This window comes from Bifidobacterium sp. CP2, from assembly GCF_018555635.1.
GTDB classification, from domain to species: Bacteria; Actinomycetota; Actinomycetes; order Actinomycetales; family Bifidobacteriaceae; genus Bifidobacterium; species Bifidobacterium saguinibicoloris.
This window is the reverse complement of sequence record NZ_JAFEJX010000002.1, coordinates 115343-173013: the sequence shown is the minus strand read 5'-3', so window position 1 is coordinate 173013 and position 57671 is coordinate 115343. Positions and strand designations below refer to the sequence as shown.

The following is a 57671-nucleotide window of genomic DNA, read 5'->3' as shown; positions in this document are numbered from 1 at the left end:
GTGGCGTCAATGGGAGGATTGATGGCCATGGATTCCATTCCTTTCATCATCGATGGAAACGGCGCATGTTCCCGGCCGGGGCCCGTCGCGTGCGCCACTCCGTATCACCCAACAAGATACTCACAAAAGGGGACACAACAAAACAAAAAGAACACGCGGCTACGGGACGGCAACGTAACGGCGTCGCGCCGGCGACGGCACGGTGAACACGGCCATCGGGCATCGGAAGACACGGGCGTGGCGCATGCGACACGCACCGCATCCGCACACGCGACACGCATGCCGCACGCCACACATCGCATGCGACACACACCGCACATCGCACGCGCGACACGGCGACGACACCACGGGTTGCGTTTGACGACACCTGCCCCTATACTCTTTCTCTTGTGCATGGGTAGCGTATGCTTCCCAAGCGCAAAGCCACTTTAGCTCAGTCGGTAGAGCGGCTCACTCGTAATGAGCAGGTCGTCAGTTCGATTCTGACAAGTGGCTCCACCACCCCGGACGGCAACGTCCGGGGTTTTGTTTTCCGGGACGATGCGGCCGGTTCTCGCAGCCGGCTGGTAGATTGTCCCCTGTTCGCGCGAGTGGCGTAATGGTAGCCGCGCAGGATTTAGGTTCCTGTGTCTTCGGACGTGTGGGTTCGAGTCCCATCTCGCGCACTTCCGCTCCGGAACGGCAGCTCCGGGGAACACCCTCCGTCCCATCCGGATCCGCACCGGACGGGACGGGCAGGGCGGTGAGGCCCCGCGGAAACCCCACGGCATCAGAGACACCAAAGAAGAGAAGAAGAGCCCACAAGCGGAAGAGGGATTCCATGACCGCGCTGCTCAAACCGATCGCGTTCCTGCTCATCATCGCCGCCGCATACCTGGTCAAACGCGCCGGACTGTTCCGCCCGCGCGACTATCGCGTCATGCAGGTCGTCGTCTTCGACTTCACGCTGCCGGCCTCGATCATCGTCTCGTTCGCCACGAACCCGCATCACCTGAGCATGCTGCTCATCTCGCTGGTCGCGATCGTGTTCGGCCTGCTGCCGCTGTTGCTCGTCTACGCGGCCACGCGCCACAGGCCCGTGGCGGACCGCGCGTTCCTCATGCTCAACTGCTCCGGGTTCAACATCGGCAACTTCTGCTTCCCGGTGATCCAGGCGTTCATGGGCCCCTCCGCGCTCGTCACCGCCGCGATGTTCGACATCGGCAATTCGGTGGTCGTCACGGCCGGGTCGAACGTGATGACCACGTCGCTGCTGCACATCGACATGAACAGGACGCTCGCCGAACAGCACGCCGGCTCCGCGCCGACGATGCCGTACACGAGGCCGACCGACCGGGACGCCCGCCGGCTCGCCCGCCGCGCGAAGGTCAGGCAGGTGCTCAAGGGCTTCCTCACGTCCGTCCCGTTCGACATCTACCTGCTGATGATCGTCGTGATGGTGTTCTCCATCCGAATTCCCTCGTTCATCCCCACGCTGCTGCAGCCGCTGGCCGACGCGAACTCGTTCTGCTCGGTGTTCATGGTGGGCATGCTCATGGACCTGCCGAAGACCCGCAAAGATGTTACGGACGTGCTTGAGGTGCTTGGTTGGAGGCTGCCGCTCGGCTTCCTGTTCGCGGCGTTCTGCTGGTTCGTGCTGCCGTTCGACGCGGGCGTCAGGAAGGCGGCGGTCATGCTGTCGCTCGCGCCGTCCGCCGTGTTCTCCACGCTGTTCACCGACCGCGTGCTCGGCAACGCGAAGCTCGCCGGGTTCACGCTGTCGGTGACGGCGATCATCGCGATTGCGCTGATGACCGCCGTCAACATGCTGATTCCGGCGTGATTCCGGCGTAGGGCCTCGTAGGCCAGGGCGGTGCCGGCCGGCTCAGTGCAGCAGCGCCTCGATGGCCGGCACCAGCGCCTTCAGCGCCTTGCCGCGATGGGAGATCGCGTTCTTCTCCGCAGGGGTCATTTCGGCGCTCGTCAGCGGCTCGCCCTCATGGTCCGGGTCGTCGCTGGTGCGGCCGGGCTGGTCGTCCGGTACGAAGATCGGATCGTAGCCGAAGCCGTGTTCACCGCGTTCCTTCCGGATGATGCGGCCGGGCATCTCCCCCACCTCGACCGTTTCGGAGACGATGACGTGGTGCGCGGCGACCGCCGAACCTTCGCCCGCGGCCAGCGCCGTGCCCGTGGTGGCGTCCACGTCGTCGCCGGGCACGACGAGCGCGGCGGCGCAGCGGAAGCGCGCGGTGCGCTTGTCGTCCGGGATGTCCTCGATCTGGGCGAGCAGCAGCGCGTTGTTGGCTTTGTCATGTCCGTGCGCGCCGGCCCAGCGGGCGGATAGGATGCCCGGGGCGGCGCCCATCACGTCCACGATGAGGCCGGAGTCGTCGGCGATGGCCGGCAGCCCGGTGCGCCGGGCCACATCGCGCGCCTTCAGGAGCGCGTTCTCCTGGAAGGTGACGCCGGTCTCGACCGGGTCGGGCAGGTGCAGCGAGCCGGCGGAGACGAGCTCCACCCGCGCGGCGTCGGCGCCGAGGTCCTGTTCGAGGATGCGGCGGATCTCGACGAGCTTGCCTTCGTTATGCGTGGCGACCACGAGTTTCATAGGTGTTCCTTTCATCAGGCGCCTACGGAATGACGGAAACTGTCTCAGTCGAGGGCGAGCGCGGCGCGCTGGGCGGCCTGCAGCTCCTTGTTGCCCTTTTCGGCGAGGTCGAGCAGCGTGCCCAGTTCGGCACGGTTGAACGGACGGTGTTCGGCGGTGCCCTGGATCTCGATGAACGTGCCGGAGCCGGTCATCGCGACGTTCATGTCGGTCATGGCCTGGCTGTCCTCCACGTACGGCAGGTCGAGCATCGGCGTGCCGCTGATGACGCCGACGGACACGGCGGACACGTAGTCCTTGATGACCTTGTCGGCGGACTTGATGTGGTGGTTGCGTTCAGCCCAGCGGACCGCGTCGACGAGCGCGACGAACGCGCCGGTCACGGACGCGGTGCGCGTGCCGCCGTCGGCCTGGAGCACGTCGCAGTCGAGCTGGATCTGGTTCTCGCCGAGGGCCTTCATGTCGATGACGCCCCTGAGGCACCGTCCGATGAGTCGGCTGATCTCGTGCGTGCGGCCGCCGATCTTGCCCTTGACGGATTCGCGGTCGGTGCGCTCCTTGGTGGCGCGCGGCAGCATCGCGTATTCGGCGGTGACCCAACCCAGTCCGGAGTCCTTGCGCCAGCGGGGCACGGTGGGCGTGAACGTGGCGGTGCACATCACGCGCGTGTTGCCGCATTCGATGAGCACGGAACCTTCCGGGGCGTCCGTGAAGTGACGGGTGATGCGGACCGGGCGCAGCTCGTCCACCTTGCGTCCGTCCTGACGCGTGATGGAACGATCGCCGAGCATATCTGTGATTTCAACCATACGGCCCAGCTTACGCCCTTCCACAGCTCTTGCCCCGCTCACACCTCTCCGGCCCTCAGCCGACGAGCGGTTTGGCCGGCAGGATTCTGTCGATGAGGAACGTCACGAGCCCGATGCCGAGGAACGCGAGCGCCAGCTGGAAGCAGTTGATGCCGAACTGGATCAGGCCGAGCGCCTTGAGGTCGATGAACGCGTACGGGTACGGGTTGCCGCCGGCCGCCGGCCCCGCCGTGGGCCACAGGGCCGCGCGGATGACCACGAACGCCAGGTAGACCGGGAAGTACGCGAGCCACGAGAACATGTAGTGCCAGGGGAACCGGCGGTGCGGATCGAACAGGAGGAAGTCGGCGACGGCGAGGATCGGCGCCACCCGGTGCAGCCACGTGTTCGTCATGAGGCCCAGCACGGCGGGCACGTAGGCGGGATCGTCGGGCGGCATCATGACGAACGCCACGGCGGCGGTGATGACGGCGTACACCGTCACGCATCCTTTGAGCCAGGCCGGCGGCTGGATGCCCTTGAGGATGGTGGCCGCGCCGGACCACAGCATGACGAAGCCGAGCGCGAACCCCGCCTGGAACGTGAAGTAGGTCCAGTATTCGGGCTTGGACCACGCCTCGTACGTGCCCATGAAGCACATGGCGGCGATGACAAGCCGGAACAATCCCACGATGAATCTCATGGCTCCCCAGTGTACGCAGTTCCCGGTTTCCGCGCCCGGAATATCGGGAACCGGAACCGCACGGAACCACACATCCGCGTCAATCGGAATCGGCGTCGTTCCGGGCTTCGCGTTGTTCATATGCACGGGCTTCCGGTTCCCGGTTTTCGCATCCCGGAAATCGTGAACCGGAGTAGGCTGGTACCCAGCGAAAATCACGGGCGGCAAACCCTGCTAAGGAGCGAACATGGACTATTCACCGGCATTGATGACCGACATGTACGAATACACGATGCTCGACGCGTGCCTCAAGGACGGTACCGCGGACCGCAAGTGCGTCTTCGAGGTGTTCACCCGGCATCTGCCGCTGGGACGCCGCTACGGCGTGGTGGCCGGCACCGGCCGCATCCTCGACGCGCTCGAGCGCTTCCACCTCGACGACGAGGACCTGAGGTTCCTCGCGGACCGGCACGTGGTGAGCCCGGAGACCATCAAGTGGCTGGAGAACTTCCACTTCTCCGGCACCGTCAAGGGCTACCGCGAGGGCGAGATGTTCTTCCCGAACTCCCCCATCCTCGAAATCGAAGGCACGTTCGGCGAGTGCACGCTGCTCGAGACGCTCGTGCTGTCCGTGCTCAACTATGATTCCGCCGTCGCCTCCGCCGCCTCCCGCATGGTCTCCGCCGCAAAGGACCGCCCGTGCATGGACATGGGCGGACGCCGCACGAACGAATGGGCCGCGGTGGCCGCCGCGCGCGCCGCCGTGGTGGGCGGCTTCCAGGGCACCGCGAACCTGCTCGCCGCGCAGATGTACGGGCTCAAGGCCATCGGCACGGCCGCGCACTGCTTCACGCTCGTGCATGACAGCGAGCGTCAGGCGTTCGAATCGCAGATCGCCGCGCTGGGGAGGAACACCACGCTGCTGGTGGACACGTACAACATCGAGGAGGCCGTGAAGACCGCGGTCGAGGTGGCCGGACCGGATCTCGGCGGCGTGCGCATCGACTCGGGCGACCTTGCGCTCATGGCGCAGCGTGTGCGCAACCAGCTCGACGCGCTGGGCGCCACGAACACACGCATCACCGTGACGAACGACCTCGACGAGTACGCGCTGGCCGCGCTGCAGACCGCGCCGGTCGATTCGTACGGCGTGGGCACGATGCTCGTCACCGGTTCCGGCGCCCCCACCTGCGCGATGGTGTACAAGCTCACCGAGCGCGAGGGCGCGGACGGCGTGATGACGCCGGTCATGAAGAAGTCGAAGGACAAGGCCACCGTGCCGGGCCGCAAGGTCGCCTACCGCTCGTACGAGTACAACCTGGCCGACGTGGAGCACGTCATCTCCGGTTCGGAGGACAAGCTGGCCGCCTTCCAGCCCGAGGAGGGATGGAAGGACCTCATGGTCACGTACGTGGACCACGGCGACATCGATGCCCAATGGCAGGGTCACGAGGCCATCCAGCGCGCCCACGACTACCGTGCGAAGGCGCTCGCCGAGCTGCCCATCGCCGCGCAGAGCCTCATGCGCGGCGACCCTGTGATTCCGACCGAGGTCACCGTCCTGTAGTCCTCGCTGCAGCCTCGCCGCAGCCCCGCTGTAGGCCCGCTGTAGCCCCGCTGCAGCCGGCCTCACGACGATCGAAGGCCCGTCCGCATGCTCATGCGGACGGGCCTTCGCGCTACGACAGACCTTCTGCGCTACATCACCTTGGTGCTTTCGAGGTTGCGGATGATCCAGTCGTTGAGGCGGATCACCGGCCGCCGCAGCACCAGTCCGAGCACCAGCGAGGGGATGAGGAACAGCGCGAGCTTGCCCATCGCCACCCAATACTCCATGCCGTAGGCGCCGGCCATGGCGGAATGCATGGCGTCCACCGCGTACGGGAACAGCAGCCAGTGCGAGACCGCCTGGAAGAAGGGCGGCAGCGTCTCCACGGGGAACGTGCCGCCGGAGCCGGCCACCTGCATGACGAGCAGCACCACGGCGATCGCCTTGCCGATGTCGCCGAACGAGACGGTGAGCGTGTACACGATGTTCGAGAACACGATCGCCGCCAGCCATCCGACCATGAGGAACTGCACCGGATGCTCGCACTGCACGCCGAGATACAGCAGGTCGCCGAGGCAGACGAGCGTGCCCTGCATGAGGGCGAGCACGCCGAACAGCAGGTAGCGTCCGAAATACTCCTGGTGCAGGTGCAGGCCGAACCGTCTCGCGTTGCCGGGTGATTCGGAATGCGGTTTGCGCAGCACGTCGAGCATCGCGCCCGGCCCCGCGGCCCGTCCGATGACCACCGCGTCGTGCAGGTCCACGTCCTCGCCGAGCGGCAGCTCGTTGCCGAGTCCCAGAATCTTCGCCTTCTCATGGTCGGAGATCGTGACCTTGAGCATCGCGACGAGGATGATGGCGCCCACCCAGATCGCGAGGATCGTGTAGAACGGCGCCATCGCGGAGCCGTAGTTCGCGATCGGGTAGATGGCTTCACGGTCCACGGTCACGGGGACGGAGAGGACGGCCGCGATCGCATCCGGATCGGCGGACGCGATCGCGGACAGGTCCACGCCGCCGCCGGATCCGACGCCGCTCAACGCGCCCGCGAACGTCACGTTGAGGTCGTCGAGTTTCACCGCCGACTTGTCGAGCGTCCCGGCGGCCTTGTCCAACGCGTCGCGCACGTCCGACAGCCCGGATGAGATGCCGCCGGACAGGCCGCGTACACTCGCCGTCGTGGAGGTGAGGCCGTCGACCACGCCGCCCGCCTGGGCGACCATGTCCTCCATCGAGGCGGTGAGTGTGTCGATCTGCGGTTTCAGCGTGGACCGGTAGGTGTCGGCGGCTTGGGTGACGGCCTTGCGGGCGTCGGCGATCTGCGATTCGAGGTCGCGCCGCGTCTTGTCCATGTCGGCGGTGCCGTCGGTCACCTGCTTGGCGGCGTCGCCGAGCGTGGAGGCCGCGTCGGACAGTTTGCGCTGCGTGTCCTGCGCCTGGTCGGCGGCCGCGTTCAGCGCGTCCTTCACCGCGGGGAGGGTGGCCGCGTCGGCCAGCGAGCGCAGCGCCTTGGCGTAGTCGCCGTACGCGCCGGCCTGCTTGTCGACGTTCGACTGCAGCGTGGTGAGCGCGCCGGCCACCTGCCCGGATTGCGTGCCCACGTCGCCGAACGCCTGGTCGATCTGCTTGTCGATGCCGTCGTAGGCGTCGCCCGCCTTCCTGAGCGCGTCGCCGACGCCTCCGGTCGCGCCGGACAGCGCCGCGTCGAGGCTTTTCACGCCTTTCGAACCCTGCTTGAGGGCCTTCTTCGCGCTGGTGGCGCCCGATCCGGCGGATCCGAGCAGCTGGTCGGTGGAGTCGATGATGCCGTCGGCCGCGCCGAGCAGCGCCGCGTAGGAGGTTGCCTGCGCGCCGGCGCCTTTGAGACGCGTGGACAGGGTCGAAATGTGCTGCGTGGCGTTCGTCACGTATTGCTGCATCTGGGGGCTGTCCGCGTAATCGGCGATGTTCGAGGCGAGTCCCAGCGCCACCTGTCCGAGCGTCTTGACGAACGTCTGGTCGATGGTCGTGGCGACCGTGCTCGCGCCTTGGTCGGTGATGTGCGGCGCGATCGGGTTGATTTTCTCGTTGAGGTAGTAGTCGAGTTTCGCGTGGCGGATCTTCGGCGAGAACAGGGTCATCATGTCGGCGCTGAACGTGGAGGGGATGACGAGCGCCGCGTAGTACGTGCCGGAGTGCACGCCGTCGATGGCCTTGTCCTTGTCGACGAACTGCCAGTCGAGCTGGTGGTTGGCCCTGAGGGCGCTCGTCACCGTCTCGCCCACGTTGATGCGTACCGGCATGAGGTCCGACTTGTACCCTTTGTCCGTGTTCGCGACGGCGACCTTGAGCGATTTCGTGTTGCCGTACGGATCCCAGCTGGCGGCGATGTTGTACCACGCGTACAGCGCGGGCACGATGACGAGTCCCATCGCCACGATGATCGCGATCACGTTGCGCGTGGACTGCTGCACGTCGCGCGCGAAGATTCGCCAGATGTTCCTCATCGCGCGTCTCCTTCCGTCATGTCCGTCGTCATGTCCGTCGCGTGGGCCGCGGCATGCCCGCCGGCCGCGTGCGCGGCCGCATGCCGGCGCCGCCAGATGTAGCCGTTGAGCATCACGTCGCGGAACTGGTCGGCGTTCAGCGCGCTCACGCCCAGTTCGCGCGCATAGTTCTCGCGCGTGTATTCGACGATGATGAGGAACGCGTCGATGATGATGATCGACGCGATCCACGCGGACAGCATCATGATCTTGGCCTTCGTGAAGAACAGGAGCGTGAGGAACAGGAACGGCAGCACGGTGAGCAGCACCAGGCCGGAGACGATCATCTTCGGGTAGCGGTCGAAGAACCGGTGGGCACGGCGTTTGACGAACTCGCGCAGTTCGGCGGAGTTCGCGGCGACGCGGAACGTGGAGGTGAGCCGCACCCGCTCGTTGATCATCGTGTCGTGTTCGGTGATCATCAGGTCGGTGTCGCCGAGGCGGCGGTCGAACAGCGCGTTGAGGTTCATCGCGTAGCGGCGCACCACGAGTCCGACGAACAGCGCGACCGGCAGGTAGCAGAGCAGGTGGCCCAGGTCCAGCCAGTAGTGGTTCGCGTACGTGCCGGCGATGGGTCCGCGCATCGCGTTGATGCCGTAGGTGAACGGCAGCCATGGGTGCAGCGCGCGGAAGAAGTCCGGCATGAGCTCGATCGGGTACAGGCCGGACGCGCCCGGAATCTGCACGATGACGAGGATCACGGCCACAGCCTTGCCGATGTGCCGGAACGCGACGGCCAGCGCGTAGATGATGTTCACGTAGACGAACGAGCAGATGATGCCGGCGAGCAGGAACAGCAGCGGATGCTCGCGTTGGATGCCGAGCACGAGGTCGCCCACGCAGGCGATGACCGCCTGCAGCAGGCCGATGGTGACGAGCAGCGCCCACCGTCCCAGATACGCCTGCGTGGCGGTCAGATGGCGCAGCTCGCCGCGCTTCTCACGGTCCACTTCGAGCTTGTAGATGGCGATGAGCACGAAGCCGCCTACCCATAGGGCGAGGTTCGTGTAGAACGGCGTGACCGCGGAGCCGTAGTTGTCGGTCGGGTAGACGGCGCGCGTGTCCAGTGTGACGGGCGAGCCCATGAACCTGCCGAACTCCTTGTCGTCCAGGTGGAGCCGGTCGCGGATGTCGCGGTAGGTGGCGGAGCTGTCGAGCGCGGCCACGTCGGTGCGCACGCCGGTCACGTCGTCGATGAGCCGGTCGAGCTCGTCCCGCGTGTCCTTCACGGTGCGTTTGGTCTGTCCGATCGTGTCGGACAGCTGTCCGAGCAGTCCGTCGGTCTGGCTGACGGTGTCGGCGAGGGTGGTGAGCGTGCCGGACATCGTGCCGTTCAACGCGCCGAACGAGTCGAGCGAGGCGGTGAGGTTCGGCATGACGGTGCCGGTGAGCGTGCCGCGCGCCACGTTGAGCCCGCTGATGCCGCCGTCGACGGCCGTGCCGGTGGCGTCGGACAGGTTCGTGGCCGCATCCTTGCCGGCGCCGATGAACGTGGTCGTGTTCTTGTGGAAGTCGTCGACCTGCCGCTGCTGCTTCGCGACGGCGTCGGACAGGGCGTTCACCTGCTTCCAGATGCGTTGGCCCGCCGGGTCGGTCGTGTCCTCGCCGATGCCGGCGCGGTTCAATGCGGTCTTGAGGTCGTCGACGGCTGCGGCGGTCTGTCCGAGCGGCGTGGAGATCGCGGTGTGGACGCGGTCGGCAGCGTCCTGGGCGTTGTTGAGTGTGCCGGTCAGGGTGCCGGCCGCCGCGTTCACCTTCACGCCGATGCCGGAGAGTCCCGCCGAGCCTTGGTCGAGGGCGCCGACCATCGTCGTGGACAGCTGCTGCGAGGAGGTCTGCGCCTGCGAGAGCAGCGTGCCGGAGCGTTTCGAGGTGCGTTGCGCGGCGGCGATCGTCTTCCGGAGCGCGGCGAGCGTCTTCCGCGCGTCCGCGATCGTGCCGTCGGAGCCGTCGAGCGTGTCCTGCATGTCGCCGAGCGCCGCGTCCACGTCGCGGATGTCGCCGATGACGGTGTCGAGGTCGTCGACGACGTCGCGCTGCGTCGTGTCCGTCGCGTCGCTCAGGTCCTTTCCCGCCTTGGACACGGCCTTCGCGACGGTGTCGCCCACGGTGGTGACGAACGTCTGGTTGATCTGCTGGTCGATGGTGGTCGCGCCCGTGTCGGTGATCTTCGGGGCGATGGCGTTCTTCTTCTCGTTGACGTAGTACGTGATCTTCGGACGACGTTTGGGGTTGGTGACCGCGTCCACGAGGCTCGCGCTGAAGTCCTTCGGCAGGACGATGGCCGCGTAGCAGTCCCCGGACTGCATGGCGTTGAGCGCGGACGTCTCGTCCATGAACCGCCAGCCGAGCTGGTGGTTGCGCCTGAGCTGCGCGACGACCTGCCGGCCGGCGTTCAGCCTGCCGACGAGCGGCGAGCTGGTGCCGCGGTCGTTGTTCACGACGGCCACCTGGATGTTGCCGGTGGCCGAATACGGGTCCCAGTTCGCGAGGATGTTGAACCACGCGTACAGGGACGGGATGATCGCCACGCCGAGCGTGACGACGACGGCGACCGGATTGCGCAGGATGCGTGTCAGGTCGCGGGTGAACACCCGCCATATCGTTCGCATCGCCCTGTTTCCTCCCATCGGTTGCGCGGGCGTGCGGTCCGACGGTGCGGCGCGTCCGTGGCCCCGATCCACGTGCGCGTCCCCATGCGCGCGGGTTGGGGGCTTGAAAAACCGCACCTCCGTCCTTCGGCCCGAAATCGTCCGGGTGAAGGTCGTGGTGCGGTCTGTGTGGTGTTGTGTTGGTCTTGTCGGTCTGTGGCCGTGCCCTGCGGCGGCGCGGTCCGGCCCTCAGCGTGCGCGGAAGGCCGGACCGGCGGGGCTCAGCGTCCGGTGATCTCGGAGCCGAGCACCTTCTCGCTCAGCGCCTTCGGCCCGCGGGTGACGGCCACGGAGCCGGAGCGCACGAGCTCGATGACGCCGTAGTGCTCGAGGAGCCCCAGCAGCGCGTCGATCTTGCCTTCGGCGCCGGTGGCCTCGATGGTGAGCGACTCCGGGTTCACGTCGACGACGCGCACGCGGAACAGGCGCACGATCTCGAGCACGTCGGAGCGGGTGGACTGGTCGGCGGCCACCTTGATGAGCACGAGCTCGCGCTCCACGGTGGTGTTCGGGTCGAGTTCGACGATCTTGAGCACGTGCAGCAGCTTGTTGAGCTGCTTGATGATCTGCTCGAGCGGCACGGCCTCCACGTCGGCGGTGACCGTCACGCGGGAGATGTCCGGACGTTCGGTGGGCGAGACGCTCAGCGAGTTGATGTTGAACGCGCGACGGGCGAACAGGCCGGCGATGCGGGCCAGCACGCCCGGACGGTTCTCGACCAGCACGGACAGCGTGTGGCGTTCGGAGCCGGGCTTGGATGCGGGGTAGTTCGCGGGCATGTCAGTTCTCCTTCCCGTCCGTGGCGGCGTCCGCGGCGGCCGCGGCGTTCACCGCCGCGTCGCCTTCGGTGTCGTCCAACAAGGGCTTCACGCCGGGCTTGTAGGTCACCTCGTCGTTGGAGGCGCCGGCGGCGACCATCGGCCACACCATGGCGTCCTTCCAGACGCGGAAGTCGATGAGCACCGGACGGTCGTCGATGGCGTTGGCCTGCTTGATGGCCTCGATGGCCTCCTCCTCGGTGAACGCACGCAACGCCACGCAACCGTAGGCTTCGGCGAGCTTGACGAAGTCGGGCACCTCGAGCGGCAGTTCGCCGGCCGCGGCCTGCGCGTCGCCCTCGGCGCCGTGCGCCTCGCCGTCGAGCAGGTTGGTCTGCGAATAGTGGTGGTCGTAGAACAGGGTCTGCCACTGGCGGACCATGCCGTACACGGAGTTGTTGAGCAGCGCGATCTTGACGGGCGTGTGCGCGAAGAACGCGGCGGCCAGCTCTTCGCTGGTCATCTGGAACGAACCGTCGCCGTCGATGAGCCACACGGGCTTCTTCCCGTCGAATTCGCGGGCGGAGCCCACGGACGCGCCGATGGCGGCCGGCAGGCCGTAGCCCATGGTGCCGAGGCCGCCGGAGGAGATCCAGGACTTCGGACGTTCGAAGTCGATGAACTGGCTGGCCCACATCTGGTGCTGGCCCACGCCGGTCACCCAGATCGTGGAGGGATCGGCGTGTTCGGAAAGCTGGCGGATCACCCACTGCGGGGCGAGGGAGCCGTCGGTCGGCTCGTCCCAGGTCATCGGGTACTGGCGGCGCCAGTAGTTGAGGCGGTCCCACCACGGCTTGCGGTTCGGCCTGGGGGTGATGGCCTGCGTGCGCTCGATCTCGGGGATGAGGTCGTCGAGCACGGTGGCCACGTCGCCCACAATCGGGACGTCCGGCGTACGGTTCTTGCCGATCTCGGCCGGGTCGATGTCGATGTGGATGACGCGCGCGCCGGGGGCGAACGCGTCGAGTTTGCCGGTGACACGGTCGTCGAAGCGGGCGCCGATGGCGACGAGCAGGTCGCAGCGCTGCACGGCGCCGGTGGCGGCCACCGTACCGTGCATGCCGAGCATGCCGAGGTTGTGCGGGTCGGAGTCGGGCACGATGCCGCGCGCGGGCAGCGTGGTGACGACGGGCGCGTCGGTGAGTTCGGCCAGTCGCTTGACCTGCTCGCCGGCGTTGGAGCGCATGGCGCCGCCGCCCACGTACAGCACGGGGCGGTACGACTGGTTGAACAGCTTCGCCGCGTCGGACAGCACGCGTCCGTGGGCCTTCGTGGTGGGGTTGTAGCCGGGCAGGATCATGCGCTGCGGCCACGAGTAGTACATGGTGCCGGTCTGGGCGGTCTTGGTGAGGTCCACCACCACGGGGCCGGGGCGGCCGGTGGCGGCCACGTGGAACGCCTCGGCGAGCACGCGCGGGATGTCCTGCGCGCGGGTGACGAGGTAGGAGTGCTTGGACACCGGGTAGGTGATGCCCACGATGTCCGCCTCCTGGAAGGCGTCGGTGCCGATGGCGTTGACGCCGACCTGTCCGGTGATGACGACCATCGGCACGGAATCCATGTTGGCGTCCGCGATGGCGGTGACGACGTTGGTGGCGCCCGGTCCGGACGTCACGATGCACACGCCCACCTTGCCGGTGGCGATGGCGTAGCCTTCGGCCGCGTGGCCGGCGGCCTGCTCGTGACGCATGAGCACGAACCGGAACTTCAGATCATCGGTGATCTGGTGATAGACGGGCAGGATGGCGCCGCCGGGGATGCCGAAGACGTCGGTGACGCCCAAGTCCTCCAGGGAACGGACCAGCGCCTGCGCGCCGGTCATCTTCTCGCCGTCGACGATGGTCTGCTTGTCGTTCACGGGTGCCTTGGGCACACCGCTGAAAGCCTGCAAGGGCGTGGGTAAAGCCATATTCCTCTCACACTTCACTTCTGCTGTTCTCTGCCGGTCGGCGGCCGATCCGACGGAATGCGGTTGGTTCCGCCGACGCCTTCCGGCTGCGGTTGCGTGTCCGGGGCGGTTTGTGGCCGCCTTCACGCGTGTCCTACCAGTCTATGCGCGTGGACGACGAAGCGTCCCCACGCGCCCGAAGCGTGGGAAACGCCACGTTTCCGCGCCATGGTCGATGCGGCCCGCCGCGTGCGACGTCCCCACGCCGCCGGCGTTCAGTCCTTGCCGCCGGCGGGCTTGCCGCCGTCCGCTTCGTCGAGCTTGTGCCATGCGGCTTCGGCGGCGGCGAGCTGCGCCTTGCGCTTGCTCGAGCCACGGCCGAGTCCCAGCACGGCATCGTCGTCGCCGAGGGTGACGCGCGCGGTGAACACCTGCGCGTATTCCGGCCCGGAGACGGCCATGTGGTAGACGGGGTCGCCCTTGCCCATGTGGTGCGATTTGACCTCGAGCGAGGTCTTCCAATCGAGCGCGGGGCCTTCGGTGGCCACTTCGGCGAGCGTGTCGTCGACGAGGCGATGGACCACGGTGCGTGCGCCGTCGATGCCATGTTCGACGAACGTGGCGCCGATGAGGGATTCGACGATGTCGCACAGGATGGAGCTCTTGTTGGCGCCGCCCTGCGCGGCCTCGCCGCGGCCGAGCAGGATGTACGGTTCGACGTGCAGCTTGGTGCGGGCGATGGCGCTCAGCGCCTCCTCGCTCACGGCCTTGGCGCGCATCTTGGCGAGCTGGCCTTCGGTCATGTCCGGGTGGATGCGGAACAGGGTCTCGGTGGCGACGAGTTCGAGCACCGCATCGCCGAGGAATTCGAGCCGTTCGTAGTGCTTGACGCCCGGATGCTCATGCGCGAAGGAGCGGTGGGTGAGCGCCTGGACGAGCAGTTCGGGGCTGATGGTGGTGCCGAGCCGTTCGAGCAGTTCGTTCGTGGCTTCGTTGGAGGGGCCGGCGGTGCGGGTGATGGGGGTGGTGTGTTCGGTGCTCATGCTTCCTGTTTCTATGCGAAAGCCCCGCCACCCGTCGATGGCAGGGCTTTCTTCATGCCGTTGTTACAGCTTCCGGTCGGCTCACTTGGTGTGGGCGGAGCGGATGGCTTCGCGGTAGACGCGGCCGCGGTAGGAACCGCAGCTCGGGCAGGCCACGTGCGCCAGGGTCGGAGCGCCGCAGTTCGGGCAGCTCACGGTGGCGACGGGGGTCGCCTTCCAGTTCGCGCGACGCGAGTGCGTGTTGGCGCGCGAGGTCTTGTACTTAGGCAGTGCCATTTCAGTATCCTCTGTTTCGTTCGAACGTTTGAGCTTAAGCGTTCAGTACTCTAGCGCAATGTCCGTACATTGTCACGCGGGTGTCGCCGGCGGCGTTCCGTCGGCGTCGGCGTCGCGTCCGTGGCGGAGCACCGTCCCCGTCGCCGCGTGGGGTGTCCGCTCAGGCCTGTTCCTCGGAATCCGCCGACCCGGCGTCCCCCGCCTGGGATTCGAGTTCGGCCTTGAGACCGGCGAGCATGGCGAACCGGTCGTCCACCACCTCGTGATGGTGGTCGGGATGCTCGTTGAGGTCCACGCCGCACTGCGGGCACAGGCCCTTGCAGTCCTCGCGGCACAGGGGCTGCAGCGGCAGCGCCTCGACGAGCGTGTCGCGCAGCAGGGCCTCGAGGTCGGCGAACGCGCCGCCGGAGAGCAGCGGGTACGTGTCCTCGGACTCCTCTTCGCCGGCCACGATGTCGACCTCGCCCTTGCCGTCGTCATGGCCACGTGCGTCGTCGGACTCGTAGGGGAAGAACGCGGTGACGTTCACGGTCCAGTCGCGTTTGATGGGGTTGAGGCACCGGGTGCATTCGGCGTGCACGGGCGCGCTGACGCGTGCGGTGAGGATCAGGCCGTCGACGATGGAGTCGAACGATCCGCTCACGTGGACGGGCGCGCCCTCCTCGACGCCGATCACGGCGTCGCCGATGCCGCTGGGCGCGGGATAGTCGGCGTCGATGAGCTTCGACTGGCCGGCGCGCGAGGCGACCTGCGCCACGGGCACGGCCCACTGGGAGTCTTCGGGACGGGGCATGTCACTGCCTTTCTTCTGGGATGTCGTTCCGGGTGCCTTCGGGGCGCCCGCTTGGTTCACTGCGCTTCAGGATAGTCGTCGTCGTTGAGGTGCGGCAGGTCGCGTGCGGCGGCCTTGCGGCGCTCGTACAGCACGTTGAGGCCGGCGTCCACGTCGCCGCCCATCTTGGTGAGCTGGGCGCGCAGTGTCTCCATCACCTTGGTGGAGTAGTCGTCGGCGCCTTGGGTGAGGTGGTCGGCCTTGGCCTGCGCGTCCTCGAGGATGCGCCGCGCCTTCTGTCGGGCCAGGGCGGTGACGTTCTCCTGTCCGGCGAGGAACTGCGCCTGCTCCTCGGCCTCCTTGATGCGGTCGGCGGCGCGGCTCTGCGCGGAGGCGACGATGGCGTTCGACTGCGTCTGCGCGCTTTCCAGCCGGCGTTCGGCCTCGCGCATGAGCGCGGAGGCGCGTTCGAGCTGGACGGGCAGCATGTGCTTGAGCTCGTCGAGGTCGCCGGCGAATTCGTCGCGGTACACGCGCACCGTGCCGGGGAAGAAGATGGAGCCTTTCGCCTCCTCGAGACGGGCTTCGAGCCGGTCGATGATGTCGTACACGGTGGTGAACTCGTCGCGGCTGGCGTCCGCGTCCGATTCGGCGTCGGCGTCGGCGCGCAGGTCCGGCAGCGGGAACGGCGACTTGAGGACGTTCGGCGTGCCGTCGTCGTCGCCTTCGGCGTGCGGGTCCTGCGACGTCGCGGCGTCCGGGAACAGCGGTTCCGGCGCCGCCTCGTGCGCGATGGGCGACAGCGGCATCGCGTACGCCTCCGTCTCCGGCTGGGACTGCGGCTCCCCGACGGCGTCCGACGGGACGGCCGGCGGCGCGGGCGGTTCGGCCGCGGCCTCCGGGGCCGCGTCGTGGTCCTGCGGCGCCGCGGCACCGCCCTCCGTCACGTCCACCGGTTCATTGTCCTCGTTCATGATGCGCTCCTTCCGCTGCGCGTTTCACGACGTTCCTTCTCCTGACGCAGCGCCTCGCCCAGCATCGGCACCACGCAGTCGGGCACCATGCCGGTCACGTCGCCGCCGTGGCGGGCCACGTCCTTGACGATGGAGCTGGAGATGTGCTCCAGCACCGGGTCCGCAGGCAGGAACATGGTCTCCACCTCGCCGATCTTGCGGTTGACGAGCGCCATGCCGAGCTCGGCCTCGTAGTCGCCGTTCTGACGCAGGCCCTTGACGATGACGGTGGCGCCCACCTTGCGGCAGTAGTCGGTGATGAGCCCGTCTGTGGAGGAGACGACGACGTTCTCATAGCCGTCCTTGGCGAGGGCGCGGCGGATCACGTCCACGCGGGTTTCGGTGGGGAACATCGGCGTCTTCGCGGCGTTCACCGCCACCACCACGTGCACCTCGTCGAAGAGGCGCGCGCTGCGTTCTATTACATCGAGATGTCCGGCGGTCACGGGGTCGTACGAGCCGGGGCACACTGCTTTGGTCATATCTCCATAGACTACCGCGTCATCGGCCTTCCGCGCCGGCCATACCCGCCCGTTGACGCGACGACACTATGATGGTGGGCAGCATACGCTTCAAGGAGGTTGCCATGAGCATGAGGGAATACCGTTGGTCCGATGATGCGGACACGTCGTCGCCGCTGTCCGATCCGGACGCGGCCACCGGCACCGCGGTGCTGGAACGCCCGGAGACGAAGGAGGAGACCAAGCGCTCCGACGACGGCGACGCGGACCGGTTCGCGCACTACGTGTCCCGCGACCGCATCGCCGAATCGCAGATGACCGGGCGCCCGGTGGTGGCGTTGTGCGGCAAGGTGTGGGTGCCAAAGCACGATCCGTCCAAGTACCCGGTGTGCCCGGACTGCAAGCGCATCTACGACGAGATGCGCGGCTGGTGACGCGCGGCGGTGCCCGGCCGCCCATATCGCCCATATGACATGACGCCGTGACGTCCGGTCCCCGCGGGCCGGACGTCACGGCGTCATGTCGTCTCCGCGCCCCTCCCCCGAAGGCCGCGGAACCGCGCTCAGCGCTGGGAGATCTCGTCGATCCTGGCGAGCTCCTCGGCGCTGAACGTGGTGTTCTTCAGGGCGCCGATGTTGTCGAGGATCTGCTGCGGCTTGGAGGCGCCGGCGAGCACGGAGGTGACGACGCCGTCGTGCAGCAGCCAGGCGAGGCTCATCTCGGCGAGCGTCTGGCCACGGGCGATGGCGATGTCGTTGAGCTCGCGGATCTGCTGGAGACGTTCCGGCGTGAGCGCGGAATCCTTGAGGAAGCGCGGGTCGAGGGCGATGCGGCTGTCGGCCGGCACGCCGTGGAGGTAGCGGTTGGTCAGGAGTCCCTGCGCGAGCGGCGAGAAGGTGATGATGCCCTTGCCGAGGCGCTTGGCGGTGTCCTTGAGCCCGTTGCGTTCGATGGTGCGGTCGAAGATGTTGTACTTGTTCTGGTTGATGATGAACGGCACGTGCAGTTCGTCGAGGATCGCGGCCGCCCGCTCCATGGTGGGGCCGTCGTAGTTGGACAGGCCCACGTACAGCGCCTTGCCGGAGTTCACGATCTGCGCGAGCGCGCCCATGGTCTCCTCGAGCGGGGTCTCCGGGTCCGGACGGTGGTGGTAGAAGATGTCCACGTAGTCGAGGCCGAGGCGTTCGAGGGACTGGTCGAGCGAGGCGATGAGGTACTTGCGCGAGCCGTGGTCACCGTACGGGCCGGGCCACATGTCGTAGCCGGCCTTGGTGGAGATGACGAGCTCGTCGCGGTGGCCCTTGAAGTACTTGCCGAGCAGCAGGCCGCAGTTGGCTTCGGCCTTGCCGTATTCGGGACCGTAGTTGTTGGCGAGGTCGAAGTGGGTGATGCCGTTGTCGAACGCGGTGAACACCAGCTGCTTCATGTGCTCGAACGGCGTGAGGTCGCCGAAGTTGTGCCAGAAGCCGAGCGAGACGGCCGGCAGCTTGAGGCCGGAGGCCCCGCAGCGGTTGTAGGTCATCGAATCATAGCGGGTGGCGGCGGGTGTGTATGCGGCGATGAAGTCGGGCATCGTTGGTCTCCTTCGTGACGTGACGGTCCATGTCTGTTTCCGACAACATCATCGCGGTCCAAGTAGACCTCGCGGCCGTGGCATGCCCTCCGGCGTGTCGGGAGGGGGCGGGCGGAGCGGACCCGGGCGCCCCTATCCGAGCAGGCCGAGCCCGCCGGCGACCGACATCGCGATGGCCAGATACAGCGCGATGAGACCGACCATCGCCATCCGGTTCCAGAGCAGGGGCCCCGGGGTGACGGCGCGGATCCACACCCGGTTCACCCGGTCGTAGACGCGGCGCGTCCTGAAGACCCCGTCCCGTCCCATCCGTCCGGTCGCCCGCACCGCATGTCCGAGCGTGAACGAGCCTCCGCGGATGGCGCCGCGCAGCAGCATGACGCATTCGCCGCCATCCGCGAGGCGGACGCGCACCAGGGTCTCCGGCACCGCCGAACCGCCCACCGACGAGGTGAACAGGCCGAGGCCCATCCCGTTCGCGGAACCGAACCGGAAGGCCGCCGGCGCGAGCACGCGCAGGGACCGCGGTATCAGCAGCAGAATGAACAGCGCGAGGCGCACCGGCAGCATCAGCAGCAGATGGCACACGTGCAGGGCGACGTCGACGGCGCCGAACGCGGCGGCGCCCTCGCGTCGTTCGGGAGGGGCGCACACCACGCCCTCGACCGTGCCGTCGTCCGGCCTTCCCTCCGCATCGGCGGGGACGGCCTGGGGACTGCGGACGGCAGACGGACGGGCCTCGGTCGGCCCCGGCCCGGGCGTCCCGGACGACGGGACCACCGTCTGAGGGGCGCCGCACCGGCGGCACGTCCCGTCGACGACCGTGCCGACGCCGCCGCAGCCGAACGGATAGGGGGCGCAATCGGCCTGCGCCGGGGCCGCGCCCGCCGGATCCCCGGCCGGGCGGAGACGTTCGGTGACATCGAATCCACTCATGGCGTCCCCTTCCTACGCGGCTTTCGCCACATGCCGTTCGTCCGACGGCGTCCGCACCGGCCGCGTCGGCCGCAACGGCGTGCGGACCAACGCGCTCTGGGCCGGGTCGGCGAGCGCCTGCGCGAGCTGGAGACGGATCAGCCGTTTGATGGCGTCCTCGCGTTCGTGCAGGACCTCGAACTGCCGGTCGCGTTCCCTGGTGAACCGTCCGCGCATGTCGTCCAGCGCCGTCATGTCCCTGACGAGACGCTCGGTTTCAGCCAGGCGCGCCGCCCGCCGTCGCTCCGCGCGGACGGCGGCCCGCTGGATGCCGCGCATGCGGTGGTATGTGCCGCTGAAGTAGGCGTGCGAGGTGGCGAACAGGTCGAGTCCCGCGAGCACGTACACGACGAGCATGAACAGGCCGAACGGCACGCTGGAGGCGTAGTTCGCCCTGACCCCTTCTATCTGCGCTTCGAAGATGCGCAGGAGGGCCATGGACGCGCCGAGCAGCCCCCAGAAGACCGCGAGACCGAGATGGACCGGGGACGGCGCGTCCCGGTTCCCGGGCCGACGGCGCGCCGCATGCCAGCCAACCGCCAGGGGGATGCCGATCGTGCCGGCGACGACGCTGCCCACGATGACGCAGGAGACCGGGCTCACCCCGAACGGCGTGGTGCCGGGCATGTTGAGCAGCGCGTCGAAGAGGGAGGCGCTCATGATGGGGTCCGCCAGTTCCGCGAGCAGGCCGCATGCCAGGAAGAGCAGCAGGGGCCAGGGACGTGCGCAGGGTTCGGTGGGGTTCCGCCTGTCGCGCGCCCCGGCGTCGTCCCCGTCGCCGGCCGCGGCGGCCGCGGCCGCCGTGACGTCGCTGGCGGGGTCCGCGGCGGCGACGGCGGTGTCGTGACGGTCGTCACCTGCCTTCTCCCATCCGCGCGCACGCCACCAGCCGAGGCGCGTGCGCCAGTCGACGCCGCCGTGCGCGCGTCGCAGGGCGAGACATTCCTCGTAGACGGCCGCGTATTGGGCCGACAGGTCGGCGGAGGCGTCCGCGGCGGCGTCGGCGGCGGACCGTGAGCGGGACAGCCGTCCGACGAGATCGCCTTCGCTCCGGTCGAGGATGCGCAGACCGTCGTGGTAGGCGCGTTCGGCGCGTTGGTAGACCGGCGCGGCGAGGTTCGCGACGTAGTCGTCCATGATGTCGCCGTGCGCCGAATCCAGCGCGTGCGCGTCGATAAGCCCCTGCAGCCGGCCCATGGCCTTCGTCTCGACGTCGTCGAGCGCGGCGTCCTCGACGAATGCGGGGAGCGTGGGGAGCGTGTCACGGTGCGGCATGGTCATGATGGTTCCTTCCTTGCGATGTCCGGATATGGGATATGGGCGTCAGCCGATCGTGCAGGAGACGTTCCCGGCACCGCTGATCGAGAGTTCGACGCGGCGGTCCGCTTCGGGATTGGACGGGGCGGACGGGTCGTCCGCGTTCGCCGGCTGGCTCGCCCCGACGCCGCGCACGATGGTGCGGGAGGCGTCGACGCCGTAGTCCCGGACCAGCAGGTCCGCGATGGCCTGGGCGCGCGCCTGGGACATGCTCTGGTATTGCTCCTCCGTATCGCCGGGACTGGCGTAGACGTGTCCGACGATGGTGGCCGTGGCGTCCGGCGCGTCCGTCAGGATGCGGGCGGGTTCGGCGAGTTCGTCCTTGGCCGCGGCCGTCGGCGTGGCCGAGTCCGGTTCGAACAGGAGCGCCGACGGCAGGGTGTAGTCCACCCGCTGCTCGTCGCAGGTCACCGTGGCGGAGGGCAGCGCGACCGGCGTGACCTGTTCCGTGGCGCCCTTGGCGTGGCCGCCGGAGAGCGGCGTCCGATCCATGGCGACGTCCGAGGGTTTGAACGCCTGCAGGGTCCGTGTCCACACCTGTTCGAGGAGGGTGCGGACCGCGGCCGTCGGCCGGTGCTGCCCGGACGGCGCGTCATCGGCGACGTAGCCGGTGCCGGTCATGCGCACGGCCACGCCGTCGAGGGAGAGCCCCGGATTGGCCTTGCCGACCGCCATGGCGACCTCGTCGGGGTCGCCGGTCGCAAGCCATTTCGTCATGTCCATCTGCCCCACCGAGTCCATGCCGTTGGAGTGGATCAGCAGCAGGCCGGGCCGGGTGCCGTCGGCACGCGCGCGGAGGAAATCGGCCGCCATCGCGACGGCTTCGAAGGTGTTCTGCTCGGCGGTCTTCGCGTGCATGGACGCCATGGCGTCGCCGAGTTCGAGCATGTTGGACTTCGCGCGCACGTTGTTGCCGGTCGGGTTGCCTTCGGACGGGTCGAATTCGACGAAATCCGGGTGGACCACCGCGGGCTCGCCGCCGGCGGACACGAGCATCACGGCGTCGGTTCCGGCGGAGAGCATGACGTCCTTCACCGTGCGCTCCTCCCCGTCCGTGAGCCGCGGCGCCGGATTCGTGATGGTGTCCGCGGCCACGATGGCCACCGCCGAATACCGTGATCCCTCATCGGCGTCGGCCGTGGTCGTGCCGCATCCCGCGAGCGGGACGAGCAGCGCGGCCGCGCACAGCATGGCGAGCGCGGTCCCGGCCGCATGCGGTCCGTACTGGTTGCTGGTGAACATGATGGTGCTCCTTTCCTTGGCCGGGACCCGCACATCCCGGCGTGCGTGTCCCGGCTGCGGGCCGTTGCCGCGGCCCGTTGCCCCATGAAGGCGCATCCGCCCGGCGTATACGGGAAAACCGGGGAGGCGGGTTCCCGCCCACTCCCGGGCGTGTCGCGCACGGCGCCGGCGGACGGGGCCGCGGCGTCACAGGGCCGCGGCGGCGGCCTCGGCCCCGCGGCGCATGGCCTCCTCCCGGGAGGATGCCTGTCCGTCCGGCCCGCCGGCGTCGTCGGACCCGTCGGACCCGTTGGGCCCATCGGCCGCATCCGTCCCGGGGACGCCTTCGTCCGCACCGGGCCGTTCGCCCGGCACCATGTCGGGCAGGACCGGGAACGGCTCCGGCTCCTCGAATCCGCAGGGGAAGTCAGGCAGGACCGGCGGCTCCCCCTCGCGCAGGCACCGGCGCAGCGTGCGGCGGACGAAATCGTCCATGCGGATCATGTAGTACGAGCGCACCACCACGGCACGGGTCAGGAACGCGCCCTGGTGGAACCAGAACGTGTCCCTGAGCGTGACGTACTCGCCTCTCAGGGCGGCGAAGCGCCGACGCGCGGCGGCCACCATCGACTCGCCGTCGCGCAACGCGCGTTCGCGTTCCCGCCGACGACGGCGTGCGACGTCGTCCGGCGATTCGTAACGTTCCGCCGCCGTCGCGGGCTCCCCGTCGCCGTCCGTCCGCGCGACGGCCTCGCGGGCCTGCTCCCGGGAGCGCAACAACGCGGGCAATCCCTCCTGCAGTCCGCGGTATTCCTCGATGAGCTCCAGGGCGCGGCAGCGCAGCACCTCCTGCAGGAGGAGCGTGTCCTGCCGTTCCATGGCGATCGCGCCCAGATACCCTTCGATGAGCACGTGGAGATATCCCTCGTCCGGAAGATGAGGGTCCGCACGGTAGCGTGCGGCCATCGTGCCGCGGTCGAACAGCGCGGCCCACCAGTCGCGCGACGGTCTGGGGCGTCCTCCCGCCCTGATGACGATGGCCCGCTGCACGGTGCGTGCCGCCTCCGGCATGAACGCGTGCTCCGCGGAGAGCTTCATCAACTGCATCTTGCGTATCGTTCCCATGATGTCCGCCCCTTTCGGCGTCGGATGTCGAAATCGTGTTCCTTGCGACGGCCCGTCCGGAACCGTCATCCTCCATAGGCCCATCCGTCGCGGAATCAGGGGGAAAACCGGGAAGGCCCGCGGCCGTCGATGACGGTCGTCGATGACGGGCCCACGCGACACGCCGGGAAAAAATCCTTTGCGAAACCGTCGGGATGCGCCTTCCATAACGCGTACGGGGCGACACGGCCCCATGACAACCGACAGGAGGACATCATGACCGACATCGAACACGACGAGCGCATCGACCGGACCGCAACCGAGTACGCCGCGACGGAACACGATATCCGACGCGACCTGTGCGCAAAGCGCATGTCGCTGAAGCTCGCACGGATGGCTGGGCTCTTCGCCGATCTGTTCGAGGACGCCGCCTCGCCGCTTCCCACCAACCGGGCGGAGGCCGAGGCCCTGGCGTCGTCCGCGCATGCCGCCGACTACGTCTGGTACGGCGACGTCACGGCGGCGCCGGACGACCAGGAGGCCATCGACACCTTGGGCGAGCGCGCCCTGACGGACGCCGTCGCGGGAGAGCTGCCGTCCACCGCCTGCGAGGCGTACTTCCGCGTCGATATGCCGCTGTCGATGGACTTCAGGCAGGTCGGCGCGCTGTCCGCGGGCCCGAAACTGCCGGCCGAACCCCACGTGGCGGTCACCTGGTCCATGGTCTCCCGCGACGACCTCGACCGCGTGCGCGTCCGGGTGCTCCTGTTCGGACGCGAGAACCACTGAGCATCGCGAGGAGACGACGATGGGAGCATGGCGGCACGGCGGCATCGAACACGCGGGCTTCGGACATGCCGGAGGCGAGACGCGCGGCGGCATGGGCGAGACCGGGTGGGGGCATACCACCGGCGAGACCGGATGGGGACGAACCACCGGCGAGACGGCGTGGAATCATGGCACGGCGGAGACCCACCGCAACCAGATCATCTCCGTCGACCCGAAGGAGACGCGGCTGCACGGCGCCGAGGAGCCCCGCATCTTCACCGAAGGCAGGGAGGGCTACCGCGAACCCGCCGAGACGCCGACCGGTCCGATGGAACGGTTCCGCGACCCGCACGCGCTGGTGGACGGCATCAACCCGCGGTTCGGGCTGGAATCCGCCTACGAGACGAACTGCGCCGACTGCGCCCGCGCGTTCGAGGCCGCATGGCGCGGCTACGGCGTGGAGGCGGCGGGGCGTCTGCTCGTTCCCGAAGCCACGTCCGATCCGGAGCATCCCGTCACGCTCGCATCGGGCGAACGGCTCGACGTCACCGAACAGTGGGCGCATGAGTCGTACGCGCCCACCGACGCACGCACCCTGTACCGCCGGCTCGACGAGGCCGGCCCCGGCGCGAGCGCCATCGTCTCCTCCCACTGGGCCGATGCCGAAGGGCATATCAGCGGCCACGCCTACAACGTGGTCAACCACGAGGGGCGCATCCTCGTGGCGGACGCCCAGACCCACGAGGTGTTCGTCTACTCCCCGGACGCGATCGCGCCCTGGCTGGAGGGCGAGGACGTCGTCGCCCAATACGCGATGGCCTGGGACGCGGCCGGCGGACGCATCGACACGACACGGACCATCATCGGCTGAAAGGAGCCATCATGACCGACGGCACCGCACCCAACGGACACACCGGCCCCACCGGGCCCGGACCCACCGGCGTCCGGATCGAGGATCCGCTGTTCCCCGCCGCCATGGCCGCGCTCGGCCGGGCCGCGCGGGACGCGACGGCCATGTGGGACGCGGCCGGCGAATCCGACGCGAGGCACGGCCTGGAGACCCTCGACGCGCTGCGCTACGGCGGGTTCGCGCCCTCCGGCACACGCCCCGTCCCGATCGGCGGCGTCCTGTGGACGGCCGTCGACGAGATCGAACGCGCGACGCCGGGACGTCCGAACATGATCGAACGGCTGCTGCGCGCGTGGAACGGCGCGGACGGCGAACTCGACATCGTCATTCGCAGGCGCGACGACGGCCTGCGTCTCATGCTCGGCGGATACGCCGCCGAGGACCGCATCGGCAAGGCCCGCATGACGCTCGCGCCGACGGCCGCGCTCCGCCGCGTCGGACGGGACGAGGCGCTGCCGCGGCGCCCCCGTCATGCCAGGAGCCTCATGTTCCGCATGCAGGAGCCCGGCGGCGCCGTCCGAGAGGCCGCGGAGGGGATGCCGGGCGTCCGGGGCGACGCCGCCCCGGGATTCCCGCTGCTCGAACGGCTGCAGACGTCGTCAGGCGATTGGACGCTGGCGTTGTGCTGCACGCCGGCGTGGGACGGCATGCGTTCGCGCCTGTCCTGGGAGCTCGGCGCGATCGGCGACGCCGCGGCCTGTCGGATGACCCGCACCGTCCAGACCGGCGGCACCGTCACCGCCACGGTGACGTCCGACCCGTGGCGGCGGGTCCACGATTGGACCCTCGCCTACCAACGCTGGATGAACGAGGCGGGCGCGTGCGGCATGTGGTCGGTGCGCGCCGTCGTGATGGCCGACGACGGGGATGCGGTCATGCACGTGGTCTCCGCCCTCGAGGGCGCGGTCACGGCCACGGACGGCACCGCGTACGAGACGTTCTCGGCGCCCGTGGTCCCGGACGCCGCGGAGCCGGATGCCACCGGCCCGGCCGCCACGGCCGCATCCCCGCCTCCGGCCTTCGCAAGCCTGCTGACCTCCCGTGAGATCGGCGCCCTGCTGGCCCCGCCCGCCTACGGCATGCCCGGATTGGCGGTGCGCATGCCGCAGCCGGCGTCCCGACGCCGCCCCGCCGGCCGCGACGTCGTCGACCTCGGCGTCTTCCGGGGCACGTCGCTGCGCGCGGGCCTGCCGGTCCACGATCTGGCCGGGCATGGTCTGATCTGCGGCAGCGCCGGCTCCGGCAAATCCACCACGATCCGCCGTCTGCTCGCCGAGGCATGGAACCAGCACGGCATCCCCTTCCTGCTCGTCGACCCGCTGAAGGACGACTACACACCCATCGCCGACCGGTTCGACGGCGGCCTGCACGTGGTGCACGGCCGGCAGCTGCGCATGAACCTGATGGAGCCGTGGCCGGGGACGCGTATGACCGACCACCTCATGCGGGTGGCGGAGGCGCTCCGCGGCGCGTTCGCCCTTCCCTCCCCCACACCACTCGTGCTCACGCGGCTGTTCCGCGCCGTCGCCGAACGGTACGGGGACGGCACCGGCGGGACGCCGTCGCTGTTCGACGTGCGTGCCATGGCCGACGGTTTCGTACACGGTCTGGGCTACTGCCCCGAGGTCGAGTCGAACATCCGCGCGGCCCTCTGCCTGCGGCTCGACACGCTGCTCGACCGCGACATGGCGCCGTTCTTCTGCTGGCGCGACTCGTCGATGGTCGTCGGGCTCTTCGACCGTCCCACCGTGGTCTGTCTGGACGACGTTCCGGACGAGGAGACCAGGTCGTTCCTGATGCTGCTGCTCGCGCAGGCCGTATGGTGGCATGCGCGACGGTCCGGCCCATCCGACGACGTACGGCATCTGTTCGTGCTGGAGGAGGCGCATCGCGTGATGCCCCCGGTGGACGACGCCCTGGACGACGACCCGGAGAAGGGGTCGTCGCGGCGCAGCGCGTCGCGCATGCTGTCCACGATGATGGCGGAGATCCGCGGGTTCGGCGAGTCGATGATCGTGGTCGACCAGAGCCCGTCGCGCATCGCCCGCGACGCCGCGCGCAACACCGGGTTCAAGATCGCGCACCGCCTCACGGAGACGGCCGACCGCACGCTCATGGCGGACATGATCGGCCTGCCGGAACCATCGTCGCAGGCGCTGTCGGAGCTCGCGCCGGGCACCTGCATGATGTCCTCGCGGTTCGAGCCGTCGCCGCAGGTCGTGTCGGTCGTCGCGGCACCCGCGCCGGGCGGCCGGCCACGCGATGACGGGGAGGCGCGGCCATGACGCCCGTGCCCGAGCCGCCGCTCCGGGTGGCCACCCGCATCGGTCTGCTGCTCATGAGCGCGCCGGTGCGGGCGTGGGCGACCCTGCGCCGGGTCGCCGCATGGGCGTTCGTATGCTTCGCCGTGGAGGCGGTCGGCTACCGGTGCCTCACGCTCGCGGACGACGTGCGGGCGTACGGCCCGGACCCCGACCGGCTGACGCGCGCCGACGCCTACGGCATGCTCGCCGGCGCCGACCTGCTGCGGCCGTGGCTGGCGCCCGTCCGTTGCGGCATGCCCGACGCCGTCCCGTTCACCGGTGCGCTGCCGGGCATGCTGCTGCTGGCGATGTTCGTCGCGCAGGCCACATGGCCGCCCCGCGGGTTCCGTCGCGGCGACGGACGTCCGGACAGGGACGCCCCGATGCGCCGAAGCGCCGCCCGATCGGCGCGATGCCTGTGGCATGCGGCCGTCACCTTGGTGTTCTCGGTGGGGTTGCAGGCGCTCGGCGCGCTGGCGGCGTTGGAATCCCACGATGCTCCGGTGGCGGCCGCGGCGTGGTGCGCGTTGGCGGCGTGCGTACTGTACGCCGGCCTCGAGCTGCTGCGGCATCTCGCCTACGCGATTGTGGAGCGGTCCTTCGCCTTCGCGGCCCATCTCGGCCTGTCCGCCGTCGTCGTCTGCGCCGTCACCTCGTGCGTCGCCGTCATGCTGTGGCGCGCGGACGGCGTGGCCGGCGCATGGTGCGCGGCGACGGCGGCGATCCTCTACGTCGCGGCATCCGTCGATGGGACGCTGGAACTGCCCGAACCGGTGTCCCCGTCCCCGGCCGGCCGGCTGGCGGCATGGCTTGGGTTCGGCCGGCGGCGGTGACGCAGGCTCAGTGCCGCACGCCTTCCGGCCAGATCACGACGACGCGCTTGCGTCGCGCCTTGGCGTAGGCCACGGCGTCCCCGGTCCCGCCTTTGCCGGCGGCCGGCAGTCCGTCCCAGAACGCCACGAGGATGTCGGATTCGTCCACCACGCGTTTGCCGGCGGCGAGGTACGCGTCCTCGCCCGGCTCGGGGAAGTCCAGGGTCACCGCGGTGCGCACCTGTTCCATGAGCCGGTCGTAGGCGGCGAGCCCCTCCCCCGTGAACGTGGCGCGGTAGCCGCGGCAGGGGATGATGGCCGTGACCGGGTGTCCCGCGCGGAGCATGGCGTCGGCGAACAGCTGGTCGGCCCCGTAGGCCATCGAGCTCAATCCGGTGACGTCCGCCCCGTCGTATCCGCGCAGGAACTCGTCGAGTCCGCGTTCCACGTAGGCCCGCGCCTCGTCGGGGATGCGCTGGTGGCCGGTCACGCCTATGTTCATGGTGCTCTCGTTTCCCCGCGGCGTGCGCCGCGGTCTCGTCGTTTCGTTTGGTTCTGATGGTCTGGGACGGTCCGATGGTCCGGCCGGTCGGACGGCCCGGTGGGGGATCGCCCGTCATGATGCGCGTCAGCGCGCCGCCACGCTGATGCGCACCGGCAGCGCGCCGCCGGGGGACGCCACCCTGCCGAATCGGATGGGGCGTGTGGCGGCCCCCGCCGTGACGGGTTCCAGCGTGCTCGACGTGCCGTCGGGCCAGTGGAGGGTAATCCGGTAGGTCCGCAGGTCGGCGTCCGATTCCAGCCGGACGACGATCGCATGCGGGTTCGTGTCGTGGCGGCGGGCGAGCACCGTCAGATGGTCGGCGTGGAACTGCACCTCCCAGGGTTCCGTCCGCTCCGCCCGTCCCGTCACCGTTCCGGCGGACGCGGGTCCGTCGTCGCCGCGCACGCCGACCGCGGCGAGCGTCGTCCCGTCGAACGCGCACGCCTCCAGTTCGAGGCTGAACAGGTCCGCGTCCCAGTCGGCGTCGGTCCAGCAGCGTCCGGCGGCGTGCGCGATGTCCAGGTTGAGCTTCGGCAGGCCGTCGCGTTCCTCCTGCCGGATGGCGCGCCGGAATCCGACGGGCAGCGCGTCGAGCCCGGTCCGATTCGCCGCGCCGGTGGCCGTCTGCAGCGACTCCCAGATGCCGTTCACCTGGCTGACGAGCGCCCCGTCGGCCAGCACGACGCGTGCCAGGTCCTCGCCGAACCCGCCGGTCGCCCCCTGGCTGATGGTCCATGCGGAGACCTCCGGTCCCACCCGTCCGTGCCAGATCTCCCGAGCCGCCTCGCGGAACGACGGGTCGGACAGCAGGTCTTCCGGCCGCTCGTCCATGGGGGTCGCGCCATCGGCCTTGCCGGTCATGTCGTCATCCATGTCGGACGCTCCTTTCGCCGTCGCCTTCCAACGTCCCGCCGCGGGGGACGCCGCCCGGTCGTCCCGTGGGACGTCCCTGTCCATGTCCGGCGGTTCCGGACCGCCATATCGGGGAGACGTCCACGCCGGGACAGTCCGGCTCGTCCACGCACAGCGGCGGCATGCGGTCGCCTTGGATGCCGGCGATGACGTGCTCCGCCGTGTGCAGCGCGGACAGGTCGTCCCCCGTCACGCCCGCGGTCTCCAGATCGGCGCGGACCGTGTCGAGGTTCTCGATCAGGTAGTTCTTCTTCCTGCGTCCGACGACGCCGTTGCGCGCCGAGACGACCGTGTCCCACCACCTGCCGACGTCGATCCGGTAGTTCAGGTCGTCCGGGTCCCCGCCCCGCCTGGACGCGGCCTGGATGGAGTACCTCGCCAACTGGATGCTGTCCTTGGCGATGCGGGCCTTGCCGTAGGCCTCGTCCAGTCGGCGGACGGCGGCCTCGATGGCGTCCGCGGAGGCGAAGCTGTTGCGTCCGAGCGCGCCGATCATGTACATGACGCGCCGCAGCAGCTCCTCGCCCTGGACCATGGCCCCGCGGTCGGCGGCGGCCCCGCCCGTGTCGTACGCGGCCTGCACGGCGTCGGCCCAGCCGCTCCGGACGCGGAACGGCACGCAATGGTCGTGGGTCGCGCGGCTTTCGTTCCGCTCCCGTTCCAGCCAGGACAGCAGCGAAAACGCCATGGATCCGACGTGTCCGGCGTCGACGGGGTTGACGGACGTGGAGGCGTCCGGCATCGACTCGAACAGGTCCGTGCCGCTGTCCCCGCCGTCGTCCGACGGCGCCGTGCTGCTCTGGGGAGCCTCGTACCACACCCGGATCTCGCGGGTGACGTCGTCCTGCCCCTCGCGCACGACGTGGCCGTGCCGGTCCCGGAGGACGACCTGCCTGCGCTGCCGGTATCCGGCGCGGTGCAGCCATTGGCGCGCCAGATTGACGTAGCACGACGAAGGTTCGGCCCTGACGATGGGGTCTCTGACGGCCAGCACGTATCCGACGGCCTGGCTGCGGATCGTGTCGGACAGCGTGGGCGCGTTCCCGGCGGCGGGCGGCCGCACGGCCGCCGTCGCGCCGGTCTTCGGGTCCTTCGCGGATGATGGCGTGACGGCCATGACGATGACGGCCATGACGTCGACGTCGGAGCCGTCGGCCGGACGCCGCGTGGCGTCGTGCACGACGGCGCAGGCGCGGTTGGCGCAGACGCGGACCCATTGGAGCGCGACCGACCGGATCAGCGACGCGGCCTCGGCGTCGACGGCTTCCCGGTCGGCGCCTCTCCCGTCGTCCATACCGCCGCCGCGCCGCCAGGCGTCCATGCCGCGGCATACGCCTCTGGCCGGCCCCAGGGCGTCGGCCGCCCAGGTCGTCGCCCCGTCCCGTCCGTCGTGCAGCAGGACGGCCAGCAGGACGGCGTAGACCGTCATCCACACCTCCACGTCCGCGCGGGCCCTGGGGGTGTCCCTGACGGCGAAGTCCGCGGTCCCCTTCCGCCATGGCATGAACGTCGCCCTGAAGCGTTTCACGCCGATCGCGTCGATCCATGTCCTCCGGGCGATGCCCAGGTTCGCCGCGGCCCGTTCGACGTACCGGTCCCTGTCCTGCGCCGGCAGATCGTCCCACGCCCGTCCCGGGCGGCCGCCGGCCGCGGGCCTGCCCGCACGGTTCCTGGACCGCCGCACGCGGAATCCCACGTCGTGGAGCAGCCTGCCGACGGCCTCCGGATCCGGGGACGCCTCGTCCGCCACGGATTCGGCGATGCCGCCATACCATTGCTCGGCGAGACGGCATGCGACTTCGAGATGGTCGCCATACGTCCCGTCCCGCTTCGCCGCGCTTCCGTTCCGGAATGCGAGGCACCACCGACGCGCCCACGCGTTGTGCAGGGAGGCCAGTTCGGCCTTCGCGCCGTTGATGAGCGCCTGTTCGGCCGCGTACCTGTCGGGTTCGGTCCGCTGATCGGACCGCAGGTACCGTTCGATGGAGAATCCCGACTCCTTGACCGGCATGGGGCGTTCGACCGTGCCGTCCTGGTCCTTCAGCAGGCACGCGTAGGCGAAGATCGTGCCGTGCCGTGACATCACGTTGTCCACCAGCTCGACCTTCACGTCGTCGATGAACTTCCGGGCGGCTTTGGGCAGCGTGCCGAATTCGGGCAGGTCACGGTAGTCGGCCCCGGGGGCCGGCGCCTTCCCCGACGTCGTCCCCGGAACGTCGTCATCGACCGCGGCAGAGGGAATCATGGCGTCCTCCGTTTCGAACCGGACCCGTACAATGGCCATTGTAGTCCGGCCGTCCGCGACGGCCGGGACGCCAGTGCGAGAGGGAGGGCCGTGATGACGCGTCAGGCGTTGTTCGTGGGCATCGAACAGTATGACCGGCATGCGCCGCTGCGATGCTGCCGCAAGGATGCCCGGGCGATGGCGAAGACGCTGGAGTTCGAGGACGGAGGCCGCCCGAACTGGTCCGGCAGGGTGCTCGTCGACGGCGCCAGCCGCGACGTCGGACAGGACGATCTGGTCGCGGGCGTCTCCCATCTGCTCGACAGCACCGATCAGGACGACGTGCTGTTCTACTATTCCGGACACGCATTCCTGCTCGGCGACGGCGATCTGCTGCTGGCCAGCTGCGAGGACGACCCCGCCTCACCGGACGGGGAACGCAGCGGGCTGCGTCTCTCGGAGCTCATCGCCCACGTGAAGCGACGCGCGGCGCGTCTGCGTTCCGTCGTCGTCATCCTGGACTGCTGCCATGCGGGAGCCGCCGTGGTGGACGCCGCCTTCCCCGGCGACGTACGCAACATGGCGGTGCTCGCGGCGTCCCGCGACGACCAGCAGGCCCGGGAGGTCGGCGAACACGGCAGGTTCACCGCATCCCTGCTGGCCGGGCTCGAAGGCGACAGCGCCGACATCTTCGGCAACATCTCCGTCGTCTCGCTGTTCGCGGACGCCAGCGAATCGCTGGAGCGGAGGGACGTCACGCAGAAGCCCGTACTGAAGGCGTGCCTGGAGCACGACATCATCATCAAGCGCGTCAGCGCCACCATCACCGAACAGTCCCTGCAGTCCCTCGTGCGGACCAGGGACCCGCGCAACGGCGGCCACGTCTTCGAGACCAGCCGCACCGTGTTCCACCCCTACCCGGACATGGAGGCCCCGGAGCCCGCCGACGGCGGCCGACGCAGCCGGCAGGGCAACGAACACGCGAAGGACCTCAACGAGCATCAGCGGCTCATGGAGACCATCAAGAAATGGCGGGACGCGCGCCTGATCGCGATCACCGACGACTCCGGCGCCACACGCGACCTGTACTGGGCGTGCCTCAACGGCGGCAGCGTCCGTCTGACCCCACGCGGCAGATACTATTTCGACCTGATGAAACGCCGTATGGAGGATTTCTGACCGGTTTTCCCGCGCGAGCGCCTCGGATGCATGGGGGTGGTGCAAACACGACACGCCGACTAAGGTTTTCCCGCGCGAGCGCCTCGGATGCCCCTAGATAAGGCGTCACGACGGCCATAGAGGCCGTCCACGTCGAAAGGAACCGAGATGGTCCACGTCACCAATCCCCTTGCACGGCAGGTTCGACGCTATCTGGACGACGGAGGCGTCCGCTATGTCCACGACGACGACCCCTGCCGATTCCAGTTCGTCCCATCCATCCCATGCGCCCTGGAGCGAATCTGGGTGATCATCATCGCCGAGGACGGATTCCTCACGGTCATCGCCTCCCCGCTCCTCACCCCCGACCCCCACGACACGGAGGCCATCCGGAACGTGGAGACGATGTTCACCCGCATCAACTGCCATCTGCGCGCCGGCTCGTTCAGCATCGACGTCCGCAACGGGAAGACGAACTACCGCATCGGCGCGCCGTACATGGACGTTCCCTCGTTCAGGACGCTGGACGTGCTGATGGCGTTGGTATGCCTCAGCTGGGAGCGTCATGGGGACGAATACCTGCGTCTCGCGTTCCCCGGAGGTCTCCCGTTCGACGACGAGGACGACGGGAACGACGGTGACGACGGGAACGACGGGAACGACGGGAACGACGGGAACGACGGGAACGACGGGAACGACGGGAACGACGGGAACGACGGGAACGACGGGAACGACGGGAACGACGGGAACGACGGGAACGACGGGAACGACGGCCGTGACCTCGTCGCCGAATTCGACGCCCTGTTCGGGGAAGGCGACGGGGACGACGACGCGGACGATGACGACGATATGGACGCAGGCGACGACACGGACGCATCGGACACGTCGGACACATCGGACGGCGACCTGACGGACCGGGAGCGGAGCCTGCTGGAATCCGCGGACGACGCCTGCCGCCGCGGCATCGACTGCGAGCGACGCGGCGAACTGCGCCAGGCGCTGGACCACTATCAGGACGCCCTGCGCGCCTACCTGCCCCTCGAAGGACGCATCCCCGAATACCAGCTCGCCGACGTCTACTTCGAAATCGCCGACATGCAGCTGCGCCTGAGCAACATCGACGAGGCGAAACGCGGGTTCCTCCGCTTCCTGGACGCCCGCAGGCGGATCAGGACCGCATACCACCCGAACCAGCCCTTCGCCGACTACAAGACCGTGGCCGCTCACGCGGCGCTCGCCGACATCTACCGTGCGGCGGGCGACGAGGAGCGGGCGAACCGCGAGACCGCGGAACGCGAGCGGGCGCGGGCGAACATGTCCCTCGAATCCACCTTGGCGTCCCGCGTGAACGGGTACTGCTACTGAACATGCGGGCGGGGCGTCCCACCTCCGCCGCGCCTTGGGCGGAAGCCGCGCCGTCATCAACCGGGACGGCGCGGTTTCCGCCGCCAAACTTCAATTACCATATATGTCGTATCGAATATATATCGCCGTCAGAGGCATATATATGCCAAGGGAGTCTCATCATGTCCGAACAGAGCACCATCGCATCACCCCGAAGGGCCTCCGTCATCCGAGTCGCGATCATCGGCCCGACCGATGCCAACCCCACCAAGAAACTCATCAAGAGAATCCTCGAGCAGTGGAACGATATCTGGGGCGCGGAACGCGGCTACTACCTCGACCCGCGCATGTGGGCCCCGGAACAGTCCACCACCATCTTCGGCGCGGACACCGCACAGGACCAGACGAACCGCCGCATCCTCGACAACGCGGAGATCGTCATCGCCGTCTTCCATTCCCGGCTCGGCACGCCCACCACACGGAACATCCATTCCGGCACGGCCGAGGAGATCCAGCGCGCCATCGACGCGCACAAGCCCTGCCACGTGTTCTTCCGCAACATCGCCGACACGGAGGATCTCGTGGAATACAACCGCCTGCTCACCTACCAGAATGAGCTCAGGCGGAAGAACTATCCGACATCGGCGTGGCCCAAATCCGAGCTGGACTGGAGCAGCACCATCTATCAGGCGATCATGGAGGACCTCCAGCAGCGCATCGACGGTTCCGGTCCCTCCGTGCACGCGCCCGCATCCGCACCCGGGGGTGCGCGCAGGCCCTCCTCCCCCGCCGCGGTGAGCGCCGAAACGGCCGAAGCGGTACGCAAGGCGCTGTTCGGCGACGGCACCACAACCATCGGATCCATCGACGCCGGACAGAAACTCAAGGGCGCCGGCGTGACCTACACCGGCTACAGGCTCATGGAATTCCTGCGCATGGTGGAACGACACGGCGTCATCCGCATCGCACAGGACCCCAACGCCCCCACCACCACACCGCAATACCTCATCAGCCCGGCCGCGCCGGCCGCGGCGACCCCGACTCCGACCCCGACCGGCACGGTCCCGACCATCCCGACCCCGACCATCCCGACCCCGGACGTTCCGACCCCGGCCGCCACGGCTCCGACCGCGGCCGTCCCGACCCCGCGACCCGCGCCCACGCCGAAGACCACGGCGACGCCGCAACCCACACCGACGCCGTCGCCCGCGAACGGCCTCCCCTCGCTGAAGCGATACGTGGACGACGCCACGACGTTCACCACGTGGACGTACGTGCCGCCCACGTCCGCCGCCCATCTGATCGCCCGCATCGGACCGGGGGTCAAGCCGCTCGACTTCCTGAACGAGGCCTGGGGCAAGGCATGCGCCGACCACACCGTGACCGTGGCCGACGACGGCGAAAGCGCCGTCTTCACCGCGGACGCCCCCGAACAGGGCTCCGACGGCCCGACCCCGCTGCGTCTGACGGTGCAACGGTCCCGTCCGGATTCACGCCTGCCGTTCTACCTCAGCCGCGTGGACGAGGCGCACAAGACCGACGCCGTCGCCGCCAAGGACACGTTGCGCACGTTCGCGTTCCTCGGCAACGCCAACCCCGAATCACCGGACTCCTACCAGTCGAAGCTCGACCAGCTCGCCGCCATGGCGCTGCCCGAGAACTGGGAGATGCCGGGACAGCAGCATGCGCACGCCCTGCTGGGGAACTACATCACCTACACGTTCCACCACCTGAAGAAGGAGGGGAAGATCGTCTTCAACGAGGCCATCCCCTCCGGTTTCGCGGCCATCAACACCGGATTGGTGGACCGCGGCTCCTACGAGCCGATCTACATGGTCTTCGACCACAACGTGTGGGTGTACAACAACCCGCAGCTGCCCCAATGGCACCTTCAGGGATTCTGCGTGCTGGGCAACGGACAACTCGGCAAGCAGATGTACCGGAACCTGCCCTCCCGCGACGGACGCACCGAGCTGCCCCGCCGGGCCTCGTACTTCAGGCATCTGAGCGACGTGCTGCTGGATATCCCAGACCCGGACATGCTGAAGGTGGATTACGACCACATCCTCGGCGACAACATCGGACGTCTGCCGAAGGCGTTCCTCGAGCGTGTGATCCGTCCGGACACGCAGGTGCGCCAACGCTTCGACGGGCTCCCCGACGACCTGAACGACCCCACGTGGAAGGCCATCGGGCAGGCCGTGCTCGAGGATTCGGACGCCTTCTCGTCCCTGCGCCAGGAGCTGGAACGCGCCATCAGGCAGACGCTGGTGCGCGTGGGCCTCGACTACAAGGTGGCGCTCCCCTCCTACTATCCGACCACGGACAGCATGCAGTTCCTGCTGCCCATCTGCCTGACCGACCACCTGCACGCGGACGTGGCGCTGGTGGTCCAGTCGCAGGCCAACGGCACGGCGCAGGCGCACACCATCCTGACCCTGCCGATGGCGTTCTCCAACGCCCGCATCATCTGCAAGCCGGACAGCAGCTGGCTGAGCATCTGAGCGTGCGCCGGGCACGCGGCGACGGGCCGGCCGCTCCATCGTCCGATACCGGACAGGGGGTTGGGGATGTCGTACGACATCCCCAACCCCTTTCCCTTCGTCTCCGGCTGCTGTCATTATGACAGCGGATATGACTGCACAATGACAGCACGACGATGTTGCCATGACGAAACGGCGAGGAGGCGACGATGGGTACGAGCGAGACGACCGGCACCATCACCGTCCGCAGGGTGCCTGCGGACTGTCTGGAGACGCTGAAGAGGATGGCGAAGGACAACAACCGATCCATGGAGGCGGAGGTGCGTTCACTGCTGGAGGACTGCACCACCGAATACCTGGCGCACCGCATCACCACGAACGCCGACCTCGTCGAGGAGATGTGGCGGATACTCGACGGCGACGGTCTCGGGCCGGATGAGGAACTGTGTCCCCCGCGCAATACCTACGATTTCGGCCCGCGTCCCGTTGACCTCGGTCTCGGGGACGAGGATGCGACGACCTTTGACAAGGACGATGACGACCGGAAGGACGGCCATGATCGTCTTTGACACCAATGTCATCAGCGAAATCCTCAAAGAAGATTCAAGCGACCCGCATGTCATCGATTGGTTCATCGGATTGCCACATCGGGAATGTCGCACTACGGCGATCACGGTGGCGGAACTGATGTACGGCGTCGCCATCGCCCCGAAGGGGAAAAAACGAGCACGTCTCTCCGGCGCCATCCAGGCGTTCACCAGAACCTATGCGGACCGGACGCTGCCGTTCGACCAGCAGTCCGCCGCACATTACGCCTCCATAGCCGCGGCACGACGACGCATGGGACGACCGATAGGTACGCAGGATGCGATGATCGCGGCAATCGCGCGGGCGCACGGCGCGGCCGTGGTGACGCGCAACATCAAGGATTTCGAAGGCACCGGAGTCGCACTCGTGAATCCTTGGGAGCACGACCGCCGGTAGCGCGCGGATACAGCATCGACTACTGTCCGAGCTGCTCGGACAGGTCCATCCATTCCATGGTGAGCTCGTCGGACTCGTCGGCGACGGCCTTGAGCTGGCCGTTGAGCTTGTTGAGCCCCTCGTAGTCGCTCGGGTCGTGCGCGGCCATCCGCTCCTCGAGGTCCTTCTTCTGCTCCTCGAGTTTGGCGAGCTTGCGTTCGATGGCGTTCACCCGCTTGGAGGCGTCGTGGAACGCCTTGCCGGTGAGCTTCGGCGCCGCGGGGGCCTCCTGCGCGCCGGACGTGGCGGACGAAGACGTGGACGAACCGCCGTCGCCGGCGACCGCCGTGGCGGTCACGGCCGTCGCCGCGGAGGAACCGCCCTTGCCCGCGCGTCCGGACCTGCCGCCGGTGCCCGCGAAGCCGGGTTCGTCGGCGGGCAGCCCCTTGCCGTTCTTGAGGTCCTCGACCATGTCGAGGTAGTCCTGCACGCCGCCGGGCAGGTGACGCACCTTGCCGCCGATGAGCGCGAACTGCTGGTCGGTGACGCGTTCGAGCAGGTAGCGGTCGTGGGAGACCACGATGAGCGTGCCCGGCCAGGTGTCGAGCAGGTCCTCCATCACGGCGAGCATGTCGGTGTCGAGGTCGTTGCCGGGCTCGTCCATGATGAGCACGTTCGGTTCGTCGAGCAGGATGAGCAGCAGCTGCATGCGGCGCTTCTGGCCGCCGGACAGGTCGCGGATCGGGGTCATGAGCTGCGCCGACTCGAAGCCGAGCCGTTCCATGAGCTGGCCGGGCGTGACCTCCTTGCCGTCCACGATATAGCTGGGCTTGTAGCGGGAGAGCACTTCCTTGATCTTGTACTTGCCGAGCTTCTCGAGTTCGTCGAGCCGCTGGGAGAGCACCGCGAACTTCACGGTCTTGCCGATGTTCACACGCCCCACGGTGGGGGTGAGCGTGCCGTCGATGAGCTTGAGCAGCGTGGACTTGCCGGCGCCGTTCGCGCCGACGATGCCGAAGCGGTCGCCGGGGCCGATGAGCCAGGTCACGTCGTCGAGGATCTCGCGGCCGGACACGGTCACCTTGCGCGCGGCGGACGTGGCTTCGGCCGCCGTGTCCACGCCGATGGTCTCGCCGCCGGTGTTCATGCGGCGCACCGCACGGTCGTCGTCGGACGACGATGCGCCCGCGCCCTCCCGTTCCGCCTTGACGCGCGCCTCCTCGGCGGCGGCGACGGCCTCCGGCACGCCGGCGTCGACGAGCCTGGGATCGGTCATGTCGGTGACGGCGACCTCCACGGAGCCGTGGAGCTGCGGTTCGGCGTACATGGAGTCCACCACGTCCACACGGGAGGCGGAGTCGGCGAGCGCGGCCGCGTCCGGGTCGATGTCGATGGCGGTCTTCTCGAAGATCTGCGTCACGTCGACGAGGTCGACGACCTGCTTGCCGAGGCGCGAGGTGGCCATCTGCTTCAGTTCGAGCGTGTTGCGCATCGGCGGCACGTCGGCGATGAGTTCGCGCGCGGCCTTGACGTGGAACTTCTGCTTGGTGGAGCGGGCGCGGGCGCCGCGGGAGAGCCAGGCGAGCTCCTTGCGGGCGAGGTTGCGGCGTTTGGTCTCGCGCACGTCGGCCTGACGGTCGCGTTCGACGCGCTGCAGCATGTACGCGGAATATCCACCTTCGAACGGTTCGATGACGCCGTCGTGCACCTCCCACATGGATTCGCACACCTCGTCGAGGAACCAGCGGTCGTGGGTGACGAGCAGCAGCGCGCCCTGGCCCTTGGACCAGCGGTTCTTGAGGTGTTCGGCAAGCCAGTGGATGGTGACCACGTCGAGATGGTTGGTGGGCTCGTCGAGCGCGAGGATGTCCCAGTCCTTGAGGAGCAGGCGGGCCAGGTCGGCGCGGCGGCGCTGGCCGCCGGACAGCGAGCCGACCTTCGCGTCGAGGCTCATGCCGCCGAGCAGCGCCTCGACGATCTCACGGGAGGCGTTGTCGGACGCCCACTCGTAGTCGGCGCGGCCTTCGAGCGCGGCCTCGCGGATCGTGGCGTCGTCGTCGAGCGGATCGCGCTGGTCAAGCATGCCGAAGGTGAGTCCGCCGCGCTTCGTCACACGGCCGGAATCAGGCTCCTGCGTACCGCGGAACAGGTGCAGCAGCGTGGACTTGCCGTCGCCGTTGCGGCCGACGATGCCGATGCGGTCGCCTTCGAACACACCCTGCGTCACATCGGTGAAGATGGTCTTGGTGGCGAAGGCGAGCGAAACGTGTTCCAGTCCAATATCGTAAGTCGGCATGGCTCACTAACTTAGCGGCACCACCGGGCATCCCCCGTCTCCCCGCACCTCACGGGACCCTCTCCCGCATCCCATGGTGCGCTCTTTCTCCCATGGCACGGCAACACACTTTCTCCACAACGGCGGAATGACGCCATTCCCCGTCTACCGCACCATGAGGGTTCTACCGCACCATGGGAGAGAGGAGACGTAGGCGGGAGGGTATGGACCGGAGAATCAGCAGATGACCGGGTCCTTGGGACCGTTCTCCGCGTCACGACGGATCAGGCCCTGCGCGTAGCTGTTGCAGCGGGCCGCGAAACCGGTGAACACCTGGTCGGCGAGCGGGTGCAGCAGCGGATTGTACTGGGCGAAATCCTCGCGCAACTGCGATTTGGAGCCGCCCGCGGCCTTGAGGTCTTTGACCATGCTCGGCTCGTCGAGCCATTCCTCGAGCAGGGCGGCGCTCACCTCGAGATGGAACTGGAGGCCCAGCGCGGAGCCAGCGCGGAACGCCTGCACCTTGGTGAGCGGCGAACGGGCGAGCAACTGGGCGCCTTCCGGCAGGCCCACCACGTCGTTGTGCCAGTGGAGCACGTTGATCTGCTTGTCCCACATGGAGAAGTAGTCATGCTTGTCGACGCGCTTGATGGGAGCGAAGCCGATCTCCGGCTTCTCGCCGCGATGCAGCTTCGCACCGAGCGCGGTGGCGATGATCTGATGGCCGAGGCACACGCCGAGCACCGGCTTGTTCACGGCGATGGCGGCGCGCGCCAGCTTCGCCTCCGCCTTGAGGCCCGGATGCTTGTCGTAGTCGGTGGCGCCCATGGGACCACCCATGATGACCACGCCGGCGACCTCGTCGAACGAGGGGAGGTCGGGCTTCTTGGTATCCACCACGTTGAGGATCTGGTAGCCGAGACCGATCTCGTCGAATGCGGTGGCGATGCGCCCGGGCTTCTCCCAGGGGACATGTTGCAGAACAAGCACTTGTGGCGTCATGCCTCCTATTGTGACACGACCCGCGTAAACCCGGGACACACGCTCCCATCCGCACTCCTCGAGCTCCCCGTACTTCCCCGCGTCCCCCGCATTTCCCGCATTTTCCCCGCCCGTTCCTATAGAATCGGACGTTCCACGGGCGCCACACCCACAATCCCGCCACATCCTACAGAATCGGACGCACACACCCATCACCACACCACTCAAACCGCCCGTTCCTATAGAATCGGACGTTCCCCGGGCTCCCCCACCCCACGATTCCGCCACATCCTATAGAAACGGACACCATACACACCCCATCAGCCCCGCAACCGTCCGTTCCTATAGAAACGGACGCAACGCACACCCCAACAACCCCACAGACACCCATTCCTATAGAAACGGACGCAACACACGCCCCAACAGCACCACAGACGTCCGTTCCTATAGAAACGGACGGCACACACACCGGCGGGCGGAAACCACGCACCGGCGGACGAAAACCGCACCCGTCACCCCCCGCGGACCATGGGTATACTCTTGACGTATGGGAAACAGCCAAGAACCGCATGATTTCAATACTTCCGTGATGCCTTCGGCCCTCACGCCGGCGAAGGTCGCCAAGGCGGCCGCAGGCCTCAGGCTCTACGACACCGCCTCGCACACCACGAGCGTGTTCACGCCGATCAAGCCGGGCGAGGTCGGCATCTACGTGTGCGGCGCCACCGTGCAGTCGTCGCCGCACATCGGCCACATCCGCGCGGCCGTGGCGTTCGACATCATCCGCCGCTGGTTCCTCAAGCTCGGCTACAAGGTGACGTTCGTGCGCAACGTCACCGACATCGACGACAAGATTCTCGACAAGGCCGCCGCCGCGGGCCAGCAGTGGTGGGCACGCGCCTACTACTACGAGCGCGAGTTCACGCACGCGTACGAGACGCTGGGCGTGCTGCCGCCCACGGTGGAGCCGCGCGCCACCGGCCACATGTCGGACATGATCGACCTCATCGAACGCATCATCGCGAACGGCCACGGCTACGTGGTGACGGACGCGGACGGCAAGCCCACCGGCAACGTGTATTTCGACGTCGCCTCCTGGCCGCACTACGGCGAGCTGACGCACCAGAAGCAGACCGCGGAGGTGGACGAGGCGGCGGCCGTGGCGGACCGCATGGGCCCGTCCGTCGACGCCGCCGGCGACGACAAGTACAATCCGGTCGATCCGGCGGACGCCTCCCCGGACAAGCACGACCCGCGCGACTTCGCCCTGTGGAAGGCCCCGAAGGACACCGACCCGCTCGACGCCCGCTGGAACACGCCGTTCGGCGTGGGCCGCCCGGGCTGGCACATCGAATGCTCGGCGATGAGCCACCGCTACCTGAAGGACGGCTTCGACATCCACGGCGGCGGCCTGGACCTGCGTTTCCCGCACCATGAGAACGAGATGGCGCAGACGCGCGCCGCCGGCTACGAGTCGGCCGCCCGTTGGATGCATTCCGCGTGGGTGACCGCCAAGGGCGAGAAGATGTCGAAGTCCCTGGGCACAGGCCTGTCCGTGCCGAGCGTGCTCGCCGAGCATTCCGCGTGGGTGGTGCGTTACGCCTTGGGTTCCGTCCAGTACCGTTCGATGCTCGAGTGGTCCGATCAGGCGCTCGTGGAGGCGCAGGCCGCGTACGAGCGCATCGCGAACTTCATCGAACGCGCGGGCGTGGCGTTGGGCGGCCAGCCGTCGCGCGACGAGGTGGCGGCCGTGTCCGCCGACGACCTGCCGGCCGATTTCGTCGCCGCGATGAACGACGACGTGAACGTGTCCGGCGCGACCGCGGCCGTCTTCACCGGCGTGCGCAACGGCAACACGCTGCTGTCCCGTCTCACCGACCACGCCGATTCCGACGAGGCCCGCGCCGAGGTGCGCGCCTCTCTGCTCGCGGTGCGCGCGATGCTCGACACGCTGGGTCTGGACCCGCTTGCCGAGCCGTGGGTGTCCGCCGGTGCGGCGGGCGCCGCCGGCGACGGCGCGGACGAGTCCCCGGAGCACAAGGCGCTCGAGGCGCTGATCGGCGAGCAGCTGACCGCCCGCGCCGAGGCCCGCAAGGCCCGTGATTTCGCCAAGGCGGATGCGATCCGCGACGCGTTGGCCGCGGCGGGCGTCGCCATCGAGGATGGTCCGCAGGGCTCCACCTGGTCGCTCAAGTGACGTCGCGACGTATGGCGCCGCGTCCGCGACCGGTCCGTCCGTGACCGGACGATGCATGACCGGACGACGAAGGGGGCGGAACTTCACGTGAGGTTCCGCCCCCTTCGTCATGACGTGCGCCGCGTACGTCGCGACGACGCCGTCAGTCGAACACGAAGTCGACGTCGACGATGTGCAGCCGCTTCTTCAGTTCCGTCTCCAGCGAGCGCTTGCATTCGATGAGGTCCGCGACGTCGATGACGTCGCTCACGCCGGCGAGGTACACGTCGACCGTGTAGTTCATGCCGGTTTTGAAGATCAGCGTCTTCTCGTATTCGGTGCCTTGCGGCAGGTGCCGCAGGGCGACGGCCTCCACGTGCGCGTTGGTCTCGTCGTCGTCGTGGATGCCGCCGACGAGTTCGACGAACGCCTCCTTCAGCACGCCGAATGGCTCCCTGATGGTGCACAGCACCAGCGCCACGGTGATGAAGAAGTCGCCGGTGTAGTGGAGGAAGTCGAACGGGCCGTCGGTGGGCAGGATCATCAGCGCCACGGCCACCGCGCCGATGCCGGCGGACATGGCGCCGTCGACGAGCGTGCTGTTGCATTCGGCCGTGAGCATGGTGCTCGCGTTGCGGATGGACCGGTTGCGTCTCCGGTAGAACACCCACAGGGAGAAGCAAGCGACGACGGTCGCGATTTCGTAGACGACGACCGGTCCGGTCTCGATGCGCTCGCCCTCGCCGAGCACGAACCAGTCGTAGGCGACCTGGGAGACGTCGAGCAGGGAGTAGACGAGCAGGGAGAGGGTGAGAATCGCCTTGGCGATCGCGTAGATCGGTTCGAGGGCGAACAGTCCGTTGGGGAACCGTTCGGTGGTGCGCACGGTGCGCGAGGACAGGTAGACGGCGATCAGCCCGGACAAGACGGAGATCGCGGTGAAGGAGAAGTCGAGGAACATCGCCTTGAGGCCGGTCATGAAGAAGACGGCCATGCCGGCGGCGACCTGCGCCGTGTTGACGACGATGCCGACGGTCAGCGCCCGGCGTTCGACCTGTTTGTGGTCGAGGCGGCCGCGCGCGCGTCCGCCTCCGTTCCCGGTTCCGGCTCCGGTTCCGCCGACGTTGCGGATGGTCGCGATGATGCTGTTGGTCATATGGTGGGCCTTCCGTTGCTTGGCTTGTCCGCGTTGGCCCCGACCCGGCGAAGGGCGCGGCTCACAGCAGTCAAACTCAGGGGTGTCCACGGAGATCGACAAAGGAAGGCCGCGCGACTCGGGGTCCGATGCGGCCGACGTGGGTCAATATCCACGGAATTTCTTGCCGTTCCATGGTACCGGACGCCCCCGATGGGGCGACGTCCGGTTTCACCCGGGGCCGACCCGTCGACCGTTCCCCGTTTTCCCGCGTGGCGGCTAGACTTGGCCGATTATGGCAGCATTTAGTTCTCTGACAGACAAGCTCTCGAATGCGTTCAAGCATCTGAAGAGCAAGGGCAAGCTTTCCGAGACGGACATCGACGGCACGATCCGCGAGATCCGCCGCGCGCTGCTCGACGCCGACGTGGCGCTCGAGGTGGTGCGCCCGTTCACCGCGCGCATCCGCGAGCGCGCTCTTGGCACCGAGGTGTCCGAGGCGCTGAACCCGGCGCAGCAGGTCGTGAAGATCGTCAACGAGGAGCTGACGGCGGTGCTCGGCGCCGGCGTGGACCGGCCGCTGAACTTCGCGAAGAACCCGCCGACGATCATCATGCTCGCCGGTCTGCAGGGCGCCGGCAAGACCACGCTGGCCGGCAAGCTCGGCTACTGGCTGAAGGACGCCGGCCACACGCCGCTGCTCGTGGCGGCCGATCTGCAGCGTCCGAACGCGGTCACCCAGCTGCAGGTGGTGGGCGAGCGCGCCGGCGTGCCGGTGTACGCGCCGGAGAAGGGCGTGCAGTCCGACGGCGGCGACGCCGTGTCCGCGCCCGGCCTGACCACCGGCGATCCGGTGAAGGTGGCGCGCGATTCCATCGAGTTCGCGAAGCAGAAGCTGTATGACACGGTCATCATCGATACCGCCGGCCGTCTGGGCGTGGACGAGGAGCTCATGCGTCAGGCGCGCGACATCCGCGACGCCGTGAACCCGAACGAGATCCTGTTCGTCATCGACGCGATGATCGGCCAGGATGCGGTGCGCACCGCGAAGGCGTTCGACGAGGGCGTGGACTTCACCGGCGTGGTCCTGTCCAAGCTGGATGGCGACGCCCGCGGCGGCGCGGCCCTGTCCGTGGCGTCCGTCACCGGCAAGCCGATCCTGTTCGCCTCGAACGGCGAGGGCCTGAAGGACTTCGAGGTGTTCCACCCGGACCGCATGGCCTCCCGCATCCTCGACATGGGCGACATCCTCACGCTCATCGAGCAGGCGCAGAAGCAGTTCGACGAGGCGCAGGCGCGCGAGGCCGCGCAGAAGATGGCGGAGGGCGAATTCGGTCTGGACGACTTCCTCGCGCAGCTGCAGCAGGTCCGCAAGCTCGGTTCGATGAAGTCGCTGCTCGGCATGATCCCGGGCATGGCGGCCCACCGCAAGGAGCTGGAGCAGTTCGACGAGCGCGAGATCGACCGCACGGAGGCCATCATCCGTTCGATGACGCCCGCAGAGCGGCGCAATCCGAAGATCATCGACGGCTCCCGCCGCGCGCGCATCGCCTATGGCTCCGGCAACACGGTGTCCGCGGTGAACGCGCTGCTGCAGCGGTTCGAGCAGGCCGCGAAGATGATGAAGCGCATGTCCAACAAGGCCGGTCTGGGCGGCATGCCCGGTCTCGGCGGCCCGGCCATGGGCGGCGGCAAGAAGAACAAGGGCAAGAACAAGAAGCGCAAGGGCAAGTCCGGCAACCCGATGAAGCGCGAGGCCGAGGAGAGGGCGTTGCGCGACAAGCTGGCCGGCAAGTCCGGCACCTCGGGCGGCTCCGCGTTCGCCAAGAAGCCGCAGAACCCGGCGCTGCCGGCCGGTCTGCAGCAGGCGTTGGATGCGAACGGCGGCGAACTGCCGCCGAACTTCGGCGGTGGTCTGTCCGGCCTGCTTCACTGACCGGTCTTGTCGTGAATGGGCGCCCTCCCTGTCGGGAGGGCGCCCATTCCCCGTATTGGACGACGGCGTACCATGGTCGCTACGACGTGCGTCATACGACGAAAGGAGCTTCCCATGCTGATGATCGCCTTGGCCATCTGGGCCATCGTGTGCGCGGTGTGGATCGCGCTGGGCGCCTTGCCGGCCGGATTGGACGGGTACATGCCGTTGCCGTATCTCATCGCGTTGTCCCCGTTCCTGTGGATCCCCTCGCTGGCGCTGGCCGCCCTGGCCGCATGGCAGGGAGAGTGGGGCATGACATGGACGTTGGGCGCCCTGGCGCTGGCGGCGCCGTCGCGTCGCGTCGAATACTGGCGCAAGGGCTTCCGCAGGCGTCCATCACTGGCGGACAGGATCGTCGAGCGGACGCGTCACGACGACCACAACCGTGAAACATCACGTGAAACGGAATCCAAGGGCCGTGGAACAGCGCGTGAAACATCCCTGGAGGCGCCGTCGCAGCTGCGGCTCATGACGCTGAACTGCCGGTTCGGACGTGCGGACGCGGCGGACATCGTACGGCAGGCGCGTGAACGGGACGTCGACGTGCTCGCGTTGGAGGAGGTCTCCGAAAGCCTCGTCGCGCGGCTCGAAGAGGCCGGCATCACACGGCTCCTCCCCTATCGGCAATCAGGCGAGCCGAAGACCGGCGACAACGGCGGGTTCAACATCCTGTTCCTCCGTCATGAGCCGGCGGCGGGCGTGCCGGACGTCGTCGACATCCCGGCCGCGGACGTCCCGGCCGTCGTCCTGCGCATGGCGGACGGCCGCACCGTCACCGTCGCCGCCGCGCACACGAAGTCGCCGATGCGCGGATGCGCCCAATGGTCGGCCGGCATCATCGGATTGGGCGAACTCGCCAAGGCCGAACACATCGGCGACCGGGACATCGCCGTGGTGATGGGCGACCTCAACGCATCCCTCGAGCATCCGAGCTTCCGCGCACTGCTCCGATCGGGATTCCGCGACGCAAGCCTCACGCAGGGACGGGGACCGAGCCTCACGTTCCCCAGCTGGACGCCGTGGCCGCGCATCGAACTCGACCATATCCTCGCCACGCCGGGCGTCACGTTCCATGACGTCGAGCCGGTGCGCGTCGCAGGCACCGACCATCTCGCCCTCACCGCCAGGCTGCGACTGCGCGAGGCGCGGATACAGGGGCGTTGAACGTCCGCTGGCCACGTCGCAAGGTTGTTCACCGCAGGTTCACCGCGTCCTCCTTTCCAGCCACCCCATACGGGGGTAGCATGGAGTCACAGGGACCGATTGTCGGCCCCTCCCAAGGAAGGGAGATTCCCATGAGCAACCCGAACGCCAACTATGGAGGCCCCGCCGTCCCGCCGCCGCCCGCCGCGCCGGTGCCGCAGCAGCCGTACCAGCCGCAGCAGCCGCAGAACGAGAAGACGAACATCTTCGCCATCCTCAGCCTAATCTTCGGCATCCTCGGAGGCTGGCTGGGCTTGCTGTTCGGCATCATCGCCATCGTCCAGATCAACAAGAAGGGCGGCAAGGGCAAGGGTCTGGCCATCGCCGGCATCGTCATCTTCCTGGTGTGGATCGTGATTCTCATCGTCATGAACGCCGCCGGAGCGTGATCCATGCGCCGACCCTGACGCACGTCCGGGCGCACACCGCATACGGACCGTACGTCTTGCGCCGGGACGACACGCGACTTCTTGGATTCCGCGCCCCGGACCGTTTCCGCGCACGCCTCACGGCGTGTCGGACGGTCCGGGGCGCGGCGCTATAATGGGTCAGTTATTCGCGCGCGCGTGGCGCCCTCTACACCCCGTGCCGCGAGGAACACGTGGGCTCGGCGAGCTGCGCCCCACAATGCGAACCGAACACACACCCCTCATACATAAGGAGAGCCATTTTGGCAACCAAGATTCGTCTGAAGCGCATGGGTAAGAAGTTCTACGCGTACTACCGCGTGGTAATCATGGATTCCCGTACCAAGCGCGATGGCCGCGCCATCGAGGAGATCGGTACGTACGATCCGAACACCCAGCCCTCCACGATCAAGATCGACTCCGAGCGCGCCCAGTACTGGCTGGGTGTCGGCGCCCAGCCGACCGAGCAGGTCTTCAAGCTCCTCAACATCACCGGCGACTGGCAGAAGTTCAAGGGCCTCGACGGTGCCGAAGGCACGCTGAAGACCGCTGAGGCCGGCCCGGATGCCGCCGCCCGTGTCGAGGCCGTCGAGGCCGAGGCCCAGAAGCTCAAGGCCGCCAAGTCCGAGGCCGAGGCGAAGGCCAAGGCTGAGGCCGAAGCCGCCGCCGAGGAGGCCCCGGCCGAGGAGCAGGCCGCCGACGCCGAGTGAGCCCCGTACAGGCTTCGAAGCAACAGGCACGACAGCAGAAAGGCTGATTGGACATGCTCGCACAGGCTGTGGAACACCTCATCAAGAACATCGTCGACTTCCCGGATGACGTCACGGTCAAGTCTCACGAGAACGCGCGCGGCGAACTGCTTCGCGTGCGCGTGAACCCGGAGGACATCGGCCGCGTCATCGGTCGCTCCGGCCGCACGGCCAACGCGATCCGCACCGTGGTGCAGGCTCTGGCCGACCACAAGGTGCGCGTCGACATCATGGATGTCCGTCGGTAAGACGTTCCGCGCAGCCACGACGGCGGTGCCGGCCTTACGGTACACTGCCTAGCATGGCAGATCAGCGCAATATGCAGGATGACCCTCAGCAGCCCGAGCTGCTGAGGGTTTGTCGTATCGGACGGGCCCAGGGCATGAAGGGCGAGGTCACCGTCCAGGTGTTCACCGACGAGCCGGAATGGCGGTTCGAACCGGGGTCCGTATTGTATTCGAAGGACGGCGGAACCGAATACGTGGTGGAATCCTCGCGCACGTTCAAGAAGCGATGGATCATCAAACTCGAGGGATGCGACGACCGCAACGCCTCGGAGGCGTTGAACGGCACCGAACTGTATGGCGAGGCCGACGACCCGGACGACATGCTCGAGGCGGACGAATGGTATCCGAAGGACCTCATCGGGCTTGAGGCGCGCATGGACGCGGAGAACGGGCTCGGCATCGAGGCCGGCCGCGTGGTGGGAACGGTGGTCGACGTCATCGACTCCCCCGCCCAGTCGCTGCTCAAGATCAGACTCGCCGATCCGGTGCAGGTCGGCACCGCGAAGGACGGCACGCCCGTGATGGAGAAGACCACCCTGGTGCCGTTCGTCGACGAGCTCGTCCCCGAGATCGACCTCGAAGAGGGCTACCTCACGCTGGATCCGCCGGGCGGTCTGATTCCCGGCCTGTGAGCGTCCTCTCCGTACAGCCATCGACTATCGGATCATAAGCAGCCACCCTATCGCACGGATTCCGCACCGCACGATAGGGTGGTTGCTTATGAAGATCGACATCGTTTCCGTGTTCCCCGAGTATTTCGACGTGCTCAACCTGAGCCTGTTCGGCAAGGCGCAGGAGAAGGGACTCATCGAGGTCAGGGCGCACAACCTGCGTGACTGGACCCATGACGTCCATCATTCGGTGGACGATACGCCGGTGGGCGGCGGCGCCGGCATGGTGATGAAGCCGGCCGTCTGGGCGGAATGCCTCGACGATCTGCTTGGATTCGCCGGCACGTCCGAAGATTCCATGTCGGCGACGGCATCCACCACTGCCGCCACCGTCGAATCGGGATCCTCAGTCACCGGCAATGGCAAGCTGGTGTCCGATGAGACACCGGCTTGCCATGCGTCCCAAGCACAAACCACGGTCACGCCGGCCTCGGCATCAAACGGTTCTGGCTCCGGCTCCGATATCCAGGCGCCGGTCCTCATCTTCCCGAACCCGTCGGCCCCGTTGTTCACGCAGCGTGACGCCACCGAGCTCTCCCATGCGGAGCATCTCCTGTTCGGTTGCGGCCGCTACGAGGGCTATGACGCACGCATCCCCGAGTACTACCGTTCGCGCGGCGTGGACGTGCGCGAGTATTCGATCGGCGACTACGTGCTCAACGGCGGCGAGGTGGCGACCTCGGTGATGCTGGAGGCGATCACCCGCCTCATCCCCGGGTTCATGGGCAATGCCGACTCCATCGTCGAGGAATCCTATACGGGCGCCAACGCGCTGCTGGAGCACAAGCAGTACACGAAACCGGCGGAATGGCGCGGACTCAAGGTGCCGGACGTACTGCTCTCCGGCGACCATGGCAAGGTGGACCGGTTCCGTCGCGACGAGGCGCTGACGCGTACGAACGAGATCAGGCCGGACCTCATCGAACGGCTCGACTGCAAGACGCTGGACAAGGCGGACCGCAAGACGCTCATGGCCTTGGGCTGGGAGGTGTCCGCCGCGCATCCGCGTAAACTGCGGTAGATATGACTTGGCCCCCTCACCAGAGGGGGCCAAGTCACACAGTCCTACAGGCCAAAGACCTTGATTTACAGGCCGAAGACCTTGACGCGCTCGTCGGCCGGCTTCTTCTCGACCGGGCCGGCGGGCTGGGCGACGACGCCGAACGGCATCTGGGCCTGGAGCTTCCAGCTCTTCAGCAGACCGAATTCGGCGGCCACGGCCTCGTCGATGAGCGGGTTGTAGTGCTGCAGGGAGGCGCCCAGACCCTTCTCGGCGAGGGCGGTCCACACGGCGAGCTGCAGCATGCCGGCGGCGTCGCGGGCGAAGCCCGGGAAGTTGGCGGCGTAGGCCGGGATGTTCTCCTGCAGCTGCTTGGTGACGTCCTCATCGTCGTAGAAGAGCACGGTGCCGTGGCCGGCGGCGAAGGAGTCGATCTTCGCCTCGGTGGACTTGAAGGCTTCCTCGTCGTTCACGACCTTGCGCAGGGTCTCCTTGACGATGTCCCACAGCTTCTGGTTGGCGTCGCCGAAGAGGACGACGGCGCGCTGCGGCTGGGAGTTGAAGGCGCTCGGCACGTCCACGGTGACCTTCTTGACGAGGTCGGCAATCTCCTGATCGCTGATCGGGGAGGCGTCGGTGAGCGCGTACTGGGAGCGGCGGGTTTCCAGGGCGGTGACGAAGGACATGGGATTCCCTTTCCGTATTCGTCCGTCCGCGGGCCGGCGCACCGTTCCATGATGTTCCCTTCGGAATCGGCGTCGTCCACACGGACACTGATATATCTCGTTTCGAGATATCAATATACATGCATATATCGATTCGAGAGGTCAAACGGCGTTTTCCAACGGCTCCGACGGCGTGTCGCACCGCGTCGTCCACGGGCCGCACGTCGCGGCACATCGCCGCACGGTCGCACCGCACCGGGACGGACGGACATCAGTCCCGCCTGCGTTCGATGGTGAACACCGCGGTCTCGCCATAGTCGCGCCTGTCGGACGTCTCCCAACCTTCCGGCGGCGTGGGATCGTCCGACCGCACGGAACGCTCCAGCACGATGACGGTACCGTCTGCGGCCAGTCCGGACGCCACCAGATTCGCAAGGAGTGCGTCGCACGCCACGGTCTCCATCGCGTACGGCGGATCGATGAAGATGACGTCGAAGGCGCGTGACGACGTCGCAACCGTCCCCTCCGCCGGCGTCTCCGCCGACGACGCGGCCTGCACGTTCCCCGCCGCGGCGACGTGCGCCGGCGCCGCGAACCGTTCCGCCGTGCCGCGCACCACCCGCGCGCGCATCCCCTGCTCCCACCCGCGGGAACGCTTCAGCGAGACGAGCGTCTTCGCGATGAGCGCGGCAGCCGGACCGTTCGATTCAACGGCGACAAGCTCACGCGCGCCGCGCGACAGCGCTTCGATGCCCAACGCGCCGGTGCCGGCGAACAGGTCGAGCACGCGCGCGTCGTCAAGCACGCCCCATGCGTCGAGGCGAGAGAAGATCGCCTCCTTCGTACGGTCGGTGGTGGGGCGCGTCACGCTTTTCGGCGTGGTCAGCGCCATGCCCTTGAATCGTCCGGAAATCACTCGCATGCACACCACTGTACCGGCAGCGGCCGCACGCCGGACCGCACGCCGGACCGTGAGCCGGACCGCACGACAAGCCGCACGCCGGACCACCCGTCAGTTGGAGGTGAGGAACGTCTCGTTGCCGCGCGTGAAGTCGAGCACGGCGCCGGCGAGCTGCGGATGGCCCGCAAGGTCCGGTTCGGCGGCGAGCAGACGTTCGGCGCGCGTGCGCGCGTCGGTGATGAGCTCGGCGTCCTTGACGACGCGCAGCAGCTTGAGGCTGGATTTCGCGCCGGACTGAGCGTCGCCGAGCACGTCGCCCGCACCGCGGAATTCGAGGTCGGCCTGCGCGATCTCGGCACCGTCGAGCGAATCGTGGATGACTTCGAGACGGGCCTCGCCCGGCGTGCCGGCTTCGGCGCGCGAGACGAGGAACGCCCAGCTGTTGGTGCCACCGCGTCCCACGCGTCCGCGCAGCTGGTGCAGCTGGGACAGACCGTATCGGTCCGCGTCGAAGATGACGATGCAGCTGGCCTGCTTGACGTCCACGCCCACCTCGATGACGGTGGTGGCCACGAGGATCGGCGTCTCGCCGGAGGCGAACGACGCCATGACGGCGGTCTTCGTCTCGTCCTTGTCGCGTCCGGTGAGTGTGGCGAAGCGGATGCCGCGGAACTGCGGCAGGGATTCGAGCCGTGCGACGATCTCCCCCACCGCGTGCAGCGGCGGGCGGGCCACGGTCTCGCCGTTCTCGTCCAACGGCTCGTACGCGTCGTCGATGCCGTCCGTACCAGCCGATTCGCCGCGTCCCGCGCCCTTCGCCCGCGTGCGGGAGGTGGAGGAGCCGTCCTCGTCGTCGCTTTCGTCGGCGTCGATGCGCGCGCACACGATGTACGCCCGCTCCCCCGCGTCGATGCGGTTGCGGATGTGCGTGAACATGCGCGCCATCGTGGGGCCGTCGTTCTCGTTGACCACGATGGTGCGGATGGGTTTGCGTCCGCCGGGCAGCTCAGTGAGCCAGGAGATGTCGAGGTCGCCAAACCAGGTCATGGCGGCGGTGCGCGGGATGGGCGTGGCGGTCATGACGAGCAGGTGCGGCGTGGTGCCGTCCTCCGATTTCGCGTTCAGGGATTCGCGCTGCTCCACGCCGAACCGGTGCTGTTCGTCGATGACGACGAGCGCCAGGTTGGGTGCCTGGAACGTCTTGGAGAACGCGGCGTGCGTGGCCACGATGATGCCGGGCGTACCGCTCGAAGCCGCAGCGAGCGCCTTGCGTCTGGCGGCGAGGCGCATGCCTCCGGTGAGCAACGTGACCGGCACGTCGAGGTCTTCGACCATGCGTGCGATGGTGTCGTGGTGCTGTTCGGCGAGGACCTGCGTGGGGGCGACGAGCACGGCCTGATAGCCTGCGCCGACGGCCTGGAGCATGGCGGCGAGCGCTACGACGGTCTTGCCGGAGCCGACTTCGCCCTGCAGGAGGCGCTGCATGGGCGTGGGTTCGGCCATGTCGGCGGCGATGTCGTCAATCACCTGCCGCTGTCCGTTGGTGAGCGTGAACGGCAGGGAGGCGATGAAGCGGTCGCGCAGACCCGTACCGGGTTCGTCCGGGCAGGGGTGGGCGGGCGACGTGTGCGCGTTGCGTCGCGCTTGGAGGAGCGCGGTCTGGCAGACGAACGCCTCCTCGTATCGGAGGGTGGCGATGCCGCGTCGGAACGCTTCGGTGGACTGCGGTTCGTGGATAGCGCGGAACGCCTCCGCCCGATGCATGAGGCCGCGTTCGGCCCGCACCTCCTCGGGCAGGATGTCCGGGATGGCTTCGGCGAGCGTGCCGGAGAAGCGTTCCTCGTCATCGTGGCGCTGCAGGGCGATGTCGTCGGTGCCGGGGGGCGTCATGTCGCGTCCGCCGAGCGCCCACATGAGGCTCAGAATCGTCTCGTGGATGCGTTCGCTGGACAGTCTTGCGGACGCGTGGTAGACGGGACGCGGCCGGCAGACGCGCGCCATTGCCTCGTCAGCCGAGGGGGCGTCGTACGCGGATGGGCCGGATGCCGGAACCGGGGCGGGCGCTCCCTGCGCGAACGTCGAGGGCGTGGCGAACGCGCGCCACGGATCGGACGCGCCGGAGGCGGGGGCGGGGAACGCAGGCGCCACGGACGTCGGCGCCACGGTGAGGGTCTGCGGATGCTGGAACTGCAACTGGCCGTTGTATTCGCTCGGCGCGCCGGCGACGACGACGGTGGCGCCGGGCGCAAGCCGGCGGGACAACCAGTCGATGTACCCCTTCTTACCGGAGAAGAACACGAGCTGCGCCTGCCCCTGCGGCATGCCGCGGGAGGCGGCGGTCGCAGCGTCGTCCACCGTCGCCACCAATCGCATGGATCGGCCCTGGAACACACGGGAGGAACGCACCTGGGCGACGAACGCCATCGGCTCGCCGACGCGCGCCTCGCGCAGGGCGCGGGCGGGCACCGGATCGGCCACGCGGAACGGGAAATACGTCAACGCGTCGCCCACGGTGACGATGCCGAACGATTTGAGCGTGGACGCACGGCGCCTGTTCGTCAGGAGCGACGCTACGGGGGTATCCATCGAAATGCTCATAGCCATCCATTCTTGCCGTGCGCACGGACGCCGGCCCGGGCAAAAACGAAGGCCCCATCGGCGAACCGATGGGGCCTTCGAACGTTTACGCTATCGCGCACTCACGCAACAACCGCACGCTGAACCTTGCCGGCCTTGAGGCACTTGACGCACACGCGGAGGCGGACATTCTCGCCCTCGACGGTGGTACGCACGGACTGAAGGTTCGGACGGAAGGTGCGCTTGTTGCGGATATGCGAGTGAGACACGGTGTATCCGACCTGCGGACCCTTGCCGCACACTGCACAACGAGCTGCCATGATGGACTTCCTTTACCCTTGACTGTCAAGTCTTTCGCGATTCGGCCGGGCGCACGGGAGCTCCCGCGCATCTAGCCGAACACACAACTTCACGAATATATCCCGAAACGCGGACAACCGCAACACGCGCCGCGAACCGCCGCCGCGACGGGGCGGCCGGGCACGTTCGGAAGGACGGCATGAGGACTATATGAGGACTATATGAGGACGGCATCCCCGGTTTTCCGGGCGAAATCATCCCCGATGACCATTGCGTACTTTCAGCAAACGTCCATAGACTTGCCGTACAACGACATTATCTCGTCGTCAAGGAGGATGCCATGATCAGCCATATCGGGGAACGTCTCGCACAGCTCAAGGAACAACGCGAATGGGATGAGGCATCGCAGGGCGGCGACCCCGCGGACCACGCGACCGGCACCGGCGACGACGGATCGGGGCTCACGCACATCCCCTCCGTCATCTCGCTCGGCCAGGTGTGGGTCGACATCATGATGAACGTGGACGAACTGCCTTCCAGCGGCGGGTTCGCCGTGGCCGAGGCCGCGCACCCCTCCGTCGGCGGCAGCTACCGCGTGCTCGACGCGGCCAGCCGCATGGGCGCGCCCGCCGAGCACGCCGGCATCATCGGCAACGGCGTGTGGGCCTCGATGATCCGCGACGCCTACGAGCATGCCGGCATCGCGCATGTGGGGCCGAGCCGCCTCGACGCCGACTCCGGCTTCCGCCTCGTCTTCCACGACGGTGACGGCCGCAAGACGTTCGTCGCCCACTACGGCGCGGAGGCGGGAGGCGACGAGCACACGTTCGAGGCGCTCGAGCCGGACGCCGGCGACGTCGTCCACATCTCCGGCAACACGCTGCTCGACCACACGGCCGCCGGCATCGACGAGTTCATGGACTTCGCCGGCACCGATCCGAAGGCCCGCGACTACCGGCTCGTCATCAACCCCACCAACACGCTCAAACTCGTCAACGACCATCTGCTCGAGGACCTCGTGCTGGCACGCCCCATCTGGTCCTGCAACCGTCAGGAGGCGGGCACGTTGGCCGAACGGCTCGGCGTGGTCCTCGACGACGACGCGGCGCTCACCGTGGGCGGCGGGTTCGACGAGGCGATGAACGCGCTGTGCGAGGCGCTCGGCTCCACGCTGCGCGCGCCGCTCGTGGTGCGCGCCGGCTCGCGCGGCGCCTGGGTGCGCGAGCCCGGCGGCGGCACGGTGCATGTGGAGGGGTATCCCACCAAGGGCGTGCACACCCGCTCCGCCGGCTCCTGCCATACCGGAGCCATGTGCGCGATGCTCGCGCGCGGGTGGTCGCTGCCGGACGCCGTGAACATCGCGAACGCGGCAGCCTCGCTCGCCATCCAACGCAGCGTGTCCGGCGTGCCCGTCTGCCCCACCGCCGAGGAGGCCATCGCCCTCGCCGGAGTCTCGACGGACGGGTTGTCCGATGGGCCGGCGGACGGGTCATCGGACAGCCCGTCGGATGGGCCGTCGGACAATCGTTCGGAGGCCTGAACCACACGGCATAATTCACCCTGCGTTCATCTGAAACCGGCTTTCGCGGGCTCTCGCCTTCCGTACGATTGCAGATAGTTCCGAATGTCAGGAGTCATCATGTCCGCAAGCACCACCGCGGCCCGGCCCACGCCGCCCACGCCGAACGCGCCGAACGCGTCCGCGAAGCTCACCCCGCGTGAGAAGAAGTGGATCGTCTACGACGTGGGCAACTCCGCGTTCGTGTTGCTGTCCACCGCGGTCGTGCCGATTTATGCGAAGTCGCTGATGCCCGCGGACGGCAACATCGTGTCCGCGTGGGGCTATGCGCAGACGATCGCCTCGCTGGTGATCGCGCTGCTCATGCCGCTGCTCGGCTCGATCGCCGACGTGCAGGGCATGAAGGTCAAGTTCTTCCTCGGTTTCTTCGGCACAGGCGTGGTGACGTGCGCCGCGCTGGCCCTGCCGCTGACGTGGCTGCCGTTCCTCGTCGTGTACGTGCTCGCGACGATCGGGCTGAACGGCTCGCTCACGTTCTATGATTCGATGCTCATCGACACGACGTCGAACGAGCGCATGGACAGGGTGTCGTCGCACGGCTACGGCTGGGGCTACGTCGGTTCGACCGTGCCGTTCATCGCCTGCATCGCGCTGATCTTCGGCGGGCCCGCGCTGCTCGGCTGGTCGACGGCCGCCTGCACACGCGCCACGTTCGTCATCACGGCCCTGTGGTGGGCGGCGTTCACGATTCCGCTGCTCACGAGCTACCGTCAGGTCCATTACCGTGCGACCCGCGACCATACGCGCGAGGCGGTGCGCGGCACGTTCACCGAGCTTGCGGGGACGCTGCGCAAGCTGGTCAAGAACAAGCCGCTGTGGATGTTCATGATCGCGTTCTTCTTCTACATCGACGCGGTGAACACGGTCATCTCGATGAGCACATCGTACGGCACGCAGCTCGGCATCGATTCGACGCAGCTGGTCGTGGCGCTGCTGGTCACGCAGTTCGTCGCGTTCCCGTGCGCGATCCTCTACGGGCGTCTGGCCGGCCGGTTCGGTTGCAAGCCGATGATCGTCGCAGCCGTGATTGCGTACATGTGCATCGTGTTCTTCGCCGCGTTCTTCCTGCGCTCGGCCGTGGAGTTCTGGATCCTCGCGATTCTGGTCGGCATGTTCCAGGGCG

50 protein-coding genes and 2 tRNA genes (2 of these 52 running past the window's edge) are annotated in these 57671 nt (G+C 68.1%); 24 read left to right on the top strand and 28 right to left on the bottom strand.

What is annotated here, in order from left to right; genetic code table 11:
- Positions 1–29 carry the 5' portion of a glucose-6-phosphate isomerase gene (gene pgi / locus JS531_RS02175; protein ID WP_214311988.1) on the bottom strand. Its footprint begins 1672 nt before the window's first position, so 29 of the gene's 1701 nt are visible here — the first part of the coding sequence; it begins with the start codon at positions 27–29; its stop codon lies off the left edge, out of view.
- Between the two features lie 393 nt (positions 30–422).
- Here pgi and JS531_RS02170 point away from each other — a divergent pair.
- From JS531_RS02170 to JS531_RS02160, 3 genes are all read left to right on the top strand, one after another.
- Positions 423–498 (top strand) — tRNA-Thr (locus JS531_RS02170).
- A gap of 86 nt (positions 499–584) precedes the next feature.
- A tRNA-Leu gene (locus JS531_RS02165) sits at positions 585–665 on the top strand.
- Positions 666–820: 155 nt separating this feature from the next.
- Positions 821–1822, top strand: a complete 1002-nt coding sequence (locus tag JS531_RS02160) for an AEC family transporter (RefSeq protein ID WP_214311986.1) — start codon at positions 821–823, stop codon at positions 1820–1822.
- A 42-nt stretch (positions 1823–1864) separates the two neighbouring features.
- Here JS531_RS02160 and JS531_RS02155 read toward each other — a convergent pair whose 3' ends face one another.
- The 3 genes from JS531_RS02155 to JS531_RS02145 are packed head-to-tail and all read right to left on the bottom strand — an operon-like array spanning position 1865 to position 4078.
- Complete coding sequence (locus JS531_RS02155; RefSeq protein WP_214311984.1) at positions 1865–2587, bottom strand: non-canonical purine NTP pyrophosphatase; 723 nt, start codon at positions 2585–2587, stop codon at positions 1865–1867.
- 44 nt (positions 2588–2631) lie between these two features.
- Positions 2632–3396, bottom strand: coding sequence for a ribonuclease PH (rph, locus tag JS531_RS02150; RefSeq protein ID WP_214311976.1), 765 nt, complete (start codon positions 3394–3396; stop codon positions 2632–2634).
- A gap of 55 nt (positions 3397–3451) precedes the next feature.
- The gene (locus tag JS531_RS02145) at positions 3452–4078 is read right to left on the bottom strand and encodes a Pr6Pr family membrane protein (protein WP_214311974.1); all 627 of its coding nucleotides are present in this window, start codon (positions 4076–4078) and stop codon (positions 3452–3454) included.
- Positions 4079–4304: 226 nt separating this feature from the next.
- Here JS531_RS02145 and JS531_RS02140 point away from each other — a divergent pair, with 226 nt between their 5' ends.
- Positions 4305–5624: a nicotinate phosphoribosyltransferase gene (locus tag JS531_RS02140; RefSeq protein WP_214311972.1), complete on the top strand. Its 1320-nt coding sequence runs from the start codon at positions 4305–4307 to the stop codon at positions 5622–5624.
- 131 nt (positions 5625–5755) lie between these two features.
- On the opposite strand, the gene JS531_RS02135 is transcribed toward JS531_RS02140, so the two are convergent.
- From JS531_RS02135 to coaD, 9 genes are all read right to left on the bottom strand, one after another.
- Positions 5756–8092, bottom strand: a complete 2337-nt coding sequence (locus JS531_RS02135) for a YhgE/Pip domain-containing protein (protein ID WP_214311969.1) — start codon at positions 8090–8092, stop codon at positions 5756–5758.
- Entirely contained in the window at positions 8089–10743 is a 2655-nt protein-coding gene (locus JS531_RS02130; protein WP_214311967.1) for a YhgE/Pip domain-containing protein, read from the bottom strand. Before JS531_RS02130 ends, JS531_RS02135 begins: the two co-directional genes overlap by 4 nt.
- A 260-nt stretch (positions 10744–11003) precedes the next feature.
- On the bottom strand, positions 11004–11561 hold the full coding sequence (ilvN, locus tag JS531_RS02125; RefSeq protein WP_214311965.1) for an acetolactate synthase small subunit: 558 nt from the start codon (positions 11559–11561) through the stop codon (positions 11004–11006).
- Between the two features lies 1 nt (position 11562).
- The gene (locus JS531_RS02120; RefSeq protein WP_214311963.1) at positions 11563–13509 is read right to left on the bottom strand and encodes an acetolactate synthase large subunit; all 1947 of its coding nucleotides are present in this window, start codon (positions 13507–13509) and stop codon (positions 11563–11565) included.
- Between the two features lie 254 nt (positions 13510–13763).
- The gene (gene rnc / locus JS531_RS02115) at positions 13764–14531 is read right to left on the bottom strand and encodes a ribonuclease III (protein WP_214311961.1); all 768 of its coding nucleotides are present in this window, start codon (positions 14529–14531) and stop codon (positions 13764–13766) included.
- Between the two features lie 81 nt (positions 14532–14612).
- Positions 14613–14807: a 50S ribosomal protein L32 gene (gene rpmF / locus JS531_RS02110; protein WP_214311960.1), complete on the bottom strand. Its 195-nt coding sequence runs from the start codon at positions 14805–14807 to the stop codon at positions 14613–14615.
- 160 nt (positions 14808–14967) lie between these two features.
- On the bottom strand, positions 14968–15600 hold the full coding sequence (locus tag JS531_RS02105; RefSeq protein ID WP_214311958.1) for a DUF177 domain-containing protein: 633 nt from the start codon (positions 15598–15600) through the stop codon (positions 14968–14970).
- Between the two features lie 56 nt (positions 15601–15656).
- Positions 15657–16553: a cell division protein gene (locus tag JS531_RS02100; RefSeq protein ID WP_214311956.1), complete on the bottom strand. Its 897-nt coding sequence runs from the start codon at positions 16551–16553 to the stop codon at positions 15657–15659.
- The gene (gene coaD, locus JS531_RS02095; protein ID WP_214311954.1) at positions 16550–17074 is read right to left on the bottom strand and encodes a pantetheine-phosphate adenylyltransferase; all 525 of its coding nucleotides are present in this window, start codon (positions 17072–17074) and stop codon (positions 16550–16552) included. The genes JS531_RS02100 and coaD overlap by 4 nt, the downstream gene beginning before the upstream one ends.
- Positions 17075–17178: 104 nt before the next feature.
- On the opposite strand from coaD, the gene JS531_RS02090 reads away from it, so the two are divergent.
- A complete protein-coding gene (locus JS531_RS02090) occupies positions 17179–17487 on the top strand; it encodes a DUF3039 domain-containing protein (protein WP_214311945.1) in 309 nt (102 codons plus the stop codon).
- 128 nt (positions 17488–17615) lie between these two features.
- On the opposite strand, the gene JS531_RS02085 is transcribed toward JS531_RS02090, so the two are convergent.
- The 5 genes from JS531_RS02085 to JS531_RS02065 all read right to left on the bottom strand — a co-directional run bounded on the left by JS531_RS02085 (position 17616) and on the right by JS531_RS02065 (position 23264).
- Positions 17616–18626, bottom strand: a complete 1011-nt coding sequence (locus JS531_RS02085; RefSeq protein ID WP_214311943.1) for an aldo/keto reductase — start codon at positions 18624–18626, stop codon at positions 17616–17618.
- A 132-nt stretch (positions 18627–18758) separates the two neighbouring features.
- Entirely contained in the window at positions 18759–19562 is an 804-nt protein-coding gene (locus tag JS531_RS02080; protein ID WP_214311941.1) for a hypothetical protein, read from the bottom strand.
- A gap of 12 nt (positions 19563–19574) precedes the next feature.
- A complete protein-coding gene (locus tag JS531_RS02075) occupies positions 19575–20882 on the bottom strand; it encodes a hypothetical protein (protein WP_214311939.1) in 1308 nt (435 codons plus the stop codon).
- 42 nt (positions 20883–20924) lie between these two features.
- Positions 20925–22160 carry an OmpA family protein gene (locus tag JS531_RS02070; protein ID WP_214311937.1) on the bottom strand — a complete coding sequence of 412 codons (1236 nt, stop codon included), beginning with the start codon at positions 22158–22160 and terminating at the stop codon, positions 20925–20927.
- Between the two features lie 186 nt (positions 22161–22346).
- Positions 22347–23264, bottom strand: a complete 918-nt coding sequence (locus JS531_RS02065; protein WP_214311935.1) for a hypothetical protein — start codon at positions 23262–23264, stop codon at positions 22347–22349.
- Positions 23265–23519: 255 nt separating this feature from the next.
- Here JS531_RS02065 and JS531_RS02060 point away from each other — a divergent pair, with 255 nt between their 5' ends.
- The 4 genes from JS531_RS02060 to JS531_RS02045 are packed head-to-tail and all read left to right on the top strand — an operon-like array spanning position 23520 to position 28057.
- Positions 23520–24032, top strand: a complete 513-nt coding sequence (locus JS531_RS02060) for a hypothetical protein (protein WP_214311933.1) — start codon at positions 23520–23522, stop codon at positions 24030–24032.
- A 19-nt stretch (positions 24033–24051) separates the two neighbouring features.
- Positions 24052–24882, top strand: a complete 831-nt coding sequence (locus JS531_RS02055; RefSeq protein ID WP_214311931.1) for a toxin glutamine deamidase domain-containing protein — start codon at positions 24052–24054, stop codon at positions 24880–24882.
- 11 nt (positions 24883–24893) lie between these two features.
- Complete coding sequence (locus JS531_RS02050; RefSeq protein WP_214311929.1) at positions 24894–27206, top strand: ATP-binding protein; 2313 nt, start codon at positions 24894–24896, stop codon at positions 27204–27206.
- On the top strand, positions 27203–28057 hold the full coding sequence (locus JS531_RS02045; protein WP_214311927.1) for a hypothetical protein: 855 nt from the start codon (positions 27203–27205) through the stop codon (positions 28055–28057). The genes JS531_RS02050 and JS531_RS02045 overlap by 4 nt, the downstream gene beginning before the upstream one ends.
- 7 nt (positions 28058–28064) lie before the next feature.
- Here the strand turns inward: JS531_RS02045 and JS531_RS02040 are convergent, their stop codons facing one another.
- The 3 genes from JS531_RS02040 to JS531_RS02030 form a co-directional block, all read right to left on the bottom strand.
- Entirely contained in the window at positions 28065–28538 is a 474-nt protein-coding gene (locus JS531_RS02040) for a hypothetical protein (protein ID WP_214311925.1), read from the bottom strand.
- Positions 28539–28664: 126 nt separating this feature from the next.
- On the bottom strand, positions 28665–29453 hold the full coding sequence (locus JS531_RS02035) for a hypothetical protein (RefSeq protein WP_214311923.1): 789 nt from the start codon (positions 29451–29453) through the stop codon (positions 28665–28667).
- Positions 29446–31737: a hypothetical protein gene (locus tag JS531_RS02030; RefSeq protein ID WP_214311921.1), complete on the bottom strand. Its 2292-nt coding sequence runs from the start codon at positions 31735–31737 to the stop codon at positions 29446–29448. The genes JS531_RS02035 and JS531_RS02030 overlap by 8 nt, the downstream gene beginning before the upstream one ends.
- 93 nt (positions 31738–31830) lie before the next feature.
- Here JS531_RS02030 and JS531_RS02025 point away from each other — a divergent pair, with 93 nt between their 5' ends.
- The 5 genes from JS531_RS02025 (at position 31831) to JS531_RS02005 (ending at position 37685) form a co-directional block, all read left to right on the top strand.
- Positions 31831–32895 carry a caspase family protein gene (locus tag JS531_RS02025; protein ID WP_214311919.1) on the top strand — a complete coding sequence of 355 codons (1065 nt, stop codon included), beginning with the start codon at positions 31831–31833 and terminating at the stop codon, positions 32893–32895.
- A 147-nt stretch (positions 32896–33042) separates the two neighbouring features.
- Positions 33043–34239, top strand: coding sequence for a hypothetical protein (locus JS531_RS02020; protein WP_214311917.1), 1197 nt, complete (start codon positions 33043–33045; stop codon positions 34237–34239).
- 161 nt (positions 34240–34400) lie between these two features.
- Positions 34401–36722, top strand: coding sequence for a DUF3825 domain-containing protein (locus JS531_RS02015; protein ID WP_214311915.1), 2322 nt, complete (start codon positions 34401–34403; stop codon positions 36720–36722).
- Between the two features lie 188 nt (positions 36723–36910).
- Positions 36911–37270, top strand: coding sequence for a hypothetical protein (locus JS531_RS02010; protein WP_214311913.1), 360 nt, complete (start codon positions 36911–36913; stop codon positions 37268–37270).
- Positions 37257–37685 (top strand): type II toxin-antitoxin system VapC family toxin, encoded by a 429-nt coding sequence (locus tag JS531_RS02005; protein ID WP_214311911.1) that lies wholly within the window; start codon positions 37257–37259, stop codon positions 37683–37685. Before JS531_RS02010 ends, JS531_RS02005 begins: the two co-directional genes overlap by 14 nt.
- 19 nt (positions 37686–37704) lie before the next feature.
- Here the strand turns inward: JS531_RS02005 and JS531_RS02000 are convergent, their stop codons facing one another.
- Together JS531_RS02000 and JS531_RS01995 are read right to left on the bottom strand one after the other, a co-directional pair.
- Positions 37705–39960: an ABC-F family ATP-binding cassette domain-containing protein gene (locus JS531_RS02000; protein WP_214311909.1), complete on the bottom strand. Its 2256-nt coding sequence runs from the start codon at positions 39958–39960 to the stop codon at positions 37705–37707.
- 216 nt (positions 39961–40176) lie between these two features.
- Positions 40177–40941 (bottom strand): type 1 glutamine amidotransferase, encoded by a 765-nt coding sequence (locus JS531_RS01995; RefSeq protein WP_214311907.1) that lies wholly within the window; start codon positions 40939–40941, stop codon positions 40177–40179.
- Positions 40942–41467: 526 nt separating this feature from the next.
- On the opposite strand from JS531_RS01995, the gene cysS reads away from it, so the two are divergent.
- Complete coding sequence (gene cysS, locus JS531_RS01990) at positions 41468–43117, top strand: cysteine--tRNA ligase (protein ID WP_214311905.1); 1650 nt, start codon at positions 41468–41470, stop codon at positions 43115–43117.
- A gap of 142 nt (positions 43118–43259) precedes the next feature.
- On the opposite strand, the gene JS531_RS01985 is transcribed toward cysS, so the two are convergent.
- Positions 43260–44252 carry a cation transporter gene (locus tag JS531_RS01985; RefSeq protein ID WP_214311903.1) on the bottom strand — a complete coding sequence of 331 codons (993 nt, stop codon included), beginning with the start codon at positions 44250–44252 and terminating at the stop codon, positions 43260–43262.
- A gap of 274 nt (positions 44253–44526) precedes the next feature.
- On the opposite strand from JS531_RS01985, the gene ffh reads away from it, so the two are divergent.
- From ffh to trmD, 7 genes are all read left to right on the top strand, one after another.
- The gene (ffh, locus tag JS531_RS01980; RefSeq protein ID WP_214311901.1) at positions 44527–46167 is read left to right on the top strand and encodes a signal recognition particle protein; all 1641 of its coding nucleotides are present in this window, start codon (positions 44527–44529) and stop codon (positions 46165–46167) included.
- Positions 46168–46284: 117 nt separating this feature from the next.
- A complete protein-coding gene (locus JS531_RS01975) occupies positions 46285–47373 on the top strand; it encodes an endonuclease/exonuclease/phosphatase family protein (protein WP_214312281.1) in 1089 nt (362 codons plus the stop codon).
- A 131-nt stretch (positions 47374–47504) separates the two neighbouring features.
- Complete coding sequence (locus JS531_RS01970) at positions 47505–47801, top strand: DUF4190 domain-containing protein (RefSeq protein ID WP_214311900.1); 297 nt, start codon at positions 47505–47507, stop codon at positions 47799–47801.
- A gap of 281 nt (positions 47802–48082) precedes the next feature.
- Positions 48083–48529, top strand: a complete 447-nt coding sequence (gene rpsP, locus JS531_RS01965; RefSeq protein WP_214311898.1) for a 30S ribosomal protein S16 — start codon at positions 48083–48085, stop codon at positions 48527–48529.
- A gap of 53 nt (positions 48530–48582) precedes the next feature.
- Entirely contained in the window at positions 48583–48816 is a 234-nt protein-coding gene (locus tag JS531_RS01960) for an RNA-binding protein (protein WP_214311896.1), read from the top strand.
- A 53-nt stretch (positions 48817–48869) separates the two neighbouring features.
- Entirely contained in the window at positions 48870–49487 is a 618-nt protein-coding gene (rimM, locus tag JS531_RS01955; protein WP_214311895.1) for a ribosome maturation factor RimM, read from the top strand.
- 88 nt (positions 49488–49575) lie between these two features.
- Positions 49576–50547, top strand: a complete 972-nt coding sequence (gene trmD, locus JS531_RS01950; protein ID WP_214311894.1) for a tRNA (guanosine(37)-N1)-methyltransferase TrmD — start codon at positions 49576–49578, stop codon at positions 50545–50547.
- Positions 50548–50612: 65 nt separating this feature from the next.
- On the opposite strand, the gene JS531_RS01945 is transcribed toward trmD, so the two are convergent.
- The 4 genes from JS531_RS01945 to rpmB form a co-directional block, all read right to left on the bottom strand.
- Entirely contained in the window at positions 50613–51212 is a 600-nt protein-coding gene (locus tag JS531_RS01945; protein ID WP_214311892.1) for a nitroreductase family protein, read from the bottom strand.
- Positions 51213–51462: 250 nt separating this feature from the next.
- Positions 51463–52113, bottom strand: a complete 651-nt coding sequence (locus JS531_RS01940; RefSeq protein ID WP_214311890.1) for an RsmD family RNA methyltransferase — start codon at positions 52111–52113, stop codon at positions 51463–51465.
- A gap of 90 nt (positions 52114–52203) precedes the next feature.
- Positions 52204–54678, bottom strand: a complete 2475-nt coding sequence (locus tag JS531_RS01935) for an ATP-dependent DNA helicase RecG (RefSeq protein WP_214311889.1) — start codon at positions 54676–54678, stop codon at positions 52204–52206.
- A gap of 113 nt (positions 54679–54791) precedes the next feature.
- Positions 54792–54989, bottom strand: a complete 198-nt coding sequence (gene rpmB / locus JS531_RS01930) for a 50S ribosomal protein L28 (protein ID WP_214311887.1) — start codon at positions 54987–54989, stop codon at positions 54792–54794.
- A 320-nt stretch (positions 54990–55309) separates the two neighbouring features.
- On the opposite strand from rpmB, the gene JS531_RS01925 reads away from it, so the two are divergent.
- Positions 55310–56509: a PfkB family carbohydrate kinase gene (locus JS531_RS01925; RefSeq protein ID WP_214311885.1), complete on the top strand. Its 1200-nt coding sequence runs from the start codon at positions 55310–55312 to the stop codon at positions 56507–56509.
- Positions 56510–56608: 99 nt separating this feature from the next.
- On the top strand, positions 56609–57671 hold the 5' portion of the coding sequence (locus JS531_RS01920; RefSeq protein ID WP_214311883.1) for an MFS transporter. The gene runs 239 nt beyond the window's last position; the window shows 1063 of its 1302 coding nt (coding positions 1–1063); it begins with the start codon at positions 56609–56611; the stop codon falls past the right edge of the window.

Excerpts from the sequence above, each read along its gene's own strand:
- JS531_RS02160 (WP_214311986.1), top strand. The coding sequence starts at position 821 with ATGACCGCGCTGCTCAAACCGATCGCGTTCCTGCTCATCATCGCCGCC.
- JS531_RS02155 (WP_214311984.1), bottom strand. The coding sequence starts at position 2,587 with ATGAAACTCGTGGTCGCCACGCATAACGAAGGCAAGCTCGTCGAGATC.
- rph (WP_214311976.1), bottom strand. The coding sequence starts at position 3,396 with ATGGTTGAAATCACAGATATGCTCGGCGATCGTTCCATCACGCGTCAG.
- JS531_RS02145 (WP_214311974.1), bottom strand. The coding sequence starts at position 4,078 with ATGAGATTCATCGTGGGATTGTTCCGGCTTGTCATCGCCGCCATGTGC.
- JS531_RS02140 (WP_214311972.1), top strand. The coding sequence starts at position 4,305 with ATGGACTATTCACCGGCATTGATGACCGACATGTACGAATACACGATG.
- JS531_RS02135 (WP_214311969.1), bottom strand. The coding sequence starts at position 8,092 with ATGAGGAACATCTGGCGAATCTTCGCGCGCGACGTGCAGCAGTCCACG.
- JS531_RS02130 (WP_214311967.1), bottom strand. The coding sequence starts at position 10,743 with ATGCGAACGATATGGCGGGTGTTCACCCGCGACCTGACACGCATCCTG.
- ilvN (WP_214311965.1), bottom strand. The coding sequence starts at position 11,561 with ATGCCCGCGAACTACCCCGCATCCAAGCCCGGCTCCGAACGCCACACG.
- JS531_RS02120 (WP_214311963.1), bottom strand. The coding sequence starts at position 13,509 with ATGGCTTTACCCACGCCCTTGCAGGCTTTCAGCGGTGTGCCCAAGGCA.
- rnc (WP_214311961.1), bottom strand. The coding sequence starts at position 14,531 with ATGAGCACCGAACACACCACCCCCATCACCCGCACCGCCGGCCCCTCC.
- rpmF (WP_214311960.1), bottom strand. The coding sequence starts at position 14,807 with ATGGCACTGCCTAAGTACAAGACCTCGCGCGCCAACACGCACTCGCGT.
- JS531_RS02105 (WP_214311958.1), bottom strand. The coding sequence starts at position 15,600 with ATGCCCCGTCCCGAAGACTCCCAGTGGGCCGTGCCCGTGGCGCAGGTC.
- JS531_RS02100 (WP_214311956.1), bottom strand. The coding sequence starts at position 16,553 with ATGAACGAGGACAATGAACCGGTGGACGTGACGGAGGGCGGTGCCGCG.
- coaD (WP_214311954.1), bottom strand. The coding sequence starts at position 17,074 with ATGACCAAAGCAGTGTGCCCCGGCTCGTACGACCCCGTGACCGCCGGA.
- JS531_RS02090 (WP_214311945.1), top strand. The coding sequence starts at position 17,179 with ATGAGCATGAGGGAATACCGTTGGTCCGATGATGCGGACACGTCGTCG.
- JS531_RS02085 (WP_214311943.1), bottom strand. The coding sequence starts at position 18,626 with ATGCCCGACTTCATCGCCGCATACACACCCGCCGCCACCCGCTATGAT.
- JS531_RS02080 (WP_214311941.1), bottom strand. The coding sequence starts at position 19,562 with ATGAGTGGATTCGATGTCACCGAACGTCTCCGCCCGGCCGGGGATCCG.
- JS531_RS02075 (WP_214311939.1), bottom strand. The coding sequence starts at position 20,882 with ATGACCATGCCGCACCGTGACACGCTCCCCACGCTCCCCGCATTCGTC.
- JS531_RS02070 (WP_214311937.1), bottom strand. The coding sequence starts at position 22,160 with ATGTTCACCAGCAACCAGTACGGACCGCATGCGGCCGGGACCGCGCTC.
- JS531_RS02065 (WP_214311935.1), bottom strand. The coding sequence starts at position 23,264 with ATGGGAACGATACGCAAGATGCAGTTGATGAAGCTCTCCGCGGAGCAC.
- JS531_RS02060 (WP_214311933.1), top strand. The coding sequence starts at position 23,520 with ATGACCGACATCGAACACGACGAGCGCATCGACCGGACCGCAACCGAG.
- JS531_RS02055 (WP_214311931.1), top strand. The coding sequence starts at position 24,052 with ATGGGAGCATGGCGGCACGGCGGCATCGAACACGCGGGCTTCGGACAT.
- JS531_RS02050 (WP_214311929.1), top strand. The coding sequence starts at position 24,894 with ATGACCGACGGCACCGCACCCAACGGACACACCGGCCCCACCGGGCCC.
- JS531_RS02045 (WP_214311927.1), top strand. The coding sequence starts at position 27,203 with ATGACGCCCGTGCCCGAGCCGCCGCTCCGGGTGGCCACCCGCATCGGT.
- JS531_RS02040 (WP_214311925.1), bottom strand. The coding sequence starts at position 28,538 with ATGAACATAGGCGTGACCGGCCACCAGCGCATCCCCGACGAGGCGCGG.
- JS531_RS02035 (WP_214311923.1), bottom strand. The coding sequence starts at position 29,453 with ATGGATGACGACATGACCGGCAAGGCCGATGGCGCGACCCCCATGGAC.
- JS531_RS02030 (WP_214311921.1), bottom strand. The coding sequence starts at position 31,737 with ATGATTCCCTCTGCCGCGGTCGATGACGACGTTCCGGGGACGACGTCG.
- JS531_RS02025 (WP_214311919.1), top strand. The coding sequence starts at position 31,831 with ATGACGCGTCAGGCGTTGTTCGTGGGCATCGAACAGTATGACCGGCAT.
- JS531_RS02020 (WP_214311917.1), top strand. The coding sequence starts at position 33,043 with ATGGTCCACGTCACCAATCCCCTTGCACGGCAGGTTCGACGCTATCTG.
- JS531_RS02015 (WP_214311915.1), top strand. The coding sequence starts at position 34,401 with ATGTCCGAACAGAGCACCATCGCATCACCCCGAAGGGCCTCCGTCATC.
- JS531_RS02010 (WP_214311913.1), top strand. The coding sequence starts at position 36,911 with ATGGGTACGAGCGAGACGACCGGCACCATCACCGTCCGCAGGGTGCCT.
- JS531_RS02005 (WP_214311911.1), top strand. The coding sequence starts at position 37,257 with ATGATCGTCTTTGACACCAATGTCATCAGCGAAATCCTCAAAGAAGAT.
- JS531_RS02000 (WP_214311909.1), bottom strand. The coding sequence starts at position 39,960 with ATGCCGACTTACGATATTGGACTGGAACACGTTTCGCTCGCCTTCGCC.
- JS531_RS01995 (WP_214311907.1), bottom strand. The coding sequence starts at position 40,941 with ATGACGCCACAAGTGCTTGTTCTGCAACATGTCCCCTGGGAGAAGCCC.
- cysS (WP_214311905.1), top strand. The coding sequence starts at position 41,468 with ATGGGAAACAGCCAAGAACCGCATGATTTCAATACTTCCGTGATGCCT.
- JS531_RS01985 (WP_214311903.1), bottom strand. The coding sequence starts at position 44,252 with ATGACCAACAGCATCATCGCGACCATCCGCAACGTCGGCGGAACCGGA.
- ffh (WP_214311901.1), top strand. The coding sequence starts at position 44,527 with ATGGCAGCATTTAGTTCTCTGACAGACAAGCTCTCGAATGCGTTCAAG.
- JS531_RS01970 (WP_214311900.1), top strand. The coding sequence starts at position 47,505 with ATGAGCAACCCGAACGCCAACTATGGAGGCCCCGCCGTCCCGCCGCCG.
- JS531_RS01960 (WP_214311896.1), top strand. The coding sequence starts at position 48,583 with ATGCTCGCACAGGCTGTGGAACACCTCATCAAGAACATCGTCGACTTC.
- rimM (WP_214311895.1), top strand. The coding sequence starts at position 48,870 with ATGGCAGATCAGCGCAATATGCAGGATGACCCTCAGCAGCCCGAGCTG.
- trmD (WP_214311894.1), top strand. The coding sequence starts at position 49,576 with ATGAAGATCGACATCGTTTCCGTGTTCCCCGAGTATTTCGACGTGCTC.
- JS531_RS01945 (WP_214311892.1), bottom strand. The coding sequence starts at position 51,212 with ATGTCCTTCGTCACCGCCCTGGAAACCCGCCGCTCCCAGTACGCGCTC.
- JS531_RS01940 (WP_214311890.1), bottom strand. The coding sequence starts at position 52,113 with ATGCGAGTGATTTCCGGACGATTCAAGGGCATGGCGCTGACCACGCCG.
- JS531_RS01935 (WP_214311889.1), bottom strand. The coding sequence starts at position 54,678 with ATGGATACCCCCGTAGCGTCGCTCCTGACGAACAGGCGCCGTGCGTCC.
- rpmB (WP_214311887.1), bottom strand. The coding sequence starts at position 54,989 with ATGGCAGCTCGTTGTGCAGTGTGCGGCAAGGGTCCGCAGGTCGGATAC.
- JS531_RS01925 (WP_214311885.1), top strand. The coding sequence starts at position 55,310 with ATGATCAGCCATATCGGGGAACGTCTCGCACAGCTCAAGGAACAACGC.